General features: G+C 55.7%; 26 protein-coding genes (2 of these 26 cut by a window edge). 20 read left to right on the top strand and 6 right to left on the bottom strand.

All coding sequences use genetic code 11. The annotated features are described in order from the left end of the window. The 15 genes from RISK_RS10655 to RISK_RS10580 form a co-directional block, all read left to right on the top strand. A protein-coding gene (locus tag RISK_RS10655; RefSeq protein WP_047814270.1) for a hypothetical protein crosses the window boundary here: on the top strand, window positions 1-659 show its final stretch. The gene continues 958 nt to the left of window position 1, outside the view; only the last 659 of its 1,617 coding nucleotides appear in the window; its start codon lies beyond the left edge, outside the window; it ends in the stop codon at window positions 657-659. Further along, the gene (locus RISK_RS10650; protein ID WP_047814269.1) at window positions 656-2,119 is read left to right on the top strand and encodes a hypothetical protein; all 1,464 of its coding nucleotides are present in this window, start codon (window positions 656-658) and stop codon (window positions 2,117-2,119) included. The genes RISK_RS10655 and RISK_RS10650 overlap by 4 nt, the downstream gene beginning before the upstream one ends. A 127-nt stretch (window positions 2,120-2,246) precedes the next feature. Further along, entirely contained in the window at window positions 2,247-3,800 is a 1,554-nt protein-coding gene (gene nusA, locus RISK_RS10645) for a transcription termination factor NusA (protein ID WP_047814268.1), read from the top strand. A gap of 260 nt (window positions 3,801-4,060) precedes the next feature. After that, window positions 4,061-7,162 carry a translation initiation factor IF-2 gene (infB, locus tag RISK_RS10640; protein ID WP_047814267.1) on the top strand — a complete coding sequence of 1,034 codons (3,102 nt, stop codon included), beginning with the start codon at window positions 4,061-4,063 and terminating at the stop codon, window positions 7,160-7,162. A 154-nt stretch (window positions 7,163-7,316) separates the two neighbouring features. Continuing rightward, a complete protein-coding gene (gene rbfA / locus RISK_RS10635) occupies window positions 7,317-7,730 on the top strand; it encodes a 30S ribosome-binding factor RbfA (RefSeq protein ID WP_047814266.1) in 414 nt (137 codons plus the stop codon). Between the two features lie 13 nt (window positions 7,731-7,743). Next, a complete protein-coding gene (locus RISK_RS10630; protein WP_047814265.1) occupies window positions 7,744-9,021 on the top strand; it encodes a hypothetical protein in 1,278 nt (425 codons plus the stop codon). Between the two features lie 85 nt (window positions 9,022-9,106). Continuing rightward, window positions 9,107-9,847 (top strand): YebC/PmpR family DNA-binding transcriptional regulator, encoded by a 741-nt coding sequence (locus tag RISK_RS10625; protein ID WP_047814264.1) that lies wholly within the window; start codon window positions 9,107-9,109, stop codon window positions 9,845-9,847. A gap of 510 nt (window positions 9,848-10,357) precedes the next feature. Then, complete coding sequence (locus RISK_RS10620; protein WP_390173929.1) at window positions 10,358-11,797, top strand: efflux RND transporter periplasmic adaptor subunit; 1,440 nt, start codon at window positions 10,358-10,360, stop codon at window positions 11,795-11,797. After that, a complete protein-coding gene (locus RISK_RS10615; RefSeq protein WP_047814263.1) occupies window positions 11,794-15,078 on the top strand; it encodes an efflux RND transporter permease subunit in 3,285 nt (1,094 codons plus the stop codon). The genes RISK_RS10620 and RISK_RS10615 overlap by 4 nt, the downstream gene beginning before the upstream one ends. A gap of 545 nt (window positions 15,079-15,623) precedes the next feature. Beyond that, window positions 15,624-16,103, top strand: a complete 480-nt coding sequence (locus RISK_RS29425; protein ID WP_160311429.1) for a response regulator — start codon at window positions 15,624-15,626, stop codon at window positions 16,101-16,103. Window positions 16,104-16,110: 7 nt separating this feature from the next. After that, window positions 16,111-17,775, top strand: coding sequence for an ATP-binding response regulator (locus RISK_RS10600; RefSeq protein WP_236696199.1), 1,665 nt, complete (start codon window positions 16,111-16,113; stop codon window positions 17,773-17,775). A gap of 18 nt (window positions 17,776-17,793) precedes the next feature. Next, entirely contained in the window at window positions 17,794-18,189 is a 396-nt protein-coding gene (locus tag RISK_RS10595; RefSeq protein ID WP_047814260.1) for a response regulator, read from the top strand. Between the two features lie 8 nt (window positions 18,190-18,197). Beyond that, a complete protein-coding gene (locus RISK_RS10590) occupies window positions 18,198-18,704 on the top strand; it encodes a response regulator (protein ID WP_083434901.1) in 507 nt (168 codons plus the stop codon). 512 nt (window positions 18,705-19,216) lie between these two features. Beyond that, window positions 19,217-19,618: a response regulator gene (locus tag RISK_RS10585; RefSeq protein WP_047814259.1), complete on the top strand. Its 402-nt coding sequence runs from the start codon at window positions 19,217-19,219 to the stop codon at window positions 19,616-19,618. Further along, entirely contained in the window at window positions 19,615-19,980 is a 366-nt protein-coding gene (locus RISK_RS10580; protein WP_236696198.1) for a response regulator, read from the top strand. Before RISK_RS10585 ends, RISK_RS10580 begins: the two co-directional genes overlap by 4 nt. Window positions 19,981-20,472: 492 nt before the next feature. Here the strand turns inward: RISK_RS10580 and RISK_RS10575 are convergent, their stop codons facing one another. The 3 genes from RISK_RS10575 to RISK_RS10565 all read right to left on the bottom strand — a co-directional run bounded on the left by RISK_RS10575 (window position 20,473) and on the right by RISK_RS10565 (window position 25,143). Next, complete coding sequence (locus tag RISK_RS10575; protein WP_047814292.1) at window positions 20,473-22,044, bottom strand: porin family protein; 1,572 nt, start codon at window positions 22,042-22,044, stop codon at window positions 20,473-20,475. Between the two features lie 44 nt (window positions 22,045-22,088). Further along, a complete protein-coding gene (locus RISK_RS10570) occupies window positions 22,089-22,574 on the bottom strand; it encodes a MarR family winged helix-turn-helix transcriptional regulator (RefSeq protein WP_047814257.1) in 486 nt (161 codons plus the stop codon). A 79-nt stretch (window positions 22,575-22,653) separates the two neighbouring features. Beyond that, window positions 22,654-25,143 carry an outer membrane protein assembly factor BamB family protein gene (locus RISK_RS10565; protein WP_047814256.1) on the bottom strand — a complete coding sequence of 830 codons (2,490 nt, stop codon included), beginning with the start codon at window positions 25,141-25,143 and terminating at the stop codon, window positions 22,654-22,656. A gap of 310 nt (window positions 25,144-25,453) precedes the next feature. On the opposite strand from RISK_RS10565, the gene RISK_RS10560 reads away from it, so the two are divergent. Beyond that, window positions 25,454-26,362 carry an alpha/beta fold hydrolase gene (locus RISK_RS10560; protein WP_047814255.1) on the top strand — a complete coding sequence of 303 codons (909 nt, stop codon included), beginning with the start codon at window positions 25,454-25,456 and terminating at the stop codon, window positions 26,360-26,362. Window positions 26,363-26,549: 187 nt separating this feature from the next. Here the strand turns inward: RISK_RS10560 and RISK_RS10555 are convergent, their stop codons facing one another. After that, the gene (locus tag RISK_RS10555; protein ID WP_047814291.1) at window positions 26,550-27,668 is read right to left on the bottom strand and encodes a DUF1559 domain-containing protein; all 1,119 of its coding nucleotides are present in this window, start codon (window positions 27,666-27,668) and stop codon (window positions 26,550-26,552) included. Window positions 27,669-28,305: 637 nt separating this feature from the next. Further along, window positions 28,306-28,911 carry a class I SAM-dependent methyltransferase gene (locus RISK_RS10550; RefSeq protein ID WP_047814290.1) on the bottom strand — a complete coding sequence of 202 codons (606 nt, stop codon included), beginning with the start codon at window positions 28,909-28,911 and terminating at the stop codon, window positions 28,306-28,308. A gap of 88 nt (window positions 28,912-28,999) precedes the next feature. Between RISK_RS10550 and RISK_RS10545 the strand changes: the two genes are divergently transcribed. The 3 genes from RISK_RS10545 (at window position 29,000) to RISK_RS10535 (ending at window position 31,820) form a co-directional block, all read left to right on the top strand. Further along, window positions 29,000-29,473, top strand: a complete 474-nt coding sequence (locus tag RISK_RS10545; RefSeq protein ID WP_047814254.1) for an Rrf2 family transcriptional regulator — start codon at window positions 29,000-29,002, stop codon at window positions 29,471-29,473. Beyond that, on the top strand, window positions 29,457-30,152 hold the full coding sequence (locus tag RISK_RS10540) for a class I SAM-dependent methyltransferase (RefSeq protein ID WP_047814253.1): 696 nt from the start codon (window positions 29,457-29,459) through the stop codon (window positions 30,150-30,152). The genes RISK_RS10545 and RISK_RS10540 overlap by 17 nt, the downstream gene beginning before the upstream one ends. 291 nt (window positions 30,153-30,443) lie before the next feature. Beyond that, window positions 30,444-31,820, top strand: coding sequence for a hypothetical protein (locus RISK_RS10535; RefSeq protein ID WP_047814252.1), 1,377 nt, complete (start codon window positions 30,444-30,446; stop codon window positions 31,818-31,820). 1,338 nt (window positions 31,821-33,158) lie between these two features. Here RISK_RS10535 and RISK_RS10530 read toward each other — a convergent pair. Then, complete coding sequence (locus RISK_RS10530) at window positions 33,159-34,406, bottom strand: BBP7 family outer membrane beta-barrel protein (protein WP_150122548.1); 1,248 nt, start codon at window positions 34,404-34,406, stop codon at window positions 33,159-33,161. Between the two features lie 4,211 nt (window positions 34,407-38,617). On the opposite strand from RISK_RS10530, the gene RISK_RS10525 reads away from it, so the two are divergent. Further along, window positions 38,618-57,671, top strand: partial view of an SdrD B-like domain-containing protein gene (locus tag RISK_RS10525; RefSeq protein WP_236696197.1) — the 5' portion only. Its footprint extends 5,600 nt past the window's final position; the window shows 19,054 of its 24,654 coding nt (coding positions 1-19,054); its start codon is at window positions 38,618-38,620; its stop codon lies beyond the right edge, outside the window.

The raw sequence follows: 57,671 nt of genomic DNA, 5'->3' as shown, positions 1-57,671 counted from the left end.
GTGGCAAAATGGCGGCGATGATTGGCATTCCTGCTGCTCTGGTGTTGGCGGTGGGATGGTTGTTGTGGAGTCAGCTCAGCACTCGCGACGCCGCGATCGCCGAATTGGAAGCCGCCAACGCTTTGGTGCGAGAACAGGTCAAGACAGCCGATGTGAGTGTGCAGCGTACAGAACGGGTCGACCAGTTCCTCGACTCCGATGTGAATTGGTTGGAAGAGCTGGTTCGTTTGGCGGAAGCTTTGCCGCCGGCGGAGGAGTTGATCGTCAAGAGTGTTTCGGCAACCGCAAGCGATCGCCAAGGTGGCGGCCGCTTGGTTGTTTCTGGGATGGTGACATCGCCCGATGTGATTGACGACATGGAGTCTTCGTTGCGGGATGAAACGCATCGTGTTGTGGGCGACGGTGCCAGCCAGGTGGATACCGAAGACGCGTATCGCTGGCAGATTCGCGAAACGGTGACGCTTGGTGGCGAAAGTGTTCGCGCGGATCGCTACCAACGAATTGCGACGTTGGTGGAGCAACAAACCGCTGACGCGGAAGCCCGTTCCGACAGCGAACCCGAGCCAAAGCCCGATGACATTCCGCCTGATCAAGAAACGGAAGAGGCTTCCAAATCGGCCAGCCTTTCCGCCACCGCCGAACCGGAGGTGCAATCATGACTCAACGTGAACGCTTTTTAGCGATGGCCATTGGTGGCCTCTTTGTCGTCATTGCATTCCAATGGGGATTCAATCGATACCGTGATGCGGTCAAGTTTCGTGACAATCGCTTGGCTGCCTTGCAAAACGAAGCCAACACACTGAACGAAAAAGCCTTGGCCGGTGCTTACGCAGACCGCCAGATGGGCGAGTACATGGTGCGATCGTTGCCGAGCAATCCAGAACGCGCTCAAAGCACCTACCAATCGTGGTTGCTGGGCGCGGTCCGGGAAGCCGGGCTGATGGATGCAGGGGTCGACCCGGTCAGCGACGCGCCCGTGGGTGATTTGTATTACCGTTACGGTTTTCGTGTGTCTGGCAAGACATCGCTGGATGGATTGGTTGGATTGCTGCACGACTTCTATGCCCGTGATTACTTGCACCGGATTCGAGAACTGAGTTTCGGTCCGTCGCGAACGGGAGAACTGAACGTCGCGATGACCATCGATGTGATCTCGCTGAATAGTGCCCCGATCGATGCGAAAATCTCGGAAGGCGATTCATGGCGAGTGGCTCAGTCGTTGGACGAGACCCGTGACTCGATTCTGAACCGCAACTTCTTTCAGCCACCCAATCTGCCGCCGGTCTACGCGGGCGATGGAACCTTGGTCGCGGTCAAAGGTCAGCAAACGGATGTTCGACTGAAGGTGGAAGATCCGGAAGGCACATCCATCACCTATGAGTTGGACGGTGAATTGCCAGAGTGGGCGAGTTTCAAAGCCGAATCGGGAACCTTCACGTTCAAGCCGCCTGCTGATCCAGAAGAACCCGGTGACGCTGACGGTGGTCCTGGCGAATCGAAGGCCGAGCCATTGAAGGTCGTCGTGCGAATGACGGACACCGGGTACCCGCGACGCCAGGTCGAAAAGACGTTGCTGGTCAAGTTGGAAGACGCTCCGCTGCCCAAGGCACCCGAGCCAATGCCGGCCAAGTTTGATGACGCGACGCAAACCTATCTGACGGCTTTGGTGCAAGGCCGTGGCGACTGGACCGCTTGGATGAACGTTCGCACGCGGGGTGAAACGTTGAAGTTGCAGGTGGGTGATTCGTTCGAAATCGGATCGATGAAAGGCAGCGTCAAATCGGTTTCGGCCCGTGTCGTGCTGCTGGAGATTGGCGGCAAGGAATACGAGTTGCGGCCTTCGGGGAAATTGTCCGAAGCGGTGGCATTGGAGGCTCCCGAGCAACCAGACGCTTCACCGGACAACGCGTCCTCTGTCGGCGCTGAGGAAGATTCCAAGGCTGGTGAATCCGGTGAGGGGGAAGTGAAAGAAGAGGTGACGGAGTCGGCGGAGCCTGCTGCGGAACCGGAGACGAGCGAGGAGCCTTCGCCAGCGGTTGAGCAAGCTGAATCGTCGTCTGAACAAACCGAAGAAGCCGACTCCACAGCGACGCCAACCCCACAATCGCAGCCGGAGTGACCCCAGTTCGGATTGACAATCCAAAGACCGAGCGATAGTCTCGGTGCATCACCAGGGAAATCGTTCGCCCGGGCCGATTCGGTCCGGGCTGTTTTTTTATCTTTTCGTCACAAGACTTCTCATCGCCATGAATCCGCAAGACATTTTGCGATACGTCGATTCGCTGCATCGCGATAAAAACATCGACCCCGAACTTCTGTTCCAGGCGATTGAGTCGGCGCTTCAGAGCGCTGCGAAGAAACAATACGGTGAAGAATCCGACGTGATCGTTTCGATCAGTCGCGACAACGGTGCCATCGCCGCGACGTTGGCAGGTGAGCCTCTCGGTGACGATCAAATCGGCCGAATTGGTGCTCAGACTGCCAAGCAAGTCATCATTCAAAAGGTCCGCGAAGCAGAACGCGATGCGTTGATGCTGGAGTACCGTGACCAGATCGGTGAGATCGTCAGCGGAATGATCGGTCGTGCCGATGGTGGTGTGGCCACCGTCAATTTGGGAAATGTCGAAGCCATTCTCCCACGCAGTGAACAGATTCCTGGCGAAAGCCTGCACGCCAACGAACGCGTTCGTGCGATTGTTTTCGAGGTCCGTCCCTCGGGTGGCAACCGTGTTCGCGTCGTGCTGTCTCGAACTCGGCCGCAGTTTGTGCAGCGTTTGTTTGAGCAAGAAATTCCGGAGTTGAGCGATGGCGTGATTGCGATCAAGTCCATCTCTCGCGAGCCTGGTTACCGCAGCAAGGTTGCCGTCAGCAGCGAAGATCAGCAGATCGATCCGATCAGTGTCTGCGTCGGTTATCGCGGCAGTCGCATCAAAGCGGTTCGTGAAGAATTGGCCGGTGAGCACATTGACGTGGTCCGCTACGACAGCGACCCGGAGGTGCTGATTCCCAACGCCTTGCAGCCCGCGGAAGTCGATCAAGTTCTGTTGTGCGACATGATTGGTCGCGCGATCGTATTGGTTCAAGAAGACCAACTTTCGCTCGCCATCGGTCGTCGTGGACAGAATGTCCGCCTGGCCAGCAAGCTCTGCGGTTGGGACATCGAAATCATGACCAACGGCGAGCTCGAAGAGCAGATCGAACGTGCGGTGGGTGGTTTCAGTCAGATTCCAGGGATCACCGAAGAGATTGCTCAAGCGTTGGTTGAGCAAGGTTATTTGTCATACGATGACTTGTCCGTGATTGAGCCCGACCTGTTCATGGAAATGAGCGGTTTGAGCGAAGCGGATGTCGACCGGATCGTCGAGACGGCGGAAGCCAACGCGGAAGAGGCTGAAAAAGCCGCCGCGGAAGAGCGTCGTGTTCGAAGAGACCAAGAGCGGACCGAAAAGAAAGCTCCTGCACCAGCAGCCAGCGAAGCTCCGGCGGAAGAACCGCCGGCGGAACCAGTATCCGAGGACAACGCCGACACAGAAAACACTGAATCAGAGAGTTCCGAAGCCGCGGAAGGTAAACAGCCTGCCGCCGAGGAGGAAGCTGATTCTCCGGAGGCTAGCTCCGATGGAGAGGCCCCCACTGAAGAAAGCCCCGCTGAAGAAGCAGTCGAAGAAGCTTCTGGGGAGCTCGCGGATGAATCCAGCGAGTCCGAAACACAAGAGATTGAGACCGAATCCGAGGAATCGGAACCCGTCGCCGAGACGATTGAATCGTCCGAGGCAGAAAGTAACAAACAGGAAGGTTGAGTGAGCCGTTTTCAAAAACGGCCTGCGTACGCTATCCTAACGTGGGACCGAAGCAAAGTTGGTCTTTGCAGTCGTCCTTGGGACAATTTGAACGCTATGAAATTCCCCGTTGTTTTCAGCAAGTTTGGTGCTATCTCACTGACTCGCCGTAGCAGCGATGGAGGTCTTTTTATGCGATTTTGATGAATGAAACCACGAAGCCGCACCCGCAAGGAATTGCGAGCGGACTTCCCTATCGAATTTGACAGGATCCCGACCCAGTGCCAGTACGCATTTACGCGCTCGCCAAAGAACTGAATCTCGACAGCAAAGAACTCGTTGATGTGGTTAAAAAAGCCGGCATCACGGGCAAAGGTTCCGCGCTGGCCAGCCTCTCGGATGAAGAGGCCCAGCAAGTACGAGGTCATCTCGCCGGTTCCGCAGCGAAATCTGAATCGAAACCTAAAGTTGCGCCCCCCCAGAAGGACACGCCCACGGCTCCCGTCGCACCCGTTCGAGATTTGAGCGGAACGACCGGTCGAAAGCCATCGTCCATCAGTGTGGGTCGCCCTTCCAAACCTGCGGAGGCTAGCGAAAGTCCCGCTCCTGTGGCGCCCGTTCGCGACGGCGGCCGTCCGGTTGGCAAACCCGCGCCGATCGTTCGCACGCCCAAGTTGGCGGCCGCACCGGAAGCGACGACTCCCGAGCCACCAGCTCCTGAGAACTCGCCCAAACCTGAGATTCGACTGCCGAAAACCGGCGGTGTCGGAACCGGGATGGCATCGCCGAGTGGACGTGGGATCGGGATGGGGGCCAAGTCAGACGGGCCTTCAACCAAACCCGCTTCGGCACCCACAGCGAAACCGGCGGCCAAGTCGGACGCGGGTGAGCGAAAGGCTCCCGAACAACCCAAACGCGAAGCTGCTGCTTCCGCGTCGGACGACGATGGGTCGTCCAACAAGGGTGGTGGATTGGCCAGTCGCATCGCGGGACGGATGGGCAACAACTCGTCCGGTCGTGTGGTTCCGAACACTCCTGGATCGCCTCTCTCGGCCGTTCGACGGGACCCCGTCGCGGCTGGTGGCAAGATGCGATCGCTGGACCGTTCTCGAAATCGTCCCGAAGATGCTGGTAAACCAGTGGAGGCCGGGAAATCCAAGAAACGTGAACCACGGATCAAGGTGAATCTGGCTCAATTGCCAAGTGCACCTGCCAAACCCACCGCTCCGGTGGGAGGCTCCGGCCCGGCAGCTCAGAAACCCGATATCAAGCTGACTCGCGACGTCATCGAAGGCCACAAGCAGGGCATGAAGGCTCCGCTTGCTCGCCTCGAGCAGGACGAAGCGGACAAAAAGCGTGTGAAGAAGGCTGGCGAAGGCAGCGTCGGAGTTGTCGGCCGCGGGAAACGCGTCGCCGAAGAAGACGAAAAGCCAAAGAAAAAGGGATTGGCCGGCATGGCCAGTGCCCGTGCCGAACGTCAGCGTGGCGGCGGAGGCCGGCGGATCATCGGTTCCGATGGCGGCGATCGCCATCACTACCGACGTTCGCGTCCTCGGATCCGTCGCAAGGGTGTCAACACCGCTGCACCTCGGAAAGAGAAGGTCCAGATCGAGTTGCCGTGTACCGTTCGCAATTTCTGCGAAGGATCCGGGTTGAGTGTCGCCGACGTGATGCGAACCCTGATGGGCATGGGAATGATGGTCAACATCAATGCTGACATCGATTTCGAAACCGCCGAGTTGTTGGCCACGGAACACGATCTCGACATCGAGTTGAAGGCCGCTGAATCGCTCGAGCAAGAGTTGATCACGGAAATCGAAGAGATCGAAGACAAGCCGGAAACCCTGATCGCTCGTCCTCCAGTGGTGACTTTCCTTGGTCACGTCGATCACGGAAAAACCAGTCTGCTGGATCACTTGGTCGGCATCAACGTCGTCAAAGGCGAGGCAGGTGGTATCACCCAGCACATCCGTGCCTACAAGATTGACAACAACGGTCACCCGGTGACCTTCGTGGACACACCTGGTCACGAAGCGTTCACGGAAATGCGTGCTCGTGGTGCCAACGTCACTGACATCGCTGTTTTGGTGGTGGCTGCCGACGACGGAATCATGCCGCAAACCGAAGAAGCGATCAGTCACGCGAAAGCGGCTGAGGTGCCGATCGTGGTTGCACTGAATAAGATTGACCTCGAAGGTGTCGATGCCAACCGCGTCATGACTCAACTGACCGAACACCAACTCACCCCGAGTGAATGGGGCGGCGATGTCGAAATCGTTCGCACCAGTGCCACACAAGGCATCGGGATGGAAGAGTTGTTGGAAACGTTGTTGACCATCGCTGAACTGAACGAGTACTCCGCTAACCCGGATCGTTCGGCCTTGGGTGTGTGCTTGGAATCAGAGCAGCAGGGCGACCGCGGTGTGGTTGCAAAGATGATCGTCCAAAACGGAACACTCCGCGTCGGCGACATTCTGGTTTGCGGTCCGGCACACGGTCGGGTCCGAGCCATGCAAGACACGTTGACCGGCAAGCCGATTCTCGAGGCTGGTCCCAGCACTCCCGTGAGCTTGATGGGATTGGACACGCCGCCCGGTGCGGGCGACCGTTTCCACGTTCTCAAGGACATCTCGCAGGCACGCGAAATCGCGAGTGCTCGAGAAGGGGAATCCAGTCGACAGAGTTTGTCTGGAATCACCACCAAGGTCAGCTTCGACTCGTTCCAGGAAATGCTGGAAGGTGGCAAACTTGGCACCTCCGCTGACACCGTGAAGCTGAATTTGATCATCCGAGCAGACGCTCGCGGATCACTGGAAGCAATCGACAAAGAGCTGAGCAAATTCGATCACCCCGAAGTTCAGATTCGAGTTTTGCAACGCAGTGTTGGTGGCATCACCTTGGCCGACGCGACGCTCGCCAGTGCTTCTGACGCAGTGATCTTGGGCTTCAACGTCATCCCGGATGAAAAGGCTCGATCGCTGGCCGACGAACGCGGTGTTGAAATTCGTCGTTACGACGTGATTTACAAGCTGACCGATGACATACGTGCTTTGATCGAAGGACGCTTGAAACCAGAAGAACGCGTGGTCGAACTCGGCCGTGCCCTGGTCAAGCAAGTCTTCTCAATCAGCCGAATTGGAACGATTGCAGGGTGCTATGTCGCACAAGGTTCGATTCAGCGGAATTGCCGCATTCGAGTCAACCGAGACGGACGTACCATTGGCGATTATCAACTCGACACGCTTCGTCGGATCAAGGAAGACGTCAAGGAAGTTCCCCGCGGCATGGAATGCGGTATTCGTCTTCAAGGCTTCAACGACATCAAGCAGGACGATGTTTTGGAAGCTTACAAGATCGAAGAAGTCGCTCGAAAACTCGATTGAGTGTTCGAGTCGGAAACTGGCAGCACATGGCATCGATGTGCTGCCGGGTTCCAGCATGGAACGAATTCAGTCCCCTGATCGGAGCGGGCACCGTGGCCAGCTCGGTTTTTTCTTTTGATGCGATTGCACGCTCCTCCTTGTTGAAGTTTGTCTTTTGTCCAGTCGACGTATGCTCAAAGCTGCCGAAGCGATCCGCGAAGTGGTCGCCAATGCGATCGTGACCGAGGTCCGCGATCCTCGCGTTCGTGATGTCACGGTGATCGGAGTGGAGGTTTCACCAGACATGCGTGAAGCCAAGGTCAAGGTCAGCGTGATGGGGGATGAAACGCAGAAGAACCTGTCATTGCGAGGGCTGCAGAATTCCGCTGGATTCCTGCAAAGCAAAATCGCGAATCGGATGGACACCCGCTACACGCCCAAGTTGCGGTTCGAAGTCGACCGAGGTCAAGAACACGCGATGACGGTCAGTGAGATTCTTGCTCGGATTCAGCAAGAAAAGGAAGGCGCGATGGATGATCGTGACCAAAATGATTCTGGCGAAGACGCCACTCCCCACTCAAACGATTGATTACCGCATTTAGATGTCAGCCACCAACCGCGCGAAACTGATCACGAAGCTGCAAGCGGCTTTGAAAAAACACTACGACGTGGCCCCCGCCACCCCGTCGCGTCCGCTTCTTGAACACGCTTTGTACGCCTGCCTGCTTGAAGATTGCTCCGCTGACTTGGCAGACGAAGGTCTTGCGAAGTTGGAACAGGACTATTTTGATTGGAACGAAGTTCGAGTCACCACCGTGACCGAGCTGGCAGGAGTTCTGTCCAGTCTTCCAGATTCGGCCAAAGCCGCTCAACGTTTGAAGTCGATTCTGCAATCGATCTTCGAAGAGTTCTACAGCTTTGATCTTGATCACCTGAAAAAAGAGAATCTCGGCAAAGCCGTGGCCAAATTCGAAGGCATGTCTTCGATGACGCCATTTGTGCTCAGCTACATCATCCAGCACGGCTTGGGCGGGCATTCGATCCCGATCGATTACTCCGCCATGGTGGTGATGTTGGTGACGGGAATTGCCAGCCAAGCGGAAGCTGCCGATGGGCGTGTCCCAGGGCTCGAACGCGCTGTGCCGAAAAGCAAGGGAGTGGAGTTCGCTGCCCTGCTTCATCAACCAGCCGTTGACTTGTTGATGGACCCCAAGGACAAAACCGCTCGCACGTTCCTTGAGTCAATTGCCAAAGGCAGTTCAGCTGAACTGGATGAGTGGTTGAGCACCAAGGAAGCGGCCATCAAACGCGTGAAGGCTCGCAAAAAAGAAGAGCGAGCTGCGGCCAAGCAAGAAGCAGAGGCGGAAGCAGCAGAAGTCGCCGAAGCCAAGTCGGCCGTCTTGGTCAAACGCAGCGCCAAAAAAGGTAGCCGCGTGACCAAGCCCACGATGCCGCAAAAATCAGCGGCGGAACAGGCGGCTGAGTCTCAAGCACGTTTGGCTGCCGAAGCGAAAAAAGCGGAAGCCAAGGCGGCTGCGGGCTCCAAGTCCACCAAGAAAAAGGCTGCTGCTGAGAAGGCCGACGCGGCCAAGAAGTCGACCAAAACCTCGGCTTCCAAAACGGCTTCGAAGTCGACTGGGACGTCGAAGTCCGCGTCCAAGAAGTCCACCAAGGCACCTGCGGCTAAGAAGGCACCTGCCAAGAAGTCGGGCAGCAATGCCAAGGCCAGCAGCGAGAAAGAGTCGGCTCCCAAGAAGTCGGCGAAGAAATCCTCGAGCACGGCCCCGAAATCCACTTCAGCCGAATCCGCCGATTCCGCTGGCACGGCTGCTGGAAAGAAAGCCACCAATCGAAAATTGACAAAGCGGAAACCCCGCTGATCGCACCGCGGATCGGTCCGAATCCGGTGGACTCGATCGCATTCCATTGAGCAACGATTGAATCCAAAACGGAAGGACAATTCTCATGGCAGGTCACAGTAAATGGGCAAACATCCAGCATCGCAAAGGGCGTGTTGACGCCCAGCGGGGCAAGATGTGGAGTAAGCTCAGCAAGGCAATCATCGTCTCGGCCAAGATGGGCGGCGGGGATCCAGGGACAAACATCCGATTGCGAAAAGCAATCGATGACGCCAAAGCGGTGTCCATGCCGAAGGACAACATCGAACGCGCCATCAAGCGTGGTACCGGTGAGCTGGACGGTGATGCGGTCGAAGAAATTCTCTACGAGGGTTACGGACCGGGTGGAGTCGCGGTGATGTGCTTGGCATTGACCGACAACCGCAATCGGACGGCTCCCGAGTTGCGGACCCTGTTTGGAAAGTACGGCGGTGAACTCGGCAAAACCGGTTGCGTGTCGTACTTGTTCGAACGCAAAGGCATCTTCGTTTTTGGTGAGGAGGCGGACGAGGAAAAGGTCACCGAACTGGCGCTGGAAAACGGTGCGGACGACGTGGAAGTCGACGACGATGGCAAGATCCAAGTGACCTGCAGTCCCGAAGCGTTCAGTGATTTAGAAGTCGCTTTCGATGAAGCGAGCATGGAAACCGAAGTCAGTGAAGTGACTCAAGTCGCGTCGACCAACGTGGACCTCGATGAAAGCTCGTCCGGCAAGGTCCTGGCATTGCTGGAAATGCTCGACGATCACGACGACATCCAAACGGTCAGCACCAACGCCAATTTCCCGGAAGAATCGGTTTCGGAGTAAACGGCCAAGATCCGCCGTCGCGTTGATTCGCGACCCGCGGCCGAATTCCCAGGCCACCTGAGATCATTGCCGGATGTGCGTCGCAATGCCTCCTTCATTCGGCCTACTGAGGGCGGGCCGGCGAAGTAGGCCGGCCGGAGGGAGCCAGAATTTGGCTCCGATTATTCTTTTTGGCGGAACATCCCGCGTCGCTCGGGTTTTAATGGACGCATGGCGATGCGCTTCGTTGTTCGCGGAATGCGTTGTAGGTTGAGCGTTCTGTTTTGCACGCTCAAATGGGGCTCCCTGACTCGTTGTGAGCCTGTTTCGCTCGCAGGAGCAAGTTCGGTTGGGGCGATCGGCTCTGGCGAATCGCCCGGCATCCATGGACTTCCCGTTCTTTCCACGAATTTCGTGACGCCCGTGCCCGACATTCCAACTCCTGCCGTTGTGCCATCGTCCAGCGACGATTCAAAACGCTCGGACCAGCCAACATCGCCCGTTCGAGTGGCCGTCAATCTTGCGGTCTCGATGATTGTCTTGGGAGGAGCCCTGTACGGCTACACCCTGTTGGGTGAACGCAAACGCCCGCAGCGGAGCAAGCCGCCTAAATCGCCGGTCACGATCGTTGCCACGGAAGAGGTCCGATTTCATAGCGGGCCGGTTGTGATCGATGTCCATGGAGTGGTGGTTCCACTGAGAGAACTGCGTTTGGCATCGGAAGTGGCTGGCCGAGTGGTGGAGCTTTCCGAGAACGTGCGGGCGGGACGGAGCGTGACCGCGGGGGAAGTGCTGATTCAAGTGGACGCGACCGAATACGAGTTGGAAGTCAAGCGGTTGCAGGCTTTGTCGCAGCAAGAGGCCGCGGAAGAAAACTCGGTGGAGGTGAGCATAGACAACACGTACCAGCTTCAAGAGTTGGCGAAGAAGCAACTCGAACTCGCTCGACAAGAACGCGAGCGAATCAACGCTTTGGTCACCCAGCGAGCGGCGTCTGCCTCCGAAGTGGACGCTGCACGACGTGCGGAACTGGCTGCGGATGCGGCGCTGGTCGAACTTGGGAATCGACGCCGCGAACTGGTCGCACAGTTGGAATTGTTGACGGAGAAACGGACGCTCACCAATGTCTTGCTGGAACGTGCCCGGCTGGATCTCTCACGTTGTGTCATACGATCACCCATCGATGGAAGAGTCGTTTCGTCGGAGGTGGAAGAGCAGTCGTTTCTTCCGACGGGAACACCCTTCATCACCATCGAGGACACCTCGGCCGTCGAGGTTCGCGCAAGCTTGACGGCCGATCAAATGTTTTGGATCTGGAACAGTCAGGCTGGCCTTCCAACATTGGATGTGAATGATCCTGTCGCGGCAGAGCAAGTGGTGTCCACCGTGGCGGATTTGAACTCGGCTGTTTCGGCGACCGTCTCCAGTGAGTTCGGAAACGAGACCCATCAATGGTCCGCCATTTTTGAGCGGCTCGATGGAGCTGGAATTGACCTGAACACGCGGACCTATCCGTGTCTGTTCCGCGTCGACTCCCCACGGTCTTCGTTGGCGGGAAGCACCAGTCGGCAGTTGACTCGCGGGATGTTTGTCGACGTTTCGATTCAAACTCAACCGAATCGAATTCTCATGCGTGTCATCGAATCAGCGGTGCGTCCGGGCAATCGACTTTGGCTGAATGCTCAGGGCAAACTTCGCATCGTTCCGATCACCGTCGTCAGTCGGGTGGACGGCGATGTGGTGATCCAGATTCAACCGGAACTGGACCACCTTTGTTCGCTGGCGTCGACCAGCATCATCGTTTCGCCGATCAGCGATCCCGTCGACGGCATGCCGGTTGGCAACCAATCGCCCGCGGAGTCCAACGGGCTTGGTGAGGCACAAGATTCTGGCAAACCAGCATCTTTGAAAGCGAACAATGCAATGGTGATGCCCCGTGAAACGACCTCTCAATTGCAGGTTGCCGGATGAAATCGCTGATTGCATGGTCGGTCAAAAACTGGCAGGCCATGAATGTCATCATGGTAGGCGTGCTGTTGTTGGGCGTGTTCAGCTTGAGCCAGCTTCGTCGTGATTTTTGGCCGGACTTTGAGCTGTACGTGCTCTCGGTTTCCGTCGAATACCCCGGTGCCAGTCCGGATGAAATCGAAGAGGGGATCCTGGAGAAAATTGAGGAGTCCATTCGCACCGTCGATGGTGTCGAGGAGATGACTTCGTTGGCTCGCGAGGGAATGGGCACGGTCACGTTGGAATTGGATCCGGATGCAAATCAAGCGGATGCCCAGCGAGTTCTGACCGAGGTCACCACGCTGATCGGTCAAATCCCTAGTTTTCCCGAGTTGGCGGAAAAGCCCGACATTCGGATGAACACCAATTTCGTGACGGCGATTCGAGTCGCCGTCATGGGGCCCACGGTTGCGGAACTTTCGAATCTGGTGGACCGCCAGTCTTCCGGTTCGCTGCTCGGTGTCGATGATTCGAACGGCGACTTTCGGTATGACGAGGAAGAGGCCAAGGCGGAAGCCGCGTTGGCTCTCCGACGTGTTGCAGAACAAATTCGCGAGGAGATTTTGGCGTTGCCGTCGGTTTCCGTTGCCGATTTGGTGGGCACACCAGACTATCAGATCGACATCGAGATTCCCGAAGACACACTCCGCAAGTACAACCTCTCGTTGCAAAGCGTCGCGGAAATCGTGCGGGCCAACAACGTGGAACTTCCTGGTGGCACGCTTCGCGGGCGATCCCAAGAAGTGCTTCTTCGTGGCAGCGACAAAAGTACGGTGGGGGCTGGCATCGAAGAAATTCCACTGGTCAGCCAACCCGGTGGTGCGGTGCTGACCGTTGGCGATCTCGGCCGAGTTCGCGATGAGTTTTCAGTCGAAGGCAGTATCAACGAGGTCAATGGGCACCCTGCGATTCTGGTCTCGATTGAAACGACCAGCGCGGATGACCTGATTGAAGTTGCCGAAGAGGTTCGTCAGTTCGTCGAAGAAGGCAGCGATGCGCTGCCCAGCGGGTACTCGTTGATGGCGATCCGTGATCGATCCACCAGTGTGAAGAACCGCCTCGATCTGCTCAGCAAGAACGCCTGGATGGGGTTGGTCCTGGTCTTCATCGTGCTCGCCTTGTTCTTGGAAATGAGGTTGGCGTGGTGGGTGATGCTGGGGATACCCATTTCGTTGTTGGGTGCATGCATTTACATGCACTTTGGAGGTCATACCCTGAACATGACCTCGATGTTTGCGTTTTTGATCGCATTGGGAATCGTGGTCGATGACGCCATCGTGGTGGGCGAGAACATTTATGTTCATCGCGAAATGGGCAAAAGTTACCGCCAAGCCGCCATCGACGGTGCTTACGAGGTGATGCCATCCGTCATCACCGCGATTCTGACCACCGTGATTGCCTTCGCTCCGATCATGTACATGGAAGGACGGATCAAACGGCTGACGGTCGTGTTGCCGATGTGTGTCGGGGCAATGTTGATCATCTCGATGTTTGAAAGTTTGACCATTCTACCGTCGCACCTGTCTCACAAACGCAGCCGGTTCTTGGATGCGATGACATACGTGTTGTTCCCGTTGCGCCCGCTCGGCTGGTTGCTCGAAAAAGCCAACGCTGGGATGTCGGCATTGCTGACACGCTGCATTGATCGACTCTACACGCCCATCCTTCGTTGGTCGTTGAGGAACCCTGCCATTGTTCTATCAACGCTCGCTGCGATGTTGATTCTTTCAGTGGGGGTGGTTCGGTCAGGGATGGTGCCGTTCTTGCTGCTTCCCAAAATCGACTTTGGCTTCATCACGGTGCAAGTGACCTATCCAGACGGCACCCCGGTGGACATCACCAACGCGGCAACCAAACGTCTGGAAGATGCGATCTGGAAAGTCAATCAGCGATCAATTGACGAAAAGATGACGGGGGATCCGGGCGGATTTGTTCAGGCGGTTCAGCGAACGGTGGGGTCGTCCGGCGATGAAGTCGGCAGCAGCGTCGCCGGTCACGTTGGAGGCCTGTTCATTCAGCTCAATGACATTGGTGAGCGAACCGTTTCAAGCGATGACATTGTTCGCATGTGGCGGGAGGAATCCGGGCGGTTCCCGGGGGCCGAAGCGGTGGCGTTCGGAGCCACTCCACGAGGTCCCGCGTCGTTGCCAATCGAAATGCGTTTGATGGCGACGGGTGAGAACCTGGCGATGTTGGATGAAGCCATTGAGCGGTGCAAAATCAAGCTGGGCGAGTACCCGTATGTCTCGGACATTGCGACGGACACGCGGCAAGGCAAATGGGAATACCGCATCAAAGTTCGCGACGACGCCAAGGCCATGGGAGTTTCATTGGCGGACGTCGCAGGCACGGTGCGCGCGTCGTACTACGGCGAAGAAGTGATGCGGCTGCAGCGGGGACGGCATGAAGTCCCCCTGCGAGTGCGCTACCCTCGCGAGGATCGCAACACGTTGGTCAGCTTCAACGACATTCGCGTGCGTGGCACGGATCGGATGGAGCGGCCACTCAATGAAATCGTGGAAGTGGATGTCCAGCGTGGCTACTCCGAAATCAGTCGAGTCAACCAGATGCGAAGCATTTCGGTGGTGGCGGATGTCGATGAGACCCGCGGCAACGCATTCAATGTTGTGTCGGACCTCAAAGCCAACTTCGTCCCCGAATTTCGAAAGGAGTTCCCGGGAGTGCAACTGCAGTGGGGCGGTCAGCAGGAGCAGACGGACGAGACGGTCAACAGTTTGTTTGTGGGGTTCTTCTTCGTCTTGGGGGCGATGTTCCTGTTGCTGACCATTCAGTTCAATTCGAGCTGGCAAGCGATTTTGATCCTGTCGATCATCCCGTTCGGATTCATCGGCGCCATCTTCGGTCACATTGTGATGGACATCGATCTGACGCTCTTCAGCATCTTTGGCATCGTGGCGTTGGCCGGAGTGGTGGTGAACGATTCCATCGTGTTGGTGGACTTCATCAATCGCCGGGTCGCCGATGGATTGCCGCTTCACGACGCAATCATTGATGGCGGTCGGCGTCGATTCCGAGCTGTGTTGCTGACTTCGGTCACCACCTGCGCCGGAATGATGCCGATTCTGTTGGAACGATCCAAGGAAGCGCAAGTGGTCTCGCCGATGGCGACCAGCCTGACGTTTGGACTCGCGCTCAGCACCCTCGTCGTGCTGATTCTCGCGCCCGTGATGTACCTGGTGATCGCGAAAATCTCTCCACCCCCTTCTCAAGCCTCGTCTGGCTGAAGTCGGTTGCGCCCGCCTGTTCTCGAATGATCCAACTCCCAACTTCGCTGGCACGAAAACCGTCACGAAGAGTGGTTGCCGCTCGCGTGAAGGCGACGGTGACGTTGGAAATCTTGGGAAGCTGCGGGCAACCGAAATTGAGGACGCTGAAGCCAGGTCGACTGCTTCGCTGTTTCGACTCAAAACACTCAATTTGCGTGCCCTGCTATCGGATTTCAATGCCGATCGGATGAATGAGTGTCTTCGCGAGATCGAATGACTTTGCCTGCACCAAAACCATGTGGGTCAGCGAGTAAATGAGAAAATCGCACGTGATAAATGAGCACCTCCCATTATTCGGGAAAACTCGGAGCTAGGTTTCAGTCGTGAAGTTGATACCAGTCGGTCGTGTCTGAGAAGGGCGACCACCGTCGGTCGATCGGTTCGAAATGACTTTCGACCATCTTGAATGGTTTGCGGTTGAATCGAAGTTCGTTTCGAAGACTGGTTTGACAGCGCTCGGTGCACAGTTGGATGCAATCAAAATCCTCATGGAGACACGCTCGATGCTCAAGACTCATCTCCCAGAAAGAACAAGACGTCGCGCCGCTGTGGGTGGTCGACTGATGCGGTATTGCAACACGGTTGCCCATGCTCCGCGGATGCCTCGTGTTTTGTGTGTGGATGACGACCCCGATATCCAGGCAGCGATGGAGATCATGTTTCGTCCCTATCGGGTGGAAATGGAGCACGCGCACTATGGCATGGAAGGCATTGTCAAAGTGACACAGTGGAAGCCTGCTTTGATCGTGATGGATCTGGCCATGCCCAACGGAAGCGGAGAGGATTTGCTGGCAGTGTTGAAATTCAATCCGATGCTACGAGACATTCCAGTCATCGTCCTGACTGGTGTTCGAGATGCCGACGCTCAACGCAGAATGCTGCTGCAGGGCGCCTCGTCCTTCCTTCAAAAACCGCTCGATTTCAGGCAGATATTGGATGAAGCGTCTCGTTTCATCGATCTCGACCTACGAGAAAGAGAGTAGGAATCCAGTGTTATCACACCAACCCATTCGCATTCTGCTCTTAGAGGATAACTCGATTGACGCGGAAGCCGTTTCGCGGCAGCTTCGCAAGGCGAGTCCTCACTTCAAGTTCACCTGGGCTGAAACACTCGCCAAGGCGAAGACCGAATTGGGGGAAAATGAGTACGACCTGATCATCGCTGATCTCTCGGTTCCGGATTCGTCAGGGACCCAGACGATTTCAATCTTGAGGGAACAGTGCAGTCAAACGCCCGTCATCGCGTTGACGGGACTCGACGACGAAAAGGTGGAACAAGCGGCGATCAAGGCAGGCGCACAAGACTACATCGTCAAAGGAGAATTGCATGGGCAGGCACTTGCGAGAACCATTTTGCATGCGATTCATCGTCAAGTGGCAGAGAATCAGACTCGGAAATTGGTGAATGAACTCAGAGTCAGCCAGCAGGATCTCAAGGAACAGAAGCAACTGCTGCTAGAAAAGAACAAAAAGCTTGAGAAGTTGTATTCAACGTCTCAGGAAATCGTTGACAACGTCTCGCACGACTTGCGAACACCGTTGACGGTGATCAAAGACTACGTCGCCATCATTCACGATGGACTGGTGGGCGAGATCAACCCAGAACAAACGCAGATGCTCGGGAAAATTCTTGGCCGAGCAGATGATCTCAACGGAATGGTCGATGACCTGCTCGACAAAAGTAAGTTGGAAGCCGGGTTGTTGCAGCTCTCCCGCAGGGCACAGAGTCTCGACTCCATCGTGCAACGCGTTCAGATGCTGGTCGCCAACCGTGCTGCCAGCAAGCAGGTCACGCTCCGATTGATCTCAGAGGACGGGGATATCTCTGTTTACTGCGATGCCGAAAAAATGACTCGGGTGATCACGAACCTCGCAACCAACGCCATCAAATTTGTTCCACAGGGTGGCAACGTCACGTTGCGAACGAAACGATCGACCAATGGCGAGGATGCGGTGGTGGAAGTCGCGGACAATGGACCAGGCATTGAAGCAAGCGAGCTGACGAAAATCTTTGGACGCTTTGAACAAGCCTCTCATCATGGCGCGAAGCAAGCCAGCGGTGTGGGACTCGGGTTGAACATCGCTCAAAAACTGGTGGCTCTGAATTTCGGTCGAATCGATGTGGCTTCCGAAATCGGCAATGGAACCGTGTTTCGGCTGTCGATCCCACTTCCAAACCCTGCCTGCATCGCGGGTAGGATGGCCGAAAGTCGGGCGTCGAAACTGGGACCGGTGAGTTTGATCTCGCTGTGTCTTCCTGAGGCCAAGGACCAACGTCAGTGCGATGACTTCGAGCGATTCATGTGCGGATCGTTCCGCGCCGAAGATCTGCTTTTTCGAAAATCGGACAACCGGTGGTTGCTCTTGTTTTCTGGGAACCGAAGCGATCTGACTTTGTGGTTGCAGCGAACCGAGAGTGACTTTGAGCAAATGAATCGAAATCGTCCTTTTGGGGCGCTACCTGGCTTCACCGCCTCGTTTTTCGATGACGACGGACGCGACGACATTGAGACAGTGAAGAAGCTGTTGCAGCAAGAATGGGATAGGGAGGAAGAGTTCAAGGACGTTGCCGATGAGCCAACGTTCGGAGGCGAGGAGTTGCCTTTGGGAACTCCCTGCGACCTGGTGGCCACGAACGCATCACTAACGGAATGACCGAGGGAATCGAAAGAGATGTCAGTAGTATTGATAGTGGACGATGAACCCGATATTCGCGACTCCGTCAAACGATGGTTGCAGTTTGCGGGGCTGAGGACGCACTTGGCTGTTGACGGCATGGAGTGCCTTCAGCTTGTCAATGATGTGCGTCCTGATTTGATTGTCATGGACGTTCTGATGCCTCGCATGGACGGTCTCACTGCGATCCGTGAATTGCGAGGAGGATCAGAATTGTCAACGACTCCCATCCTGGTCTTGTCGGCCAGTTTGGCGGATGAAAACGAGGCCTACATTGCCGGCGCCAATCGGGTGCTTGCCAAGCCTTATCAGGGGCGACAGTTGATCAACACCGTGAAGGAACTGTTGTCGGACGAACAAAATGTGAGCGATGACCTTGTCTCCAACTCTTAGGATTTAGGATGGACGTCCTGACGAAACGAGATGCCTTTGAGTATCTGTTTGAACTTGCTGGGGAAAGCTGCGGGAACTCGGGGGAAGATCTCAGCTACCTCGATGTTGAGCGTCGCGAGCGAGTGGTGCTTTCGATTGACGATGAAGAAGATATCACCCATGGAATCGCACTGCGGTTGGCGGGCAGTGGCTACGATGTGCGGTCAGCCAAGCATGGGATGGATGGATACCGTATGGCGTTCAGCCTGCACCCAACCGCAATTCTGCTGGATTACAACATGCCGTTCGTCAACGGCGAACAGGTTTTTTTAGGGCTCCGAGAAAACCCCTTGGTTGCGACGATCCCTGTGATTTTGATCTCCGGGAAGGTGGATGATCGGACCGAGGCGAGATTGCTGAAGATGGGTGCGTTTGCGGTTCTTCATAAACCGATCGAGTTCGAACGATTGGTTCTGCTGCTGGATGAAATCAGCGGTGGCGATCCGCGACCGTCCGCGACGAACCGAAAGAATTGAGCGTGTCGTGGGGGGCCTCTCAGGCGAAGAAATTGCTCCAATGTTTCGGTTTTCAGCCGAGACGCTCGGGATTGAGGGGTATATATCCTTGGCTGAATCTTTGAAAAGAGGCAGGTCAAAACGGTGTGAGGTATGTCGTGAAACGTTCATGGCAGCTCATGCACCATCGCTGGGAAGGGCATGAGCCAGCGTCAACTGATTGGCCATTCTTTGGAATGGCTTCTGAACGTGTGATTTGTCAATCGATGACAAAAGACTGTTCTGCTTGGAGCCGGAAGGGCAATTCTGGTGCAGATCGTCGGGAAGTCGGTTTGCGGGTCTCGTGTTCACGTTCTGAGTCGAAACTCTACACGCATTCAGTTGGCAAAGCGGAAGGTTGATGCAATCAGTCTCTTCTTGGAAGAGTCTGCTGACGCGGAAGAGAGGGTGGTGCTTGCACCGCCATTCAATGCGTCAGCGCCGGCGATTCGTTTGGCCGTCATTGTCAGCAACTGATGCACGTGGGGTGACTGATGCAAGAATCAACGGTCTTGGTCGTCGAAGACGACGATGCAATTCGGTATGGAATCGAATTGAGATTGCGAGCGATGGGGTACGCCGTCCATTCTGCAAGCGATGGCAAAGATGCAATCGAGAAGGCTGAAAGGATTCTTCCCAGTCTGATCTGCATGGATGTTCGGATGCCATTGGTCGATGGGATCACCGCGCTTCAGTGGCTCAAATCTCATCCAATCCTCCGGGACACGCCGGTGATCATTCTGTCCGCCTGCCCCACGGACCAATCCGCGGCGATGTCGGCTGGCGCTCGTTACTTCCTGGCAAAACCATTCGCTTCCGAGATGTTCGAAGCGGCTGTCAAGCAAGTGTTGAACCCCAAATCGAAAAGCCAGCTCGAGGGAGCATGCACCGGATGAAAATTCTTGTGATCGAAGATGATGCGGACTACTCGGACATCCTGATGACGTCGCTGGCCAGTTGGGGCCATTCTCCCGTGGCTGCCTTCAATTGGTTTTCTGTGATGCGCACCTTGGAATCGGATTCATTCGATTTGATCGTCACGGACATTGAGACGCCCACCGGGAACGCGCTGAATGCGTTTGATTTTCTCAACCGAGAAGAGAAGGTTCGGTCGATTCCAAAAATAGTGATCACCGGACGAGAAGGGCAGGAAACCCAGAACGCGTGCTTGGCGATTGGGGCCGTGTACATCCACAAGTCCACCAGCAGCATCGCCGACCTGAAGGCAGAGCTCGATTCACTTTCCCTGACTTCTTAACCAGGTCGGCAGAAGTCTTTCGGCATTTGGGATGTTGCGGTAAGCGTTGTTGCTCCCACGTCCAACCGGGGCGAACGCTGGACCGCGAAATGTTTGGTGTTGGCGTTCTGATAGCGAACGCAACTTTTCTTCTGGCCTTTGTCTGTCTTCATCCCGGTAGGGATTTCAGTAGAAGTAGGCCGGATCAAGCCGCCTCGGCGCCGCTCCGGCAGATCATCGAAACCGGCCAGGCAGGAGTGTTTCGGGATTTGAGCCGTTTGGCGGAGCGCCGTGACTGCAGCGTACCCCCGGGAAACGAGCCCCTAAAAAACTCTCCTTCCCGCCGTGGCCGATGGCCACGGCGGGAAGGAGATTGGCGACGGCTACCATCTGATATCCCTAACGGGATGTGAATTTGCGCAACCCTAGTGCGCTAAATACCAAACATTTCGCGGTCCAGGCGAACGCCCAAACGGCTCACCTGATTATGCCCGGTCATTCCCGCCGACCTGCTTAAAAGAAGGTCCACAACTGCGACCGAAACAAGGTGCCGCTTTCTCCAGCGACGTAACCCGTTCGCGATTGTTGTGCAGGCGAGTCATCAATGGATGTCACGTCGAACGTGAATCGTGCGGATCGCTGGTTGAATAGGTGCCAGTTGAATCCTGCCGAAACTTCGTTGCCGCTGCCGTACTCGCCGTTCACCTGAGATGCGCGTGCAAACAGTTCGAGCGTTTGTGGAATCACGAATGCGCCGCCTTGAACGAAGAATCCATGGTCGAACAACGAGGGCAGCATGGTGCCGTTGTCGCCTTCGATGTTGCGGAGCCATCGCAGGAAGACTTCGCTGCTGAAGCTGAAGCCCCGCCGCTTGACTCCGAAGTGCGCTGAGTACAGCCAGATGTCAAAGGCGTTGACGGTCACTCCGGGGGCAATTGCATTGGGTTCGATCAGCCGAGTTCCGTCGCTCAGGCGAATGACGGTTTGTTCGGCCGCGGGATCGGCATTGCTGCTGCTTGAATTTCCGGTTTGAGTCAGCCCCTGCCCCAAGCGAATCGCCAGAGACGGGTGGTTTTCGATGTCCGAGAAACCGCGTCCGAACTCTTCCAACGGTTCCCACCACGAGAGGGCGGAATACGCGAGTTGCGTGTCGAGCTCGGATGCTTGCAGCGAAAGTGTGTTGAAGCCGTTTCCAACCAGCACGTGGTATGAGACGTCGTCGGTCAGTTTGCCTTTGGCCCACATGCCCGCTGTGATGGATGGGCGGAAGAAAGTCGTTGCCATGGTACGGTCGGCGCCCAACGTGTACCGAGAGGTTTCCGTCCATTCCCAGGTTCCTGGCAGTTTGCCAAGTCCCAAGTGGATCGAAAGCCGATCGGACATCCGAAACGAAATCCAACCCAACAGCAACTGAATGGGATTGGACGTGACTGTGCTGTAGTCAATGTTGGAATAGAAACGCAGGTCTTCGTCGAATGCATACCCCGAAAATACCAACCGGCCTCGGTTGATGTTGAAGTCGTTCCGGTTGTTGATCTCACGCACGTTCCCCGCGGAATCAACCGACGTCGCCTCGTCGCGAGCAAACCCCGTGTAGCGAAACTGGTTGTGCAACCCAGCGGTCAGCTCAAACGGTGATGCCTCAGGGTCGCGCGGACGCCAAGTCCAACCGGAGTCGTAAACACCATCGTGCGTGGACGGATCCAGTTGGGAAGGAGGCTGGTACCGCGGTTCTTCCCATGTCGGCAGCGTCAAAGGCGCTCGATTCAATGACTCTGCTTGCAGGGCAGCGACGAGCGTTTCCAATTCGCGAATTCGCGACATGGCGTCGGACAATTCGCTCTGGCCGGCGCCCTCCGCGATTGGCTCGGCAGACAATTGGGTGGAGGCTGACCCGGTGACCAGGTCGTCGGTTTCAGCTCCCGCGATCGGAGCGGTTCCCGGCCCGATGACCGTCAGTGCGAGCACTGAAAACCAGTGGATGGCGGAGTGGTGCCAACGGATACCCATCGAAATGACTTGCCCCAACAAGAAGACGTTGTCTGGGTCATCGTCTTTTCTGCTTGGAAGGGTTACATCAATCACGGAAGATTTGCGGAATTGATCCCGTGATCGACCCAGGCGATCCGTCAGCCTTCGATCACGCTGACACACATCTTCATCAAGATCTTTTGAAGCGTCGTCAGTTCTTTGGCTGTCAGCACCGACATCACATTCTTTTCCATCTTGCGAACATCTGGTTTGATCTTCTTCGTGAGTCGTTTGCCTTTCGCGGTCAACTCAATGATGACCCGAGATCGGTTGGTGGCGTCCACTTCACGCCGGATCAACTCGGCTTCCTGCATCTTGCGCATCAACCGCGAGAGATTGGAGGCGTCGATCCCGAGGTAGGTTGCGATCTCCGAGGGCGAGTTCAAACCTTTGTCCAATTTGAGAAGCAGGTTCGCTTCCATTCCGCTGAGCCCGTGGGGAGCGACCGCTTCGGCCATCGCGGATGACAAACCGCGGGAGGCGATGTGCAATCCACACGCTATTCGCTCTTGATCGCTGACCTCCATGGCGTCGCAACTTGTCAGCATCAAGGCTGGTTTGCCACCGATTTTGGGATTCGTCACTCTTGCCAACCTCCTGAACCTGTCAAAGAAAACCATGGACAATGACAAGTGTTTTGCAGGGCGAACACAAAGTCAATGGCTATTGACCAAGCAGGTGCTGCCACATTCGGACGGATTGGGTTCGCCAGCTCACCCAGTCGCTGCCCGTGCCGATTCCCTCGGACGTGACCTCGTGGTCACCGTCCGCCAAGATCTTGGCAATGATTTGTGCTTGATCGCCCATGTTCCAGTTCTCCGACGGGTTCCGGAACTCATGTCGACTCCATTGCACCAAGATTTGGCAACGGTCGTTGGGCAGTTTGGAAAGCTGTGACACCATCGGGTGCAACATTTCAAAGGCAAACGGAGAATGGCATCCAATCACGCCAATCTGGTCGCTCACCGGGAGAGTCGCCATCAACGCCAGCGTCGCACCGAACCCGCCACTCAGGCTGGCTCGGTCGTCTCGGTTCGCGGAGATTCGGTACTCGCGGTCGATCTTCGGGAGCAATTCCTTGGCGAAGAACTCCGGATAGCCGGATGCTCCTTGCATCGGGTAGAAGCGTTTGTCGATGAACACGACGACGACGGGGCGAATGGCTTTTGAGTGAATCAACTGATCCACAATCGACGCCTGATTGCCGCTGTCCATGGCGGATTTGCCGTCATGCACAAACACGACCGGGTAGTTTTTCTCTGGGGCACCCTGTTCCGTTTCGGCGTACCCAGGTGGCAAGTAGATCGAAAGTCCAACGCTCTCTTTCAGCTCGGCACTGTCCAACTGAGTTTCGACGATCGTTCCCAGCAATTCAGAGTTCGATTCATCCACATCGACCTCCAAGTCGTCGGTGAGGCTGCCCTTGTCAAACCAAGAAAGCTCCAGCGACGAATTCGGCTTTCGGAAGATCGGTTCCATTTCGCCGGCGACCAAGCCGCTGGTGAATCGGCGGTCCGAGGTTGGGTCAATCAGCGGTTGGTAGTCGGCAAAGAAGACGTAAGAAAGTCGCGTTGCCTCGGGAACTTGAACCCCAAAGTAAAACAGGTCGGTTCCCGCAATTCGCTGCATGGCTCGTTCTTGGCGAACACCAAACAGTTCGCTCGCTACGGCAACGTCGTTGTATTTCCCTTGAAGAATGAAGTGAACGAAATCATCTTCGACCAGGGGCAGAGACTTCCCGTGCAAGTACTGATCGATCAAGGATTGTTTGTTGTCAGAGGCCTGCACGCTCTGGATGAACGCGGCGAAATCGGGGCCAAGTTTGGATTCCTCGGTGGCTGCCATTTCAGTTTGCTGACCGGGTAGGAGATCAATTCTCGCGATCGCACCGAGACTTCGCAGGTAGATGGAACGACCGGCGATCGAGGGCAGGGCCCACATCAATCCTTCCGAATCGGTGTCACCAGTCTTGAACACCTGGGTTTGAGCGGCTTCGTGAAAGCCGTCTTCCGTGACATCGCCAACATGCAACGATCCGTCCAAGGTCGCGACCACCAAGCGTCCGGCAACCGTCGCGAGGAAACCATTGCTCGGTGACCGGGTTCTCCAGACCTGATCGCCGGTCTCAGGATCCACGGCGACCAGGAAACGTGACGAGTACGAACACAGCAGCCCACCCGACATCACCGGCACGCAGTACGTGTTGCGAATGGTGCGTCCCGACCAACGCTCCGTTGCGCCGTCGGCATGTAGATTCAAACCTGTTGAGCCGTCACGGCTGTCGTTCAGAAACAGCCCGCCGCCTGGCAGCGGAACTGGCACGACTGCCGCCACCGGTTCACCCGAGGCACCACCGTGAGGCCGGGACCAAATGAGTTCTCCAGTGGCCGGGCGAATTGCAAACAGCGTTGTGTTGCAGGCGACGAGAACGGTGGTTTCGCCCGCTAGTTCCATCGTCACGGCCGATTGAAAGGCGGCTTGGTCCTGTCCCGCTTTCCACACCACTTCGCCCGTCCTCGTATCGAATCCCATCACGGCACCCTCGGGCGATCCGACCGGGATGATCAGCACGTCGTCGTGAACGATGGGGGAAGTTCCAAATCCATAAAAGTTTGGCTCGACAGAATACTCCGTTTTCAAATCATGCTGCCAGACGATGCTCCCGTCCGTCAGGTCATAGGCAGCCAGAATGCCAAACGGCGAGAGATGATACGTCTGAGTGTCATCGGCAGCGGGTGTCGACACGGGACCGTCGAACGATCCGTTCGCTCCCTTCATCACTTTCCCGGTCGGCGTTTTCCAAAGCGTTTCACCTGTCACGGCCGACATGGCGACCACGTATTCTTGGTCAGCGACCATGTCCGCCATTGCTGAGACCAGACGGTCGCCCGACTTCACGACCCCCGAATACCCGCTGCCGATGGGGTGCTTCCAAACCACTTTCAGTTTCAACGGTCCCTCGGCCAGTTCTTGGTCACCGGAGGCCGCAGAACCGTCATACTGTGGTCCTCGGATCGAGGGCCAATCCTGCGCGACGCCCGGAGTTGCCAGCAACCCGAACGCGAGGAGAGCCAAGCAGCAGCAATGAGTGCGGAGTCGATCGGGGGTCATGGAATCTGCCAGTGCATCGGGCGGAGAAGGCTTGAACGCCAACGACCAGTTCCGGAATCCGGCCCAACGGTTGACATGACCAGTGTTGATGGTGCGGCAAGCGATGTCAATGCATTTTTAGTCCTCGCTGGTCCTCTGAGATCCCAGTGAGAAAATGCCCGCCCTCGGCACGTGTGCAGTGACGGTGCCCGTCCAATCCGCTGTTCGTTGCGTGAGAAGGACGCCCGACTTTTGATGGTGTATCTTCATGGGGATGAAATGGGGGGCAACGGCACCTCAGTGCGTCCGGCTCCAGTTCCTTGTCTCCGCAATCCATCCGTCTCCTTGCTCCTTTGCTTTCTCGCGATCAACCATGCTCCACTTCAATCGCTCCCGGCTCCTTCTTCGCTTCTGCTTTGCGATCTTTGTTAGCTCGACGGTTCCCGTGTTCCTGGTAGCCGATGCACCCGTCTCCTCTGGCCAAACGCAGTCCGCCGAGACGGTTTCGAACACACCGGCTGGCCAACTCGAAACGCATCTTGGTACCAAACCTTCCAGCGGGGACTTTCACGGGTTCACTCAACAAGAGTTTGAGCTGGATGGGGTGGCTTGCAAATTGGTCAGCCCCACCACGCCTGCTCCCACGGCACCATGGATTTGGCGAGCTCGTTTCTGGGGGCACGAACCTCAGTTGGATGTCGCGTTGCTGAACCAGGGTTGGCATGTCTGCTTCTGCGACATCGCCGATCTGTTTGGGAACGAAACGGCCGTCCAACGCTGGGATCAGTTTTATGATCTGAGCCAGCAGATTGGTTTGCACCCCCAACCGCTGTTGGAAGGGATGAGTCGCGGCGGGCTGATCGTGATGCGTTGGGCATCCGCTCATCCAAACCAGGTCTGCGGCATCTATGTCGACAACGCGGTGATGGACGTCCGCTCTTGGCCGGGCGGCAAAGGATCGGGCGTCGGGGCTCCCCGAGCGTGGAAGACATGCCTGGATGCGTATCAGATGACGGAAGAACAAACGGAGACGATCGACGACGGACCGCTGCATCGTTTGGATGGACTTGTCAAAGCCGGCGTGCCGATTTTCGCCATGATCAACGAAGCGGACAACGTCGTTCCGCCCAGTGAAAACAGCGACGTGTTGGTCAAAAGCTACCGCGAACTCGGCGGCACGATCCAGGAAATGCGTCGTCCCGGACTGGGGCATCACCCGCACTCGTTGAAGGACCCAGCTCCGCTCGTGAAGTTCGCGGTCGAAGCCATCGCAAAGCAGTGAAGTTCATGACCGGACAGCCTCGAACTCGGTTCTGCGTTGTCAGCAATTCTTCCGACCCAATGTGAAGTCCGTTTTCTTCTGGTCTGTCTTTCAATGTGGATCCATGATTGCCTGCGATCCGATCCGAATGGCACCGATGGTGTTGGTCGCGTCGCCACGACCATTCGTGCGGGCGTGCCAACGATCCTCAATACTCGCCTGGAAGCTGTCGGTCATCTCGCAACAACAGGTTCAAAAACACACCCTGGTCGACGGTGTCGGAGAGCGTTCTCGACGAGCCGTCGCACAGCCCAATGTGCACGGAACTGGAGTGAAAGCTAAACGGCTGGCTCTTGTTGGTGTGATTGATGGATCGATAGGTTCCACAAGTATCGATCGTGGCCTCCCACGCTGAGGTCTTGGTGCAGTCGGTTGCCATGTCGGGGACATTGGGGTTGGCAGAGGTTGATTTACCACGGTTTGAATTGGAAGTGTCCGCCAGCAAGTTGTCTGCCAGGTAGGCTCGCATTTTGACGCCGTCGCCGCCCCCTGCCCAAGTGATGCTGGGGCCACCGGTCACGGCTGCTAACTTGCCTTGCACGAACAGTTCTTGCGAACCAATGCACTCGTAGTACATCAGCGTATGAGAAAGGCCGTCGAGGATGCTTGCCCCTCGCCCGCCTTTGTTGTTCGGATCGCGATTGCGAGATCCAGATGCCGGTGTCATTGCCGTGCTGAATTGCATCTGTGGTTCCCCGTCGCGATAGTAGAGCGGGTGGCCTTCCGGGCGAAGCGCTGGAATCCGCGGGGTGGTGTAGTCGGCGACGCCCATGGACAGTCCGTCGCTGTCAAGAATTGTCCCGGATCCGGTCCGGCTGGGGCATTGAAAGACGGACAGCTGCGTCGCGGCGGCTTCGATCAATTGGTCCTTGTTGCTCCAGTCCGTTGACAGGCTGCCGTTGTAGCCCCACTTGTACTCGGCCGCCGATGGATCGTCGAAATTGGGGTGCTTGGCCGAGTTGAATGTGTCGGCAAGATCTCGTTGCTCGACGAACGGCAAGATTCGCCACAGCGACCCGGTTCGAGAGTACGGGTAGTGCTTGAACGTGTGTTCAAACATGGTCATGCCAAGCACAATCTGTTTGACGTTGTTTTTGCACTGAGTCCGACGTGCCGCTTCCCGAGCAGCCTGCACGGCGGGCAAAAGCAGGCCCACCAAAACGCCGATGATGGCGATCACCACCAGCAGCTCAACCAAAGTGAACCCCGGTTTTTTCCGCTTCGAGAGGCTCGAAAGGGGCGCCAAATGAATGGGCGAATCAGTCATCTTCAATACCATTGCTTCGTACGGGAGGCTTTGAGAAATCTTCGCCACGCAAAAGGTGGCTGGATGTCTGGCTGGCTGTACAAAGTTAGCTGGCTTGACGTAGACGCTACTGAGAGTCAATCGCAATAGCTCGGCAGAGTTTAGCTTTGAAGGATGAAGGCGTCAACTTGCAGCGCTGTTTTCGAGCGACGAGTTTCCAGATTGCGTGCTCTCTCAGCTCCACGGGCTCACGCCCGTGGCAACAACATGTCGTCCCCTGGGGACTGATTCGGATCGTCGTGCCAAGCACGAACCCAACAGCCACGAAGTGGTGACACGATGTAGCCACCGGCGTCAGCCGATGGAAACCTCGAACGCCACAGCCACGAAGTGGCGACAGGTTGTAGCCATCGGCGTCAGCCGATGGAAACCGGAGAAGAACGAACCCACCGAGTCCTGAAGGGACGACAGGTCGCCCGCATGATCCAAGCACCTGTCACCCCTTCGGGGTTTTCTGGTTGCGTGCTGTCTCAGCTCCACGGGCTCATGCCCGTGGCGACAACCTGTCGTCCCGTTGGGACTGGAACGGATCGTCGTGCTGAGCACGAACGCTCGAGCGCAGCAGCCACAAAGTGGCGACAGGTTGTAGCCATCGGCGTCAGCCGATGGAAACTTTCTTGCCGATGTACTGGATCACGGAAGCCAGGCCTGTGTGAAATTTGCCTTCGAGCACATCACGTTCGGTTTCCTGCAACAGAATGGTTTCCAGTCCGACCAATTCTCTCTCGACCTTGCCGCAGGTCAGCAGCAGGTCCGGATCACCGGGCCCGCCGGTGCCGCGACCACGTTGGTTCTCTGAATACGCTTCCAGAATCAGGATGCCGCCGGGCTTCATTGTTTGCGTTAACAACGGGTGAAGCTGCGCTCGAATCGAGCTCGGCAGATGCGCGTAGATCGAGACAACGCCGCCATAAACGTTTGGCTCGGGTGCAAAGTTTTGCAAGTCCGCGACTTCGGTCGTGATGACCACGTTTCTGTCGGCAGCCAACTTGGCGGCTTTGGCAAGCCCCACGCTGGAATTGTCGACCGCGTGAACCCGCAAGCCCTTGGAGGCCAGGTACACGGCGTTGCGGCCCTCGCCTTCGGCTATCGAAAGCACCGGATCCAACAACAGGTCTGCGTGCTGTTTGAGAAACGAGTTTGCTTCCGTGCCGTAAGCAAATTCCGGTGCGGAATAGCGAGCGTTCCAGTCAGGTGGTGACAACGTGTTGCTCCTCGAGTGAGTGGCTGAGCCGCCGCGGCTTTCCAAGCCGAACTTGACGGATCCGCCTTCATGTAATACGGTAGGTTACATGAAGCGAGATGGCAAGCTATCCGGCGTCCTGCACATTTTGTTGCACATGGCGGAGCTGGACGAACCGGTGACTTCGGACGATTTGTCGAAGATCATGGACACGAATCCTGTGGTGGTGCGTCGCCTGATGGCGGGGCTTCGCGAGCAACAGTACGTGCAAAGCGTCAAGGGCCACGGAGGTGGTTGGACTTTGGCGTGCGAGCTGGTCGATCTCACCTTGCTGGACATTTACCAGGCGGTGGGCAGCCCGGGGTTGCTGGCGATGGGCAATCGCACGGAAGCTCCCGGATGTTTGGTGGAGCAATCCGTGAACGCCGCACTGGGCAAGACGTTTGACGAAGCCGAGCAACTGCTGCTCCGGCGGTTGGGGGAAGTCACGCTCGCCTCGCTGAGTGCCGATTGCCACCATCGCCTCGAAGCGAAAGGCATTTCCCTCAAAGCCAAACGGAACCGACATGGGCTCCAAAGCTGATTTTCTCGAAGCGGCATTTCACGCCCCGGAAGCGGTCGCGAAATACGTGGATTCGCCACCGATCGCCGTTCCGGGGTTCGCGGACATGCAGCGGATGGCGGCGTTGTTGCTGGCCGAGCAGGTGCAGAGCCATAGCCGTCTCTTGATCGTTGGAGCCGGCGGTGGACTCGAGTTGAAAGTGTTCGCCGAAGCGGAACCGAGCTGGGAATTTGATGGCGTGGACCCATCCTCGGCAATGCTGCAACTTGCCGAGCAAACGCTGGGGCCGCTTGCCTCGCGAGTCAGGCTACACGAGGGCAAGGTCGATGCTGCGCCGGAGGGTCCGTTTGATGCGGCCACGTGCATTTTGACCATGCATTTTGCAGACCTGGAAGAGCGAAAACAGATGTTGACCGCCATTCGTCAGCGGCTCAAGCCACACGCACCGTTCATCGTGGTGCACCTGAGTTTCCCTCAAACCGATGGTGCGCGCGAGCGGTGGCTTTCCCGGTACGCAGCCTACATGGTTCGCCCCACCGTTGATGCCGAAAAGGCATCGCAGATCCGAAAGGCTGTGGAGGCCAATCTCACCATTCTCGACCCCCAGCGAGACGAAGCGTTGTTGCAAGAGGCGGGGTTCACGAACGTTGAGCTGTTTTACGCCGGGTTCGCTTTCCGAGGCTGGGTGTCTTACGCATAAAAGCACGTCCGCAGGAGACCGGTTTTTTGTAGTGGACGACGCAAGGAGTCCCCGTCACCTCGTCCACTACTTAAAAACAGTGTGTGCGTCAAAGGACCAACGGCGTTCTCGTGAAAACATGGGGGCCGTATTTCAGTCGAACCAGTTGACTGGCAAACTGGCAAATCACCGGTGCACGCGGATACGTTTTGAAAACTGGCGCTGCCTTGTGGTCTGGGCTTTCGGTACTCTGGGGAACGATCGGCGTCCTGTCTTGTTCGGTCAATCCCCTGAAACCCCGAGTCCTGCATCGTGTTCTTTCAACCGAAAGCGAACCTGCCCGATTCCGCGAAGTCGCGGATTGAATTTTGCTTGCAGCAGATCGCTGAATGTGTTGGCTTGGAACGCTTCTCACTTCCTGTGGTGAGTCGCAAAGCGATCTTCGACCTCTATGAAGTTGAGCGGAATCCGCAACACGTGATCGCGTTTGTCGGAAAACACCTCGGGCATGATGTCAATGGAATCCAGGTTCGCAATGCCCTCCCGCAAGCTCAGAGTGCAGGCGGTGGCTGTTGCGGTGGTGGGTCTTGCGATGGTCCCAGCGGACTGGCTGGTCGCTATGAACCGTCGGACCGCAGCGTCATGCTGGATCAGACGATCGACAGCGATCCGGCGATGGGGCTTGCCACGCTGATCAATGCCGTCGTCTGCGATTTGCTTTCGCAAAACAACTTTGCCGGAGCTCATTTGCCTGAACAAGTTGACCTTGCCGTCGTCGGGACGGGACTGGGCATGATTCGCAACGGCATCAGTCTGGTTGCCAAGCACCCCGTTCACTGGGATTCGACGCAGTGGGACGTTTTCCCGCGACCTTTTCTCGACGGCCAATCACTTGCCTACGCCAACGCAATCGCAGCCTGGGCGCGTGACGACGCGGCTTCCGAGTGGATGAACGATTTACCTAGCGACGTCAAAAGACCGACGCGGAAATCGTTTAAGTTCCTGCGGAAGACAAACGATTCCTTCTTTCAACCACGAACAAAACAGTTTCTGTTGACGCAGTCCCAAAGCGAATGGTGGAAGCTGGCAACCGAGTCATCGGCATCCAGTCAGGTGATCGCGATTCGACACTTGAATTCGGATGGCAAGCTGGATGACCAGCAAGAATCGTTGTTGATAGACAAACTGGGGTCGGCAAACGTCGCGATCACCTTGAATGCGATCTCGGCGATTGAACGGATGGGACCCCAGCAACCAGCGATTGGCTGCGAGTCCATGGTTCGTGAACTTCGTTCTCTGACGGATCATCGCAACGACGAAGTCTGCGCAAAAAGCATGTGCGTTCTGGCAAAGCTAGGCGGGCTGGATGAAGCGACGGTGGAGACGGCAGCAACGATGCTGGATGCCCATCAAAAGCACCTCACTTTCGCCGGCCTGTATGCTTTGTGCATGCAGGATTCTGTTCCGGAGGAGGTCGTGCCGGCGCTGGACCGATGTTTCGTTCGCGTGTTGCGAGCGTGTGACTATGAGCTCATCGATTTGATCGCCACAGCGTACCGGCGCTGGCTTGATGCTCCTCAATCGCACATGGAGGAATTGTTCCAGAACAGCCCCGAGCATCTGCCCATTGCATTGGAAACGCTGCAGAAGGTCTCTGAACCCCGCATGCCACTGCGTCGAGGAGCGTGACGAATCATTCGCTCTTCGCAACTGCGCGGGAGCAGCACTGAGGCTCTGGCGGAGAGCGAATCCACCGAGTCCTGGAAGGACGATCGGTCGCTCGCGAAGTTCAAACACCTGTCACCCCGTTCGGGGGTTCCTGCTTGCCTGTTGTCTCGGCTCCACGGGCTCATGCCCGTGGCGACAACCTATCGTCCCGTTGGGACTAGTACGGATGGTCGTGCCGAGCAAAATCACACGAACGCAACAGCCACGAAGTGGCGACAGGATGTAGCCATCGGCGTCAGCCGATGAGAACCTGGAACGCAACAGCCACAAAGTGGCGACAGGTTGTAGCCATCGGCGTCAGCCGATGGAAACTGGCAAAGAACGAATCCACCGAGTCCCGAAGGGACGGCAGGTTGCACGCATGCTCCAAACCCCTGTCACCCCGTTCGGGGTTTCCTGCTTGCCTGTTGTCTCGGCTCCACGGGCTCATGGCCGTGGCGACAACCTATCGTCCCGCTGGGACTGGTACGGATGGTCGTGCCGAGCACAATCACACGAACGCAACAGCCACGAAGTGGCGACAGGATGTAGCCATCGGCGTCAGCCGATGGGAACCGAATGAAAAATACCCCCGACAGGGGTCGAACAAGGCCGTATTTCTCGGGAAAAAGTAGGCTCTGCAGCGAAGTCGGGACAGAAAGCGGGACAGGTTAAAAAGCCTCGTCGAGCTTTGACCTGGCTTCTTCATCGGCGGCATACCCGCCCATCAATTGCCGGCACGCACTCTGGCGTGATTTCGGTTGCCGCATCACGCGGCGACTTCTTCCGGCGTGTCTCGTCTCTCAGTTGTCTGCATCCCTTTTGATGCGACCTCGTGCGTCCCTCGGATCTTCGAAGGGCGCACGTCTGTCTTCGTTCTCGCACACGGCAAGGCGTTCGTCCAACGCCGATTCAACCATACAAATTGAAAGCAACTCACATGTCAAAATCAACTCTCCTCAAACGACGTCGTCAGGTTTCGTTGTCGTGTCCACGTCCAATCAAGGGAAGCGTCCTCGGGGACTTCCGGATCGTGCCGACTTGCTTGCACTCGCGACTACCCCGTCGTTCATCCTCCTGACCGGGGCGACGACTGATCCAGCTATCCTGGTACCCTCGAAGCTTGGCCGCCGAGCTACGAAGACAACGAAGAGTAGTCGTCACCCACAAGGGAAATCACGCCACGGTTGCAATGGACAATCAAATGCAGCCGTTTTTTATATGCGATTTTGATCAATAAACGCATCAGACTTTGTTCTCTCAAAGGTCCTATTTGGAACCTCGCTTGCAATCCAAGATCACGCTGAGTTCAAGATCGTGTTATCGCTGTAGTGCGACAGAGAATGTGATGGACTGATTCCAGAGATGGCTTTCGTTCCGTGCGACCGCTGGTGCGCCTGGCCCAACGAGTGCTCCGCCTCCGATTTGGCTAGCGTTCAAGTTGGGATCAATTTGCTCGGCAGCTCGAAACGTTTTTGGAAGCAAGAGAAATGAGTACCCGACATCGAACCGTAGTCCACTCAGAACTTCTCTACCGAGCGAGAACCGAAACTCCGGCAAGACGGTGAAGACTGACGAGGTGTCTTGGCCAATGTTGGTCGGTTGTGCAAGCAACCCGCCGTCGACGAATGTAGGATCAAGCCCTGGGATCTGAGTTCGTGTTGTTCCGGCGGTTGAAACCGTTCTTTCCATGCTTCCAAGAGCCAGTGAAGGCTGGAAGACGAGGTCCCAGCGATTCAACTGCTTTTCAATTTCAAGTCGAAGGTTCACACCGTGGAATTGATTTTTGGCTTCGAACGAATCGTTTACCCGGAAGGTGGTCCCCAGCGGGACGACGCCTCCAAGATCGATTGATTCAAGGTCTTCTTGCACACCGAGACTGTCTTCGAATTGGATGAATCGGTAGCCGGTGAAGATTGAGATTCGAGTATCCTTATCCTCGCTGAAAACTGAAGATGCACCAATCTCGAAACCAAAGAGACGGCTCTCTGTCTCGACCGAGATCGCACCCTCCAACACGTTTGGAAACGCAACCAGTTCGGAATCATTCAAGCCGGTTTGAGCGGACACATACGGACGTGCCAAAATTGGCTGACCGCTAGAGAATTGACGGAACGGATCGCCAGCATCTCCCACATAGAGCCCTTCGCCGTAGAAATTCCAACGATCGGAAATCGGCCGTCCGATGGAAAGCCGAACGCCGTTTCGCATCTCGCTATTTGGCGAATCGTTTCCGTACAACACCTCGGTAGTTGGATTGCCAATCACGCCCGCTTCGGACCTTAGCGACGCTGGATCACTCGTCGTTACTAAGGCGGGCGAGTCAGCTCCATTCGTCCACCACATTAGGTACTGTCCCTGTACGCTCCACCGGCTCGCAGTCCCAGTATAAGTTTCAAAGTCGAGGCATGCGTCGCAGGGCGTACTGTCGCAGTCGCTTGCTTGTGAGGTGTTGACAGCCAATGCGACCGCGATGAATAGCAGCGGTAAGGTTCTGGTCACATTGAACATGGCAGCATCAAACGTTAGTGGTACTCGGCCTACCCCAAACCCATCGACGCGTTGCAACCGTTTAAATCAGAACAACCGAAACGAGCATCAAACTCGGCCCGGATTGCCTAGTCGCCCCAGGTGACCGGCTCTTCCGGCGATCTGTTCCCACCAGAAAGATCGGGCTGGGAAACTCAAATCTCATCTCGCGTTTCGGCCAAACAGCTGTTTTCTTGCTGTTTCAGAGCCAAAACCGTCAAATCGATGCCTGTTTTCGAGCCTGTCCGCGGATAAACTAGGGGGGTCCGGTAGAGGGGGCATGCTCGCGTAGCTCGGCTTTCTTGCTTGACTTGCATCCATGAGTTTTGCCAAGGGAAGCCGGTTACGGCACAAATATGTTTGAACGAATCAGGCACCGCCTCCAAAGTCAGCGTCGATCGAATCCGAAGAGTCGAGGCGGCAAAACTCAGAGTCAGCTACACAAAACGCTTCGGGCTGAAAATTTGGAGAAGCGTTTACTGCTTGCAGCTGCCATCTGGGATGGTGGTGGCACGAGTTCGTCATGGCACGAACGAGAGAATTGGCAAGGCGACGTTGTCCCTGCGCCAGGCGACAGCGTCACCATCGGCGACCCCGATATTGTTGTTTCGGTCACTCAGTCGGTTGACGTCCTCAGCCTCAACTCAATTGCCGGATTGACGGTCGAGGAGGGCGGGCAGTTGGCCGTTTCGGTTGGCGACAGTCTGATAACTGGAGCCTTGGTAATCGACCAAGGAGGAATACTTTTTGTGTTGGGGGATGGTGCGACGTTTGCCGCGGTCGGTTCGGCATCAATCTCAGGAACAATAGCCGCGCTCGGCGGTTCAATGACGATTCCCAACGCCACCGAACTATCGGACGCCAGAATTACAGCTGCAGGCAGTATTCGTTTTGATGGTGTCACGTCAATCAGCGGAACAAGTTTAGCTGCCGGTTTGGGTGGGTCTATTGATATTCCAAACGCAACAACTGTGAGTGGTGGTTCGATTGAGATTCTTGGCGGTCGAGTTCAACTCGATCGTGTTGAAACTGTTTCTGAAACAATCTTGGAAATCGATGACGGAAACGTAAGCCTCAACAGCGCGGTATCTATGACGGATTCGACTGTGAGACTTTTCGGTGTCGATTCGATTCTGTCGACAGACTCACTAAACTCGGCGGACAACACGCAATTTTTTTTACAGGACGGAGCTCAATATACGAGCCCATCGACTCTTACGTTTTACACAGCGTCGGCTGATCACGAGTTCGATGAGCAAAGAGTACTCTTTTCTGTCGAAGGAGAGAATTCGATACTGAATCTGTCGTCGATTGTCTCGATTGATTCAAGATTCAGTGGCCCCGGTTCAATCGGGCAGATCGTTCAATCAGGTGCTGGAGGCGTTCTTGATCTCAGCGGCTTAGAGGTTTTGACGGCGGGAGGTGCTGGCCCAGACGGAGGAGGGCAACTTGAGATTCACACTCTGGATGGTGGCTCGATCGATTTGTCGAGTCTGACCGAGTACACCGGTTCAGGATCCGGCATTGTCCTTGACAACCGGGAGGGCGGCATCACGATTGCTAACACCGGCGTGACCGCCCGCGACACCGAAATTGTCGTTGGAGATACGACTGATCTGGTTTTGGAAACTCTGACGCTCGAGGCGGGCGGAAGTCTCTACGGCGACGGGCGACTTTTTGGCACGGTGATTAACAAACGAGGCATCGTCGGATCTGAATCACCGTCTGACGTGTTGACAATCTCAGGCAATTACATTCAGGCGATGGAGGGAACGTTTCGCAGCACTGTCGTCAATAGTCCGACTGCAGACAGTGCAAATCGCCTCATCGTTGGCGGGACGGCATCGCTGGATGGTGCTGCGATAATCGAAGGATTTGATGGCCCAATCCCTGCGGTCGGTATGCCATTTGACTTGCTGGTTGCTACCCAACTCGATGGGCAATTTACTTACGTTACGTCACCATCCATCCCGAGACGAGCGTTTGAGCCAGGCTATGCCAGTGATGCTTTCAGACTCGTCACCTTAGTTGTCGCTGATCAAAATGTTGGTTCAGGATTTTCTCAGCCTTTACCTAGCTTTATTGGTGATGGCGTATCGATTTCTGTTTTCAACGGGATTGGTGGCGGAGTTGAAGCTGGGAGCGGAGTTCCGTTTCCCGAATCCGTGACTTCACTGGTACCAACAGGCACGACACTGAGTCCAGTGATTGATTTCCCAGCCCCCGGAAGCACCATCGTTGTCGGCAACGACTTCAACGCATTTTTTGGAACGACGACGATTCCGCCGGAACAGCTGACCAGTGCGGTGGCTCAAAATTTTACCCTGCGAAGCGACTTCTTCCTGGCCGTTTCGTCCGAGCTAGACATCGAGCCAAGCACGCCCGAGATCGAGATCGAAATTGGTGTCCGCAGCGACGACGGCTTCCATCTCGCGATTGGCAGGAACTTTACTGGTTCTGCTGGCGATCGCCCGTTCTCAGAATCAAATTATCTCGTCTCATTCGCGGAGCCGGGCCTCTATCCCGTTGAGTTGTTGTTTGCCGCCAATGTGTTTGGTGCGAGCGGGCTTGAATTTGTCTGGCACACGGCGACCTCGAACGGCATGGTGGTTGTTCCTCGCGAGGCTCTCTACATCCGCCCTCCAGAAGGCGACCAGCTGATAACATTTGAGGAGCTGCCCGTCGCGACGATCATTTCCGATCAGTTTATTGATCAGGGCATTCGGTTTTCAACATTGTCGGGGAATCTGAAAATTTTAGCCGGGCGGGAGGAAGACTTTCTTCCTGTCTCACCTGTACAAGTATTTGGAGACTCATCGCTAACTGGCGGAGATGCCGCATCTGTTTCGCTTACCTTCGTACAACAGGATCAGGTTTCGCCGGCCGTCACCGACTATCTCAGCTTCTACGTAATTGACGCCGAATCCGTCGGGGCACGCGTGCAAGCTTTTAACGCAGAAGGAGAGATTCTCTTTGAGCAGACCGTCAACGCCGGCGGCAGGTCGCAACAGTTCGTCGAAATACGGATTCCGAATATTGCAGAAGTACGCATCGACCTCGGCGATGCGACAGATCGAAGCGCAATTGATCAGCTTCGCTTCACCACTCCGCGTGCTCCTGCGGTTGATCTCGCAGTCAACACTATTGAGGCACCGGTCACCGCTGCCCCTGGTCAGATCGCAACCGTCACTTGGACGACATCAAATCTCGGTGATTTGGCAATTGATGAGGAGATTGTTGAGCGTCTTTACCTGTCACCAGACAGTCGGTTTGCAAATGCGATCTTAGTTGGTGAGGTTGCGTTCAACGCGAGTTTAACATCAGGGCAAAGCATTGAGCGTAGTGCCGCAGTGACGCTTCCGTTTAATGGACCGACATCCGCAGGAGACCTGTTCTGGTTCGTGTCGACCGACGCAGGACTTCAAATTGATGAAAGTAGCGAGATCAACAACGTTCAGGTTTCGACAGCAACAACCTCGCTCTCTCGAGTGCTCGAACTGACGCTCGATCGGGAAACCATAGCTGAATACAACGCAAACCCCGCCGCAGTCGGAACCCTGCATCGCTCAGGACCGCTCGACAGCGAGGAAGTCGTCTCGCTCACGTCGAGCGACGCGACCGCCATTTCCGTTCCAGCGATAGTGGTCTTCCCCGTTGGTCAAAGCCGAGTGACCTTCCCGATCGAGGCTATCGTTGATGGAGTAGCTGAGGAAGATCAGGCCGTTGAGTTGTTGGCGACTATGGCTGGAGTAACTGCCACCTCAACGATTCAAGTCTTGGATTTCGAGAGCCGCACTTTTCCGAACCTGCAGGTTTCAGATGTCACTTTCACATCAAGTCAACGTCCAGTTTCGTATGGCGAAGCCATCAACTTTACATGGACAATCACGAATGAAGGGGCAGCCGAAGCGACAGGCACGAGGATCGACTCAGTAACACTTCTAAATGAAAATGGAAGCTCTTATTATCTTGGCGAGTTCCCCTCGATTCTAGGACTGGCTGCAGGCGCAAGTACAACCGTCTCGAGAACACTCGTTTTATCAAAACCAATTGCTTCCCAAATTGAGGGAGAGTTTCAAGTAGTCATTGAGACGGATGCACGAGCGGCAATTGATGAGGGGCTGGACGAGGACGACAATCAACTCATCGCAACCAGCCTCCTGGTTGTACGAAATTCCGACTTGATTCCAGCGATCTCGTCAGCCCCTGGCCAAATCAGTTCGGGCGAGTCGTTCATTCTCAATTGGGATGTGACGAACGCTAATTACGCTACAACGGCAACGAAATCAAGCTGGTCGACATCGTTCTATCTTTCACAGGGCGACGGTTCAATTTCTAGCGATGATGTGTTGCTGGGTAGCTCGCTCGTAACTGAGCTGTTGGCGATCGGTCAAACACAGACGCTTCAAAAGGAACTTCGAGTCCCATTTGGTCTAGTCGGCGACGACTGGAATTTGATCATCGATGTGGATAGTCGCAATCAAATCGGTGAACTTAACGAGTTGAATAATCGCGTTGTCAAGCAATTGGCAATCCAAAAACCGCTTCACGCTGACCTGCAAGTCTCTTCACTAGCGGCACCCGACCAAGTCATTGGTGACCCTGCTTCATTGCCGATTAGCTGGGAAGTTATCAATCAAGGCACGGGAGAAGGAACTTCGACTTCATGGGTCGATGCCGTCATCGCTTCACGCGATGACATCCTTGGCAACCAGGATGACATTCTGGTAGGCACATACGAGCACCAGGGGAAACTTCCAGTCTCGGGGAGTTACCTTCGTTCAGAGAACATCACGCTACCACCCGCTCTTACCGGTCGATTCAATTTGTTCGTTAAGACGGACTGGGAAGAGACGGTTACGGAATTTGAGTTTGAGAACAACAACTCGGCATCCATTGCGCCAGTCGATGTCATGCCGGTGCCCTATGCTGACATTGTTGTCGAGTCGATCGAGGCACTCAGCCCTGCGGCAACCGGCGAGTCTTTTAGATTGCGATGGGACGTTCGTAATCAAGGCATCGGCCAAACGAACCTTGGCACTTGGGGAGACGCCGTTTATCTAGCATCTGATCCGCTTGGCGAGGAGCTGCTAACCGATCCGTTTATCTTCGTTCACTTTGGTGTTTTGTCTCCGGGCGGCTCCTACGAGCGAACGGTTGACATCATTGTCCCACCGACTGCCCCAGAGACGATTTACGCAGTGATCACCACCGCTGACACCGTGGACAGTGGCTACTCAGCACCATTCGAGTTCATTTACAACACGAATAATACAACCATCAGCCAGGCGATCAGTACTTCGGCAACCCCGTCGCCTGATCTTCGAGTCCAGTCGGTGTTAAATCCGTCTGCAACGGTCGAGGGAGACTTGATCGATGTCACATGGACAGTTCAGAACTCTGGTGTGCGCGATGCCGAATCGCCCTGGATGGACCAAGTTGTTCTGAAGCAAATCGGAGTTGAAGATCCCGGTGAATATGTTGTCGGGACATTTCAGCGGACCATAGGCCTGGAGGCCGGAAAAACGTACTCACGGACCGAACAGGTTCGTGTCCCTCGTGAGTTACAGGGACTGTTTGAACTCTCGGTGATCACCAACCAGGATTCAACTCTCTTTGAGCGCACACCGCTGGACCAGAACAATCGCACAAGTTCTTCAACCCAGCTAACGATCGGAATTGACCCTCGACCCGACTTGCAAGTCGATCCTTTGACCATCGTAGCGCCCGCCGCGATTGATGGAGGCACGGTACTGACGGTCGGATTTGAAGTTGTCAACCAAAGCCAGACCGCCACCAACGGCGCGACTTGGCAAGATCGTATCTACCTTTCCCTCGACAACCAAGTCTCAACGGATGACCTTCTGCTGGGCGATTTGAAAAGTGTTTCGGCATTGGGTTTAGGCGAACGCTATTTCTCGTCGACTGAGCCGGTTCAGATCCCGCTGCGTTTTCGTGGCGACATGTTTGTCCTAGTTCATGCTGACGCAACCGATGTGATCGACGAGTGGCCAAATGAATCCAACAATTTAGTTGCGCACCCGATTCGCGTCATCCCACAACCGTTAGCTGATCTTGTCGTGTCCTCGATCAGAACTCCATCACAGGTGTCCGATGGCGATCAGATTACGTTTGAATACACCATTGAAAACCGTGGATCTGGACCGACCGATGTCGCCACTTGGACAGACCAAGTTTGGCTAACGCGAGACAAAAACCGCCCTCACCCAGGCCAGGGCGATTTGTTGCTCAAGACGATTGAGCACACCGGTGCGTTAGTTCGAAATGAGAGCTACGACGTCAGTACGCTGATCACAATCCCGTCTGGGATCGAAGGCGGTGTTTGGCACCTGACTCCCTGGACGGATCCATACGGAGTCGTCACCGAAGACACTCTGGTCGACAACACGAATCCCGACGATCCCAATCAGGTCGATAACAATAATTACAAAGCCTTCGCGATTGATGTCTTGGCAAAGCTGCCAGATCTTCAAGTCACTGACGTTCGCTCGGTCTCGAATGGTTCGGGTGGCGACACGATCAACGTTCAGTATCGTGTCGAGAACCGAGGCAATGCGGCGGCGGTTGCGACATGGAAAGACGCAATTTACCTCTCTGACCGTCCGAATCCGTTCGACCCAGACGCCGCGTCTTTGCTGTTAGCGGAAGTCCCGCATCCGGGCAATTTGGCACTGGAAGGTTCCTACACACGTTCGATTGACATCGATCTGTCTCCGTCTGCGAGCGGCCAATACATCGTCGTGGTGGCCGATGGAGTTGGCGGGGATTCAGCCCGACATTTGATTCGCGAAGTAAGCGATGACAACAACGCGGGTCAGTGGCAGACGGATATTTCACCTATTGCGGCTGATTTGGCTGTTACGTCGGTCACGTTTGAGCCGGACACATTGTCCGGTGAGGCGACTGTGGTTCGATACACAGTTACGAACATCGGTAACGAGCCTGTCTGGCCTGGGACTCGCTACTGGCGTGATTTCCTTTGGGTCTCGGCCGACGCCGAATTCATCCGGACGCGTGCTTCTTATCTCGGTGAGGTGAGCTACCAAAACGAACGACCGCTTGAACCTGGTGACAGCTACGAAATCGTCAAGTCGATCACGCTCCCAAAGGGAAGCAGCGGGACCAACTATCTACACATTCACCTAAACGCTAACAACGACCTGAATCCGATCTGGTTTCCTTATCGGTCTAGGATTGTGAAAACGGACGAGTGGCCTGCAAACGATGGCCGAAACGAGGACTATCTCGAATTTTTCGAGAGATGGGCTTTCGAAAGCCCGTTCAACAACCTTCATACCGTTGCTTTTCCGATTGAGTATCGCGAGCCTGATCTCAAGATTGAATCCATTGATCTTCCCGATGGGGTCCAGTCAGGAACCACAGTCCCCGTCTCATTCACCGTGAGAAACATAGGGAATCGACAGACGCGTGTTGGCAGTTGGAGCGATCGCTTATTCCTGTCACGCGATGCTTCGTTGGATGACAAAGATGTTGAGTTGTCAGCAATCTCGCGGTCCACGGTTCTCGGTGCCGGCGATAGTTACATCGTCAATACCGAGATCCGTATTCCTGATGCGATCGGCGGCGAGTTCTATATCTTGGCATTTGCGGATTCAAATGTCTCGCGAGATCCGAACGGACTGCTACCGAGCGATATTGGCTTTCACCTCATCGGCAGCGTTACCGAGGGGAACCGATCATTGGAACCTTGGGATTTGGCGAGCAACGCCGCTCGATCCCAGAGCCGTGGGCGCGTCCTGGAGTATCAAAACGAGGGCAACAATCTGTTGGTCGGCTCGCTTTCGATTGAGATGATCGATCCGCCGGATCTTCAAGTCACCGAGCTGCTCGCTCCGTCCCGAGTCGACCGTGGACAATTGGTCGACATTTTTTACACCGTAACGAACCTTGGGAACAATACGCCGCCGACGACGTCCAGATGGACGGACTTGGTGTATTTGTCACGTGACGAAGAGCTCGATCTTGATGCCGACCGTTTCTTGGGTGCTATCGATCATGAGGGTGGACTTGCGGCGGGGCGTTCCTACAGCGAGTCTTTCCAATTTCAGATTCCGAGTGATCTTGAAGGGCCGTGGTATGTAATAACGGTGACCGATCCCAACCGACGCGGGGTCGTTGGCGACGTCTTTGAAGGCAGCGGCGACACAAACAATGCGACGGCATCCGTCCGCCCGATGTTGATCGAGCTGCCGCCTCCGACAGACCTACAGGTGACTGGAATCACGGTACCGGAGACTGCAAGGCCGGGAGAAGACACATCGATTCAGTGGACTGTCCGCAACGAAAGTCAGGAAGCGGCGTCTGGAACTTGGTTCGATACGGTGTACTTGTCATCCGATGCAACTTGGGATCCAAACGATCCGGTCGTAGGTCGTGTTGCATTCACGGGAACTCTTTCCCCCGGCCAGAGCTACACCAGTTCACTTGAGGCTGCTCTGCCTGCGGTTATCTCGGGCCGCTATCGATTTGTCGTTCGCACCGACATTTTCGACAACATTTACGAAGGGACTAGCGAATCGAACAACACAACGGTTGCGGCAGATTCAACGGAAGTCACTGTCCAGAGGTTGGCATTGAACGTCAACCATTCGGCAACGCTGGCAAGTGAACAGGAACGACTTTACGAATTCCAAGTGACTGCCGGCGAAACCCTGCAAATTGCAGTTGGTTCAGATGATCCCAATTCGCAGGTCGAAGTCTATGTTCGGTTCGACGCCGCCCCGTCGGGCAGCAACTACGACGCAGTCTCTCGGATTGTTGGCTCGAACGACCGGATTGCGACGATCCCTACGACGCGTCCTGGTTCTTACTATGTGATGATTCGCGGACGTTCGGTCGACACCGAACTGTCCGGAATTCAGATTCGCGGCGAGTTCCTGCCCTTGGCAGTCAGCAACGTCTTTTCCGACGTCGCGGGCGATGGCAAGTTTTTCACAACGACCATCCTTGGATCTGGTTTCTCTGACAACGCATCGGTTTCCATTCAGCGACCGGGATATGCATCGTTCGTTCCGAAAGCCCTGGAAGTCATCGATGCCACTAAGATCCGCGCGATCTTCGACTTCACCGACGCGCCGCACGGCTTGTACGATGTCAAGGTTGCTAATTCCGATGGGACTAGTGTCGTTGTTCCGTATCGCTTCCTGATCCAGGACGTCATCGAGCCTGACGTGACGGTGGGAATTGGCGGACCAAGAGTCATCCTTGCTGGCGATAGCGATCTTTACAGTGTCGCATTCCAAAGCCTCAGCAACATCGACACTCCGTACGTCTTCTACCAAGTTGGTGTCCCAGAAATGGGTATCAATGAACAAGTCTACAACTTTCCGTTCCTAAACTTGTCGACGAATGCCAGCGGGCAGCCGGGCAGCGATGATCTTGGCAACCTGCCTTGGGCGGATCTGAGCCCGATCACCAACACCAATGGATATCAATTTGCGTCGGGATATTTGCTCGACACGGAAGCCGATGGATTCACCGGTTTCTCTTTCTCAACGCAGACGTATCCTGGGCTCAAGGAAGCTTCCGACAGAGACTTCGAAGCGTTTCGAGCGAAGTTCTATGCCGCCTTCCCGCAATTTGAGGGTCTGCTCGACGACGATATCAGTGCAGGCCTGGACAGCCTTGTGCCTGGTCTGGGAATCGCCTTTCAAGCACTGGCGGGAATCCCAGGGATCATCGAGAAGGGTTTCGTACCATTTCAGTTCAATGTCACGGCATCGGCCACCGCGCTTACACGCGAAGAGTTCGTCGCTCACGCACTCGGTGAAGCCGAGAAGCTGCGAATCGGAATCATCCAGTCGGACGACGCGCCTGCATCATTATTGGCACTATCGGCCGATGCCAGCATTTTTGGCGATCTGTATCTGGCCGCTCTTGAATCAGCCGAAATCCTTTTGCCGCTCGACGGTATTCCCCCGGTTCGAGAAGAACCGGGACTCGTCAGCCTGATGGCAACACTGGCATCGGGAATCGTGGCCGGCCCGGCCGGTCAAGACGTTCGCGGTTCTGACCTGCTGGCGTTCTTTGATGCCCTTCGCGGTTGGTACGGTCACGATTCGTCGCAGCTTGCGCCGAGTGAATCCAACCCGGCTCGATTCACCGCTCCAACGTTCGAGTTGATTCCTCCGGAGCTCACAGACGCAAACAATGTCCCAATGCTCGGAAGCCAGCTGGATCTGGACATTGGAGCGAGCGCTCGAACTCGTACTCAGTCGCTTCGCGTGTACGTGCCATGGGTGGCCTGGAACGCTCGCAATCGGTTGCCGGCGGACTATTTGATCTCGGGCATCACGCCACACAACGAAGCGCCTTTCAACAGTGTTGATCTTTCGCGATTCGCGGAAGGTGGAGCCAATAATCTTGGCCTGGCAACCGTCGTCGGGCCTTTCACTGCGGAGAGCAATGGATTCGTCCCGGTGGACCAAGATCTTCCGTACACGATTCGGTTCCAAAACGCAGACACGTCGCCGACGCGTACCAGCGAAGCACGAGTCCTTGTCCAATTGGACGACAATGCGGATGCAAGATCGTTCCGATTGGGAAACATTCAGGTAGGAACGCTGCCTGAGATCGAACTGCCTGCCAATCAACCATCCTTCCAAGGTGACTTTGATTTCATCGATTCGCATGGGTTCACGCTCCGCGTAAGCGCCGGAATCGACTTGGCCTCCAAGACGGCGAGTTGGGTGTTAACCGCCATCGATCCGGCTACCGGTGAGCAGATCCGCGACTCATCCAGAGGCTTCTTGCCCGCAAACAATTCGCAAGGGTCCGGAACGGCCAAGCTATCGTTCACAGTTCGAGCGGGCGAAGGTGTCGAAACGGGCGATATCACGGCGGTCCAGGCTCGAGTGCTCTTGAACAACGCTCCCCCCGAAGAAACACCTGCGATTCGTGTTCGCTTCGACGGTGATGCTCCCACATCGACATTGGAAGTGCAGACGTTCGAGTCTACGTCCACTTTCACTTGGTCAGCATCGGACACCGCCGGCGGTTCAGGATTCGACTACATCAACCTTTACGTCTCCGAAGACGGTGGTCCTTTCCGGGTTTGGCAATCCGAGTTGGTGGATGAAACCGGAACGGCAACTTTCCAAGGCCAACCTGGCAGAACCTATCGGTTCCTCTCCTTGGCGACTGACTTAGCTGGCAATCGAGAATTGCCATCTATAGGTGGAACGATCGCGGATGAAATACCGCTGGTGAATTCCAGTGACGGCGTTAACGCGCTGCCTGTCAACTTAGGCGAACCCGTTGTCGTAACGCCGTTGCCCTCAACCAACCCGTTATTTAGCGCCGCCGAAAACTTGGTTCCGTCGACAGGTGGCACCTCAAGCTTTGCCTCGGTGCTGCTACCGTTACAAGACCGCGCCTTCGCGACCGGCTTCGTGGCTGACGATGCTGGCATCGGCCCACTTGCGATCACCGAAACGACGGACGGGCGGATTTTGGTATCGGGAGGCCCAGCACGAAACCTGTTGTTCAGCTACGGCCGCGAAGGGGGTGATAACAGCGAACCATTGGTGACGCTTCAGCACCCGATCTACAGTCTTGAATTCGACTTAGCCGGGCGTCTTTGGGCAACCACGGGCGGCGGACCGCTGTTGAACTTGGATCCGGTCACCGGCCGAGTGCTCGGCGAGTACGGGGAAGGTGTAACGCTTTCCGTTACAGCTAGCCCTGATGATCCTGACCAGATTTTTGTTACGACTGATCGTGGTATCGAAGCCGTCGATATCAGCGCGAGTTCATCGGGAACGACAATCGAATCGGTCGAATTCAGTCCCTACAGTAGGGACCAAAACTTGCGTTTCGGCAGCATCGACTTCGATAGTGATGGCTCGTTATGGGCAATCGTTTGGCCTGAGAGACGTTCGGTGGTCAAACTGAACGTGCGGGGCCGCGCTGAATTGATGTACCAATTTGACGAACAGATTGATTCACTCGCCTTCGGCAAAGTGGGCTCCATACTCGATGGTTTGCTGTTCGTTTCACAGAACAGTGACGATTCCGGAAATGGCGGCGATCTCACCTTGATCGACCTTGCCACGGGACGCCGCTTGGCGGTTGCCGAAAACGGAACTCGCGGCGATACCGTTGCCACAACGAGCGATGGTCGCATCTTGGTCAGCCAATCGAATCAAGTCGATCTTTTGACCGCTCAGCTCGAGCCAGTCATTGTCGCAACCAATCCGCCCGCAGGTGCCAACGTCGCCCTGCCGATTGGCTTGATCAGCGTCCGGTTTGATCAACCGATGCGAGCGGGCGATTCCACTCGCCCCGGTTCGGTATTGAATTTGGCGAACTATCAGTTGACCGAGGCTAGCGGCACGGCGGCTCAAATTCGCCGGGCAATCTACGACCCGACGACCGATACGGTGTTGCTGACCGTCGCTGGATTACGACAGGCAGACTACACGCTGACCGTTCTCGGACGTGTTCAGACACGTTTGGGTGTCGCGATGGGCGATTCATTCTCAACGCAGTTCACCGCCGTCGACTCCGTTGCGCCGTTTGTTGACTTCAGCTTCTCCAATTCTCGCCTGGAACGTGCCACCAATACGATCAGCTACGACGTCGTCCTGACCAACAGTAGCGACCGTCCGCTCATCCTACCCTTGTACTTGGTCCTCAATCCGGCCAACGGCTATCCGGGAACGCCGGCGGGAGCATCGCAAGACGACAACGGCAATTGGCTGATCAATTTGTCCGCCAACGTGAACGGTGGCAACAATCTAGGTATCGGCGAGTCGACCATCGGGCGAACCGTCGCGATCAATTCACCGAATGACCTACGAGTCAATTTCTCGAACACTGTCTCGGCGCAAGTCGGTGCCAATGCGGCACCGGTCATCACCAGCTCCGCGATTTTGAACGCTGTGGTTGGATCGCCTTACACCTATCAAGCCACCGCGACTGACCCCGACGGCAGTCAGCCGACGTTTGTGCTCACCGAGTCACCTCGTGGGATGACCGTCGACGCGAACTCGGGACTCATTCAGTGGCAGCCAACCAGTTCGGACTCCATCAACACGAATGTCGTCTTGCGGGTCTACGATCCGCAAGGCGGTTGGTCCGAACAACCGTTCCAGATCGCGGTCGAAGGCGGTAATCATCCTCCTGTCTTCTCCGACTTCGAACGGTCTCACGAGCGATTCGTTGGCCGTCCGATTGTGATTCCAGTGGCAGCAACGGACGCAGATTCGGATCTTCTTAAATTCTGGACGGTTGGCTTGCCGCCCGGTGCGGTGTTCGATCCGAAGTCGATGGCGATTTACTGGTCGCCGACCACCGAGGATGTTGGTCAATACTTCTCGACGATCGTTGTCTCCGATGGCAAGACGGAAACCTCAACGGACATCGACCTGACGATTCTGCCTCGCAATTTACCACCTGTTTTTGAAAACCCTGGCGGCCGGATTCTTCGCGAAGGTGACACCCTGCGACTGAACGTTTCTGCGTCCGATCCCGACGGCGACGCGATCACCTACGTTGCGATGGACCTGCCCATCGGCGCAACACTCCACCCCGTCACTGGCGAACTAGCGTGGAACCCTGGTTACAACCAGGAAGGCATCTACGAAATCGTCATCAATGCGGTCGCCGGTGAGCACGAAACATCAACCGTCACGACACTCGTGGTACTTAACGCAAACGCGGCTCCCGAGTTCGATGCGATCAGCACATGGCGAGTCTATGAGGGACAGGCGATTGAGTTCCGAGTGATCGCCCGCGATCCCGATCACCCTGGCTTCAAACCACCGACTCGCCTCGACGATGGCACGCTGTTCTATGAAAGCGACTCTGTGCCAACGGTCTCCTACCGACCAACGCGTTTGTTACCCGACGGTGCCCAGTTCGACGAAGAGACGGGGCTGTTTCGGTGGCAGCCAGAGTTCAACCAAGCGGGCGTGTATGAAGTTTCCTTCACCGCGACAGATGATGGCGACGGTGTTGGTCCGGGTGCAACGTCGACCATCACGATTCCCATCGAAGTCCTGAATCAAAACCTGAAACCGGTCATTCCCGAAATCGAAACGGTGACCGTAGCGCGAGGCGAATCGCAAACATTTGTTGTCACCGTGACCGACGCGGATGGCGACCCGATCACACTGACGGCCGTCAGTTCGCTAAGCGGGCGAGCCTTACCCGATTTTGTGCAGTTCACTGATCTGGGCGGGGGACGTGGAGAATTCACCATTGCTCCCGGCCCCGGTGATCGGCGGCAACATCCCATCACACTGACGGCGGTCGATTACGGTCCAGGCGGCCAGCGTTTCGGACGACTCTCTGAATCCTACGACTTCCTGATTGAGGTCACTTCCGAAAACGATCCGCCGGTGCTTTCGTATGTCGGCAATCATGTTGCCAGAGTCGGGCAGCAGATCGAGATTCCGCTCAGCTCATATGACCTCGATGAAGAAACGCTGACGTACGCGATTTCGGGCCTTCCCGGTGCCGAGATCATTGATAGCCCCATTTATGGACAAGCGGTACTGCGTTGGACTCCGGCAACTCCGGGAACACGTACCGCCACCGTTACCGTCGCCGACAATGGGAATGGGAACCCCGCTGAACGCATCGAGGCAACCGAGACGTTCAACGTCTCCGTGCGAAACTCCAATGCAGCCCCAACTTCGTCCACTGCTCCCGTCGTTTCCGCTGCCGAAGGACAGACGCTCCGCTTCACGATTCCCGCCAGCGACCCGGATGGCGATGCGGTGCGGTTTGATCCTGTCGGCGAACTTCCACTGGGTGCCAGTCTTGATCCGCGAACGGGCCTTCTCACACTGACTCCAACGTTCACCGACGCCGGTGAGTATCCCGTCACCGTCACTGTTTCGGACGGCGACCAGTCGACGGACGTCTCGTTCAACATCAACGTCACCGACGTCAATCAACCACCCGTCATCGTCGGTGTTGCTCCGCAGTTCGCCCGCGAAGGAGCGGCCTATCGTCTACTGCTTTCGGCGACCGATCCTGATCTGGATCCGCTAACGGTTTCGATTGAGAATCTACCCGCCGGTGCCGTCTTTGATACGACCAGCCAAGTGCTCCGTTGGACGCCGGGTTTTGATCAAGCTGGAATTCATGAACTGACCGTCATTGCCGATGACGGACGCGGCGGCACGGATTCCATGCCGATTCGGCTGCGAGTCGATGACATCAACCGCAGCCCCGTTCTCGAGCCCATCGATCAAGCCGGTGTCATCGGTCGTGAGATGCGTTTCCAATTGGTGGGCACCGACCCTGACGCCAGTGATCCGATCCGCTTCGGTGCCACGCGGCTTCCCGAAGGAGCAACCGTCGACCCGGTGACTGGCGAATTTGTCTGGACCCCGGTCGTGGGCCAAGCCAGTGACTACCTCGTCACCTTCACCATCGATGACGGCGTCAAATCCGTTCGGCAGAATGCGCTGATTCGTATCACGAACGAAGTTGTCGAGCCAATCGCCATCATCGACTTCCCTTCGTCCGTCACGGTCGTTCCCAATAGCGACGTTAACATTCGCGTCACAGGCAGCAGCCTATCCGGCGTTCGCTCGGTTCGGTTGTTCGCCGACGGCCAAGAATTGCAACTCGATGCACTCGGCCGCGTTGACATCCGTCCAACCGCCCCTGGCAAGATCCAGTTGGAAGCTCTCGTTGAAGACAACCAGGGCATAGTTGGTCGCAGTCTCCGCACGCTCAAAATCTCAGATCCGGCCGACACCAGCAATCCAAGTGTGGTGCTATCACAACCTATCTCCCAAATTGCCATTGGCAGCCCAACTGCGATCATAGGAACCGTTTCTGACGCGAATCTCGACACCTGGACGCTTTCGATCGCACCCTGGGGAACCGATCGCTTTACCGAAATCGGAACCGGCACCCAGCCGATCGACGGAGAACTCGCCACGCTGGATCCAGCAAGCCTTGCCAATGGCTTCTATGCCATTCGTCTTACAGCGATCGACATCGGTGGTCGCCCCGCAACCACTCAGTCGTTGATCGAAATTAACTCCGCCGACAAAACCGGAATCTATCGAAGGACCGAGCGAGACGACCTGTTCGAAGAAGCGGGCGTCGCATTGTCACTCAATCGCGTCTACGACTCCTCACTCACCGACTTCGATCTTACCTTTGGTGCGGGTTGGCGATGGGCGGAACTCGATTTCGTCCTACAAACCAACGTGCCCATTACCGGCCGCGAACAGTTCCGCGACTATGCACCGCTGGAAGATGGTTCACGGCTCTATGCGTCCCTCACCAATGGCCAACGAGTCGGATTTACATTCGTTCCTGAATCCGTGTCTGTTGGTTCGCTAACGTACTATCGCCCGCGATGGCAAGCGGATGCAGGTGCAAATGTAACCCTGCAATCAGTCGACGCGATGCTCCGCCGGGTAGACGGAAAATACTACGACCTCAACACAGGGCTCGCCTATCATCCGTCCAACGGACTGATCGACGGCCCCAACTTCACGATTCAGGCCGGCGGCGGTCCGTCGTATCAGCTCGATGCTCAGGGACGAACCTCCGCCATTTCGTACGGCGAAGGCTGCGTGGTTCACGTCACCGATAGCCAAATCGATACCAAGGGATTGTCCAACGTCACCATGACCCGCGACCGAAACGGTCGAATCGATCGGGTTTCAACGACAAGCGGTGGTTTCCGACAATACGCATACGATGATGACGGGTTGCTCTCAACCATCACCGATCAGGCAAGCGAGATTTTCAGTGCGTACTTGTACGATTCTTCACGACGTCTTCAGGTGACTGAAACATCGGCGAACAATGTTACCGTTTCGTACGCGGACACCGTCGTCACCAGCCCCGTCACTCAAAGCCTTGGCCCAATCCAGGATTTCACGGGGGAAACTTACAACTTCCAACGAAGCGAAGATCAAACGCAGTTCCTGACGCTGTCCATTTCCGAGCAACAACTGGCATCGTCACCACAGGGCAATTTACTGTTACGAGTCGTCGTCGAAGGACAAGACATCGCTCCCCCGACCATCACGCTCGATCACGCACTCCAGGTATCAAGAGTCGTCGACGGGGTTCGAGCCACATCGCTGTTCGTGGTCGATCGAGCCGGCATAAGCTTGTTGCAGATTTCCGGTCCTGCGGGCAACTACACGCTCGATGTAAGTGTTGCGGGAGACTTGAACTCAGATGCACTCGTCGACGCCAACGACGCGGCGATCTTTCAAGACGCAATGACCTCCGACGCCGATGGATTGGGCTTCGACGCGGCCGCCGACATCAACGGTGACAGTGTTCTTGACTACGCCGACCGAATGACGCTGCTCTACTCCTACGGGTTTGCTTCGTCCGCAACCAGCTTCGCACTGCCAGCCAGCATCAATGCCATTGGCTTGGAAACGGGGAGCGACGATTCCATTCCTCTCGACGACAACATCACCAGCCTTGCACGAGTCACTTTGGCCGGAACCGCCAGTCCATTCACGACATTGCGTCTCAACGAAACCCAGGCCACGACGACGTCGCTCATCAACGGCATGTTCGCATTCTCGGACGTCCCGCTCAATGTCGGGCCAAACGACTTCACGGTTTCCACTGGAACCGGAATCGCTGCGGGCCTCGGGTTCACGGCGGGACCAAGCGTTCCTGTCACGGTGACGCGGATCGGCAATGAAACCACTCCGCCCGAACTAACCGTGAACCTTGCCGACGACACCGGCTGGAACGACCGCGACCGAATCACTTCCGATCCGACCATTGTCGGTGTTGCCAATGATCCAAGCGGCATTAGTCGAATCGAAGTTTCGATGGATAACGGCGTTTGGCGATCCATCGAGTTTGACGCAGCCGATGGAACGTTTGAAATTTCACGAGACGACTTACAGCAACTTGCCAACCGCGAGATCACCGATGGCAGGTACTTGGCAAGAGTCCGAGCCTTCGACGCACTTCAAAACGTGTCCGAAACACGTTCGCTCAGCTTCACCATCGACACCGTTGCACCACCGGTGCCGGAACAATTCAGGCTTACCGCCAACAGTGACACCGGCATAAGCGATTCCGATGGGATCACGAATCGAGTCGATGTGATTCTGACCGCTGAATCGGTTGCCGGCTCCCGTGTCGAAGTCTTGCTTGGCGGGCAGATCATCGCGACACAAACAGCGACCGGTGTGGTCACGATCCCGATCACACTCCCCGGTTCTGGCTCGCACGACTTAACCTTGGTGGCGCGCGACGACGCTGGCAACGCCAGTGCCGCGTCACTCCCGCTGACGATCACGGTTGATCGAACCAGCCCAACCTCCATCACCGCCGACTTGTCACAAGACACCGATGCGGCACCCCTGGGCGATGTTCAAACCGACGTCGAAACCATCTCGATCGTAGGCCAGTCAGATCCCAACACACGAGTCGTCGTGTTCCGCTCCTCAGACACACTGCACGGTATTCTGGAATCGATCACGGACGGTGATGGCAACTACCGAATCGATGGAGTTGATCTCAAACAAGGCACGAACGACTTCACCGTCTCAGCATTCGATGTAGCCGGGAACAAAGTCTCGCGGCAACTAAGCGTTCAGACCAGCGCCAGCGACACTTCGGCACCCAACGTATCGATGAAACTGGTACGTGACACCGGCCGAGACGCCGCCGACCAAATCACCAGCCAAATTGAGGTCTTGGCAACGATCGACGATCCGAGTGGGGTTTCGCAAGTATTCGCGTCCCTCAATGAAGGCACCGCCCAAGACGTGACGGCCTGGTTACAGGGTGTCGCCATCGACTTCTCAATGTCGCGACTACGCGGTTTGAACGCTGCCGCGCTAGCAGACGGACAGTACACACTCGAGCTGACGGCCACCGACTCACTTGGAAACACGTCCGCAACCGAGTCCTTCACCTACACACTCGACAAAACGCGACCGACACCGCTTCCAACGCTCGATCTAGCCGCCGCAGACGACACCGGCGTCAGCAATACCGACAACATCACGGCGCGATCCAATTTCGTGCTAACGACCTCAGCCGAATCAGGCTCTATCGTCCGTCTCTACCAAGCGGGCCAGCAAGTCGCTCAGACCATCGGCGGAGTTAGCGTCGAATTCTCTCTCGCAGATCTACCCGATGGCCTACACGTCTTCACCGCCACCAGCGAAGACATCGCCGGCAACGTTTCCAGTTTCGCTATCTCAAGCATCGTTGAAGTGGATCAAACACCGCCGATCGTGCCAACGGTCCAGCTAGATGACCGTTTCCAGAGTGGGATCGTTACCGCCGCTTCGCAAGAAAACGTAAGCCTGGTCGGTATTGGTGAGCCGACGTCGCTCATTAGTATCCAACCGTTCGGCAGATCCACCACGGTTGGAGAAGATGGAACTTATCGTTTCGATTCGATCTCATTGGCCCCAGGGTCAAACGAGATTTTCGTCACGGCGTCTGATCAAGCTGGCAACACGAGCTCGTCGTCAACGATTGTTACTTTCGAGGATCTATCGGGGCCAACGATCGAGGTTCAGTTAATTGACGACACGGGGACCTCCAATACTGATCGAATTACAAATTCACTTGCAATGACTGGGCGAGTTTTTGATTCCAGTGGTGTCGTTCGCTTTGATGTTAGCGTTGACAACAACCCCTTCATCGAGGCAACCAGTTTTCTCGACAACGGCTTCTTCAATTTTGATCTTGCGACTCTTGAGACTTTTGCGGGATCCGAGATCCGTAATGGGTTTCACACGTTGCGATTGCGAGCAAACGATGGCGAAGGAAATTCGTCGGACATCCTTCAGACCAACTTTGTTCTCGACACATGGTCCCCCGGCGTCCTTCCGCTAAAGCTAGATCCATCGAGCGACACGGGTGCCGAGTCACGCGATCAACTTACGGCGGATTTGACACCCACTGTTCAACTTCTCACTTCCGTCGGCAGTACCGTCATTTTCTATCAAAACGGTAGAGAACTGTACGAAACGATCTCAACTTCAGACGGAACATTCACGCTTCCCGGTCTTCCTGATGGCGTCAATAGCATTACCGTCAAGGTACGGGACTTGGCCGGAAATGAAAGTCCTGAGTCGCTGCCATTGAAGATCACAGTCGACACCGCCATTCCAACGGTCCTGCTCGGTCTACACAACGATTCCGACACAGGGACACGAGGTGACCGCAGGACGGATCTTGCCAGCGTCATCGTCAGTGGTCTGACGGAACCCAAATCCATTGTTCGTTTCGGAACGACTAGCCAAACCATTGTCTCGGATGAACAGGGCCGCTTTGAAGTCCCTGATGTTGAACTTGAGTTCGGGGAGAATCTCTTTCCGTATGAAGTGGTTGACCAAGCTGGCAACCGATTCTTGAGTCAGATTCGTTTGTATCGCGGAGAAACGAACACAGCCGCGGTGAACGGAGTGCCGAGCCAAAACAATCGTTCTCCAATCGCCCAAAATGACAACTATCCGCTCGCAATGAGCCAACCGGTAACCACGGGACAGGTCTTCGAGGTTATGTCATTTGCGGACGGCCTGTTGCGAAATGACTCCGATGCAGATGGCAACTCGTTGACGGTAGAAGCGTATTCCGGGTTCACTGAAGCTGGTGCGCGAATATCGCTCAAGTCGAACGGAACATTTACCTACGACGCCACCGAACTGGCAGGGCGATTGGCTCCCGGTTCTTCATTTAAAGACAGGTTCACCTATCAAGTAAAAGATAGCCAGGGGGGCAACACAGCCGGAATCGTGCTTCTAGACGTGCTCAGCGAAGACCCAGGAACGTCTTTAGGATCAATCGGTGACCGCGTCTGGCTCGACAGCAATGCCAATGGATTACAAGACAATGGTGAAATCGGAATCGGTGGCGTGTCCGTGCGACTTCTCGACGTCGACGGTGGAGTCATTCAAACGGCGGTATCAGGTCCTGATGGTGGATACGGTTTCAGTCAAATCGCGTTCGGTGACTATGTCGTTGAGTTCGAGATTCCTGTTGGTTACCTGCTCACAGAAGCCAAAGTTGGTGGGAATCCTTCGCAAGACAGCGACGCTGACATCAATACTGGACAATCCCAAACTATCTTGATTGGTGAAAGCAATGAAAGGGACCGCTCGGTAGACGCTGGTTACATACAGTCGGGAACGACCGTCCCAATTGAACCGAACCCGGTGAACCAGCCACCTGTTGCCAACGATGACAATTACGAGGCGGAAGAGGACTTTGTGTTATTTGTTGATGTCGGAGTGCTTGCAAACGACTTCGATCCCGATGGCGATCAGATGATTGCCGTGTTGACTTCTGCAAGAAGCGAAAAACAAGCACGGATAGATATCAACAAGGACTCCGGAAAGTTCTTTTACAACCCCGCCGGGCGGTTCGATCATCTTAAAGCAGGTGAAACGGAAACCGATACTTTTTACTATGCAGCCTCGGATGGATTTGATTTTGACATTGCTACCGTCACTATCACAGTTACCGGTGTCAACGATGCTCCAATTGCCGTAGACGACGCAGCCGTCGCAAAGGTCGATCGAACGCTGGTCATTGCAGCAAATGGAGTGCTGAAGAACGACTCAGATCCGGACGGCGAGGCCGTAACAGTCATACCCGCGTCAGGTACCACAGAACGGGGAGCTTTATTCTCCATTCAAGCCGATGGTAGCTATCGGTACGACCCAACTACCTCCGCCGAACTCCGAAACAGCGTCACCTGCAATGATGTGATGCTTGATTCCTTCACATATCAAATTGTCGACGAAAGCGGTGTAGTGGAGACGGCCACTGTTCGTATCACGGTGATTGAAGATCCAAAAGTCAATTTCGATTACCAGCTGATTGCGTCGACGAATACCACAACCGCTGTGTCGGGGCGGAGCGGCTCGAGCGTGTACACCAATGACACTACTTTCAGCTCCATCGGAAAAGGAGTGTCGATTAACAACGATGGGTGGGTAGCATTCAGTGCGACGACAAGTACTGGCGCTTCGCACTATGGAAATGTCTATGCCGTTGACTCGACCGACGCAGGAACATCGATCAACCGATTGATGAATGACTTCATCAATCACCCCATCGCGGAAGATGGCTTCGGCGATGAGACGTCCGCACCGCACACGAGTTTTGGCGAATACGTTCAGATTAACGATCAGCTCAATGTCTTGGCACACAGAACATTGACAGCAAGAACTCGGTTAGGTGACCTCTTGATAGGCCCTGACAGTGTCGCCCTTCTCACGTTCCTCGAGACTTGGGATGCCGAGACCTCAGGTGCTGGGAACACCATTGACAGAGTCGCGATGGGAGACGGCGGGCTGTATGGTGCGGGATTACGTCTTGAAACGCTGGGAGGAGTAATTGAAGATCCACTCACAGGATTGCTCAGAACCTCGCCATCATTTAGCAGTTCTTTCTTGATCGGAGCATTTCTGCCAGGGCCGTTCGGGTTCGCAGCCGCAGCCGCAGCACTGACAACACTGGCAAGACCTCCTGTTACGATCACGAACCCGATATGGGTAGATCTGTACCCAACGTCCCTAGATCGTCAATCCCCTTTCACCCTTGTTCACAGTAGTGTGCCAGCCTCACTCAACAATAGTGACACACCGCAGTACGTGTTCAGCGCATTGACTGCACCGAATCAGGATGATGCAGTATTGGGCCGAAAAGAGAATTTGGTGACATCGCCACACGCGAATATACGGAACATCGGTAGCGAATCCATTGCTCCGCTTGCAGCAAAGCTTGCGGACAATGGACTTTTCGTTACAAGCACAGTCGATGACGAACTCTATCTTGGAAATCATGTTTGGACAAACGTCCACACCATCGCGGGTCGGCAGTCCGGTTTCCTGGAGATGGGTGATCGTCCGACAATTTCAGATGACGGTTCGCTAGTTGCCTTCGCTGCCGAACACTCAGAACAAGGAATCGGGATCTATCTGGCCGATACGATAATTGCACCTGATGGCAGTCCCTCGACATGGAAAAAAGTAATTGGAATCAGCAACGATGGTCACCTTGACATCAATGAAACATGGGATGACAAAAACGACAATGGTGTATTTGATAATGATGGGACTGAAGACATCGGCAGTGTCTTTGGGATAGACATTGACTCTCAGGTGAACATTTCTCCGCGAAACTTTGCGCAGGCAGAAGGTTTCATCGGCTTCTCCGGTCACATGTTGGCGTGCGACTCAACAAGCTTCGCCTCAAGCCTGATCCTTGCTGAATACGTATTGGCACAGACGTCAGACTTGGCATCCGCGAATATCCGAGCCGTTGAGCGAGTAGTAA

The organism is Rhodopirellula islandica (assembly GCF_001027925.1).
Classification (GTDB): Bacteria; Planctomycetota; Planctomycetia; order Pirellulales; family Pirellulaceae; genus Rhodopirellula; species Rhodopirellula islandica.
The sequence above is the reverse complement of the archived record's forward strand: the minus strand, read 5'-3'. Positions and strand labels throughout refer to the sequence as shown.

Bases quoted from the DNA above. Each gene is read 5' to 3' on its own strand.
- RISK_RS10650 (WP_047814269.1), top strand. From the start codon at position 656: ATGACTCAACGTGAACGCTTTTTAGCGATGGCCATTGGTGGCCTCTTT.
- nusA (WP_047814268.1), top strand. From the start codon at position 2,247: ATGAATCCGCAAGACATTTTGCGATACGTCGATTCGCTGCATCGCGAT.
- RISK_RS10630 (WP_047814265.1), top strand. From the start codon at position 7,744: ATGTCAGCCACCAACCGCGCGAAACTGATCACGAAGCTGCAAGCGGCT.
- RISK_RS10625 (WP_047814264.1), top strand. From the start codon at position 9,107: ATGGCAGGTCACAGTAAATGGGCAAACATCCAGCATCGCAAAGGGCGT.
- RISK_RS10620 (WP_390173929.1), top strand. From the start codon at position 10,358: ATGATTGTCTTGGGAGGAGCCCTGTACGGCTACACCCTGTTGGGTGAA.
- RISK_RS10615 (WP_047814263.1), top strand. From the start codon at position 11,794: ATGAAATCGCTGATTGCATGGTCGGTCAAAAACTGGCAGGCCATGAAT.
- RISK_RS29425 (WP_160311429.1), top strand. From the start codon at position 15,624: ATGCTCAAGACTCATCTCCCAGAAAGAACAAGACGTCGCGCCGCTGTG.
- RISK_RS10595 (WP_047814260.1), top strand. From the start codon at position 17,794: ATGTCAGTAGTATTGATAGTGGACGATGAACCCGATATTCGCGACTCC.
- RISK_RS10590 (WP_083434901.1), top strand. From the start codon at position 18,198: ATGGACGTCCTGACGAAACGAGATGCCTTTGAGTATCTGTTTGAACTT.
- RISK_RS10585 (WP_047814259.1), top strand. From the start codon at position 19,217: ATGCAAGAATCAACGGTCTTGGTCGTCGAAGACGACGATGCAATTCGG.
- RISK_RS10580 (WP_236696198.1), top strand. From the start codon at position 19,615: ATGAAAATTCTTGTGATCGAAGATGATGCGGACTACTCGGACATCCTG.
- RISK_RS10560 (WP_047814255.1), top strand. From the start codon at position 25,454: ATGCTCCACTTCAATCGCTCCCGGCTCCTTCTTCGCTTCTGCTTTGCG.
- RISK_RS10555 (WP_047814291.1), bottom strand. From the start codon at position 27,668: ATGACTGATTCGCCCATTCATTTGGCGCCCCTTTCGAGCCTCTCGAAG.
- RISK_RS10545 (WP_047814254.1), top strand. From the start codon at position 29,000: ATGAAGCGAGATGGCAAGCTATCCGGCGTCCTGCACATTTTGTTGCAC.
- RISK_RS10540 (WP_047814253.1), top strand. From the start codon at position 29,457: ATGGGCTCCAAAGCTGATTTTCTCGAAGCGGCATTTCACGCCCCGGAA.